Here is a 57,671-nt window from a genome sequence, read left to right on the forward strand (position 1 = left end):
CGGCCAGCGGCACCATGTCCAGGGCCCAGGCGGAGGCGGTCGCTGCGGCGGTGAAGCTGGTACCCAGGTCAATACCCACCCCATACATAACCAGATTCCCCTCGCCGAGCCCGCGGCCGTTACCATGCAACAACGTTGTAGCTGGTTAACGGCGCCATCACGATACGCCGCAGTATCCGGGGTCACAAGATCGTCGGTGCTGGACTTGCTGGACCGTACCCCAGTCGACGTGGCCATCATGGACATTCGGATGCCGCCAGGCGCGGACGGCGGACTGCAGACCGCCCAGCGCGTACGCGCAATGTACCCCGACGTCGGGCTGCTGACCGGCTCGGCGGCGTCGGCTAGCCATTCGGCGATAAGCCAGCCCTGCGGCAGCGTGCCGTCGGCGGCGCGGGGGATGTCATGGTTTGGTGGGGCGGATGCGCAGGCGTAGGGACCGGGAGCGCATCGCCGCGGTCGGGTTGCCGGGGGTGCATCGGCTGCCGGTTGCCAGGTCACACGCCGTGCCTCCTCCCGCGCCATCCTGACCGCGGATCGGACGAGGGTGAAGCGGCGCGCGCCGACCACCCAACCGCAGCGGCTGCGGCAGGGCCTGGACCTGAGCGCCGACGGCGCCTGGCGAGTGCCGGGCGTGCACGGGGCAGCGATCTCGACCGCCTGATGGCGCACCACGCGTCCGAGATGATGCTGCGATCGCGTCTCGAGCCGCTGCTCGAACACCGCTACCAGGTTCCGGGCGCCGGCATCACTCTCGGGCTGGGACATCCGGCGGGCGGAGATCTACGTCGACAAGGACGGCCGGCCGCTGGCCTTCGAGCAGAAGGCCCGGCGGTACCAGCAGAACGAGTCGGGCCCGATCAACAAGGGCGACTCGTCCTCCGGCTGGGAGTTCTCGTTCGGCGTGCAGGGTGGCGCTCCCGCCGGCGGCATCAAGAAGCGCGGCTGGAACGGCGACGGCCTCGGTGCCGGTCGCGAGGGCGGCGAAGCCCACGCGGCCGAGATGAGCGAGGTCAACGAGCGCAACGTGGAGGCGAAGCGGACGTTCCACCAGTACCGCTACGACGTCACGGCGGTCATCTACGGTCCACACGGCATCCTGCTCGATGACGTGGAGAGGGGCCTCTACGTCATGCGCGAACAGCCGTCGGCGGTTCCGGTGGCCGGGCCGCTGCCCGGCGCCGACGTGGTCGCCGAGTGAGTTGTCGCAGGTCGAGGTGTCGGGCCGGTTCGCGTGGCTGGGTCAGGCCGCCAACCGGTAGCCGCGCTTCATCACGGTCTGGATCAGGTCGACGCCGTCCAGCGGTGTGTCGTCGAAGGTCCGCCGCAGCCGCGACACCGCCATCTCGACGGCGTGGTCGTCGACGTCGGCCCAGCTCGGCGTGGCTGCCCGGATCTCGGCCGGGGACAGCACCCGGCCCGGACGGCGGGCCAGCGCCCGTAACACCGAGATCGGGCCGGGCTGGACCGGAATCACCTGGTGGCCGATCACCATCGCCTGGCTGCGGATCTCCATCCGGTGGCCCTGCACGTCGAGCTGGAGCGACCGTCCCGGAAGCTGGTCCGCCAGGACCTTGACCAGGTCGGGCAGGGCGGGACTGTTCGCCACGTACGCGCTGAGGCCGAACGCCCGGAGCGGCTCCGCCGCCAGGTGGCCCAGGCAGGCCGGCACGATGTCGGCGGTCAGCGCGTTGAGCACCTCGCCGAGCACGCCGTCGGCCTCGGCCTGGCGCAACAGGTTCTCGGTGGCGGTCGCCCCGGTCAGCGCGACGGCGTCGACCTGCCGCCGGATGATGACTCCGCACAGCCGGCGCAGGACGTCGCTCCGCAGCGGCGGGAGAAACCGGTTGGTGACGACCTCGACAACGGTCGCCCCGTTGCGGCGTAGGGCCTCGCAGTACTCCCGGTGTGGCTCCGACTCGATCTGCGCCACCACCCGGCGGCCGATCATCGGCTGGGCGAGGAGATAGCGGAACAGGTCCTCGGTGGTCGTGGACGTGGTTGCCCATATCTGGCTCAGGCCGAGGTCACGCAGCGTGTCGGCGGCGTGCCCGTCGCGGGCCAGCAGGCGGGCGTGCGTCAGCCGGTCGATGAGCGCGTCGAGATGGCCGGTCTGCCGGACCACGCGCAGCCAGGCCCGCAGGCCCAGGCCCGACGACACGATGACCTCGTGCACCGGTCTCGTCACGCAGCTACGGGTGGCGACGGCGACGGTCTCCGCCACCGGTTGGGCCACCGAGCGGACCGCCTGGACGTTGATCGTCCGTGCCGAGGTGGCTTCCAGCAGGGTGGCGAGGTCGTGTCGACGCCGCTCCGACAGGACGGCGACCGTGTACCCCGCCAGGTTCTCCACGCTGTCCTCCTGTCACATCGGGCCTACCTCACAGGTTGAACGGTTCCGGACGTCGCTCGGCTCACCCGGTGGGACGTTTTCGTCAGGTAGAAGTGTCGCGGTAACAGCGCAGATACAGCAGTGATGCCCAATCTCAACACCGCGACGGTTCGTTCACCGGTCGGTGCTACCGGAATTTGGGACCGCGCGTCGATGTGGACGATGTTTTGCCAGCTCAAGCCGGGTTGCCGGATGGTTACCGGTGAGTCGGGCCGGATTTTCGCAAGTTGATCTTGTGAGGTGTTCGTCGGTCCCGTCACGTAACACCCAGGTGACTTCCGGGAAACGCGGTGGTGTTGAAGACTCGGCGCAATCACCGATCGGTTAATGCGATGTGATTGATTAGCACCGACCACAAGGGACGGATTAGGCGGTCCGACCGCCGATCCGGAACCTGGGTCGGCGTCTGCCCGTCGACCGCGGCTGAGCTGCCACTCAACCGCGGTCGACTCCGAACACGGGGCGAGCGGCGGCTCGTCGCCCGCCCCGGTCCAGTCCCGATCCGCAGACCAGATTCAGGAGGGTCCATGATACGACGATGGGTACCGCTCGCCGTGGCGACGGCGGTCCTCGCCACCGCCGCAGGGTGCGGTAGCGATGCCGGCCCGGCGTCCAGCTCGCCGGACGCGAACCTCGCCGGCAAGACGGTCGAGGTGGCGGCCACCTGGTCCGGCACCGAGCAGGCGAACTTCCAGGCTCTGCTGGATGCCTTCGCCGCGAAGACCGGCGCGACGGTGAAGTACACCTCCGGCGGCAACGATCTGCCGGTGCTGCTCAACAGCCGGATCGCCGGGGGTTCGCCGCCGGACGTCGCGTTGATCTCGCAGCCCGGGGTGGTGGCCGAGTTCGTCAAGCGAGGCGCGATCAAGCCGCTGACCGGTGACGCCGCCGCCGCGATCAAGGCCAACTACAGCTCTGCCTGGCAGGAACTGGGCACCGTGAACGGGCAGCTCTACGGCGTCTACTTCAAGGTGGCCAACAAGTCGGTGATCTGGTACCGGGTCGACAGCTTCACCGACGCCGGTGTGCAGCCGCCGAAGACCTGGGACGAGCTCAAGACCGTGTCCACCGCGCTCGCCGACTCCGGGGTGACGCCCATGGTCGCCGCCGGTGGCGACGGGTGGGTGCTGACCGACTGGTTCGAGAACACCTACCTCCGGGTCGCCGGCCCGGAAATGTACGACAAGCTGGCCAAGCACGAGATCCCCTGGACCGACCCGAGCGTGGTCAAGACGCTGACCCTGCTGGCCGACTACTGGCGTACGCCGCGCTTCCTGGCCGGCAGTCCGACGCAGACCGCCTTCACCCAGGCGATCGCCGACGTGTTCGGCAAGTCGCCGAAGGGGGCGATGCTGTTCGAGGGCGACTTCGTCGCCTCGGAGATCAACAAACTGGGCGAGTTGAAGGTCGGCGAGTCGGCGAAGTTCTTCAACTGGCCGTCGGTCGACGGCTCGAAGCCGGCGGTGGTGACGGCGGGCGACCAGGCGGTCGCCTTCAAGGACACGCCGGAGGCGAACGCACTGATGGCCTTCCTCGCCTCGCCCGAGGCGGCGAAGATCATGGCGGCCAAGGGCGGGTTCATCTCGGCGAACTCGGGACTGGACATCGCGACGTACCCGGACGACACGACCCGGGAACTCGCCGAGGCGGTGGTGAAGGCCGAATCGCTGCGCTTCGACCTGTCGGACCTCACGCCGCAGACGTTCGGCGGTGGGACCAGCGCCCACCTCTGGGTGCTGCTGCAGGACTTCCTCGCCAAGCCCATCGCCCCGGAGGCATTGGCCCAGCAGCTTGAGGCCGCCGCGAAGAAGGACTTCGGAGGCAACTGATGACGATCACGCCCGACCCGGCCCAGGGCATCCGTCCGCTCCCTGCCCAGACAACCACCGGCCGGGCGAGCGTGGCCGACGGCCCCGGCGGCCCGTTGCGCGCCGCCGGTGGCCCGGGCCACCGGGACGCCCCCGGTGGCCCAGGGACCACCGCCGAGACCGCGGCCCGCCGACGGTCGCGGGAGGCCCGCCTGATGGCCGCGCTCTTCCTCGGCCCCGCCCTGGTGCTGCTGCTGGTACTGGTCTGCTATCCCATCGTCTACACGCTGTGGCTCAGCTTCCGCAGCGGTGACGGATCGAAGTTCGTCGGCTTCGACAACTACGTCGCGATGTTCACCTCGTCGAACACCCGGCGAGCCATCCTGAACAACCTCGTCTGGGTGATCGTGGCGCCTGCCGTCGCCACCACCCTCGGGCTGATCTTCGCGGTGTTGACCGAGCGGCTGCGCCGGGCGGCCGTGCTCAAGGCGGTCCTGTTCATGCCGATGGCCATCTCGTTCCTGGCCGCCGGCGTCACCTTCCGGCTGGTCTACGACGAGAACCCCGACCGCGGTGTGCTCAACGCGGCCGTCGTGTCGGTGCACGACGCCTTCGTGTCACCGTCGCGTTACTACGGCGTCGACGCTCGGGAGCAGGGCGAACTGGTGCCGACGGACGGTGGCTTCCAGTCCAGAGGGCCGGTGAACCCGGGCGAACCCGTCCGCCTCGCCCTCGTGGGTCTGCCGCCGGACCGGATCCCGACCGACGCCAAGCCGGCCACGGCACCCGCCGGCGGCCCCGGACTGCAGGGGGTGGTGTGGCTCGACTTCACCCGCGGCGGCGGCGGCCAGGCGGGGATCGTCGACGCCGGCGAGGTGGGGTTGCCCCAGATGACCGTCGAGGCGGTGACCGACGGGGGCACGGTGGTCGCCACCGCCCGGACCGACGCCGCCGGACGGTTCGCGTTCCCCGACCTCGCCTCCGGCCCGTACGTCATCCGGCTGCCCGCCGACAACTTCACCGAGCCGTTCAACGGCGTCACCTGGCTCGGGCCTTCGTTCATCACTCCCGCGGTCATCGGGGTGTACATCTGGATCTGGGCCGGCTTCGCCATGGTGCTGGTGTCGGCCGGTCTGGCCGCCCTGCCCCGGGAGGCACTCGAAGCGGCCCGGATGGACGGCGCGAACGAGTGGCAGACCTTCCGGCACGTGACCGTGCCGCTGGTCCGGCCCGTGCTCGTCGTCGTGCTGGTCACCCTGACCATCAACGTCCTGAAGATCTTCGACCTGGTCTACGTGCTCGCACCCGAGGCGTCCCAGAACGACGCGACCGTGGTCGCCCTGGAAATGTACCGGGTCTCCTTCGGCGGCGGCCTGGACTACGGGCTCGGCAGCGCCCTCGCGGTCCTGCTGTTCGCCCTGGTGCTCCCCGCGATGCTGTTCAACATCCGGCGCCTGAGGAGGAATAGCTGATGAGCCACGCCACCACCGACACGGTGCTGGAACTGGTACCCGCCGGTACCGCGCGGGGCGGCCGGCCGCGACCGGGGCCCTGGACCCGGTTCATGATGCGGTTCGGCAAGGCGCTGCTGCGGCTGCTGGTGGTCCTGATCGGCGCCTTCTGGCTACTGCCGACCTTCGGCCTGGCCGTGGCGAGCCTGCGTAGCAGCGCCGACAACAGCGCCACCGGCTGGTGGACGGTCTTCACCGCACCGGCCCAACTGACCCTCGACAACTACGCTCAGGTGCTGCAGAACGAGCGGATCGTCGAGTCGCTGTGGAACACGGTACTGATCACCGTACCGTCGACCCTGCTCGTGGTGCTGCTCGGCGCACTCGGCGCGTACGCCCTGGCCTGGTTGGACTTCCCCGGCCGGGACTGGCTGTTCGTGCTGGTCGTTGCGTTGATCGTCGTGCCGGTCCAGGTGGCGATCGTGCCGGACGCGCGGATCTTCCGGGTCCTCGGCATCTACGGCGAGATCTCGGCGGTGGTCGCCTTCCACGTGGCCTTCGGGTTGCCGTTCGCGATCTTCCTGTTGCGGAACTTCTTCCTGAACATCCCGCGCGACATGCTTGAGGCGGCCCGCATGGACGGTGCCCGGGAGGTGCTCATCTTCGCCCGTGTGGTGCTGCCGATCGGCTGGCCGGCCATCGCCTCGCTGGCCATCTTCCAGTTCCTGTGGGTCTGGAACGACCTGCTGGTCTCGCTCGTCTTCGCCACCTCCGACAACGCCCCGATCACCTATGCCCTGCGGGAGCAGATGCGGTCGTTCTCGTCCAACCTCGACACGATCGGTCCCGGCGCGTTCCTGTCCATGCTCGTGCCGCTGGTGGTCTTCTTCGCCTTCCAGCGCTACTTCGTGCAGGGCGTCCTCGCCGGGTCAGGAAAGTAGCGAGAAATGGATCATGGGGTGCGCGCCTGGCACGACGCAGAGGGGGGCGCGCATCCCGACGCCCGGAACCGGGGCCGGGTCTGGGTCCGGGACCGGGACCGGGGTGGGGTCGGGCTTCGCCGACCCCACCCCGGGCACCGTCCGAGCGGCGTGCCAGCCGGTCGGATCGCCGGCCTGACCGGAGATGTCCGGCGCCCACGCCACACCTCCGACGACCTCCCGGCAGTCAGGAAGCAGCCTGGACGTTCGCCTGTGGCGTGCCCACGGAAGCGGCATGGGCCGGGGAAAAGGCCGTCCCGGCCGCCGCCGTCGGCTCCTCCACCGCCACAGCCCTGTGGCAGGACGGCAACGAGGGCGCGCCTCGGTAGCTACGGACATGTGCGGACCCTCACCGCGGCACCGGGCATCCCGCCGCCCAAGGGCCTGGTTCAGAAGTACGGACTGAGGTTCGGGCTGGCCGGCTGGGGTAGTGGCCGCCGGTCAGCCAGATGGGGAGGTTCTTGATGATGGTTGATCAAGCCGTGGTCGGCTGGTCGGCCGGCTGGCTCCCGGCTGGGAATGCCTCTCCGGCGGCAGGCGCTGCGCTGTTGGCAATCTCGCAGTGCCGTCAAGGACGGCGCCCACGGACCAACACCGGTCGGCACCTGTCCATACCGGTGCTGGATGTCCCACTGTGCTACGCCGGGGTGGAGTTGCAGACGTCCACCGGCATGGTCCGACTGCACGCCGAGTCGAGGGCGGTCATGCTCAGTGGCCAGCAGGTCGCCGTGCTGGCCGTCCTCATCACGGCGCGGGGAACACCCCTCAGTCGGGAGGCGATCTGGGCCGCCATGCCGCGAGGGTACCGGCCGCCAACGGCTGCCCAGATCGGCGTGGTGATCGCCAACATCCGTAAGAAGATCGGTGCCGCACGCATTCTCACCGGGGCGGACGGCTGGTGGATGCGGGACCCGATCGCGCCGGAACCGGTCGACGGCACCGACGTGCTGGCGTTCGGCGGCCTGCGACTCGATGTCGAGCATCGGTACGTCCTCGACGGGCCGGCTCGGCCCATCCGGCTCGGCCCGCAGGAGTTCGCCGTGCTGCGGTTACTCGTCGAGGCGCGGGGAGCGCCGCGCAGCAGGAGTTGGATCTGGTCGTCGTTGCCACCGCACGACCGGCCCGCCACGATCGCCGCGGTGAGCGTGGTCATCCATCGCGTCCGGGAACGCCTCGGGTGTAACCGGATCATCACAGGCGGAGGTGGTTGGCGGCTGGCTGGCCCGGTGAAGCCCCGGCCGCGCACGGCGGAGTGGGCCGGCGCGCGACTGGAGCAGAGGAGTAGATGCGGTGATACCTCGCTGTCTCATTGAGACCCGCAGGGCTCCGGCAAGGTTGCCATATGGCCGTTTTTAGGCGCTTCTGAGTAGGTGTAGTGGCCGGTAAGGGTCTCGGCTGTTGTGGCGTAGGGCTTGCGCGATCGTGGTGGTGCCGGTCAGCCGGGTCAGGCAGCGGAAGGACAAAAGTCGATCATGGATTGGGGGCAACTTCCGCTAGTTTCAGAACCGCAGCAAGCTGCCGGAGGTCGGTCACACCGTCTTCACCGGCGCCGGACCTGTTGACCCACACACCAAGGAGACCGGCTGTGTCGGCGGCCGCCGCGTCTCCAAGCTTGTTGTCGCCCACGTATGCGGTTACCGCCGGTGGGTATCCCAATGCCGCGCAGCCCGTGTGGAAGATTCGGGGGTGCGGTTTCGACGCTCCCGCCGTGTCGACGCCGACAACACACTTGAACCGGGAGAGCAGGCCGACCCGCTGGAGCTTGACCCGGGAGAAGGCGGTGTCGCTGTTGGTCACAATTCCCAGGGGCACGTTGCCTAACGAGGCGAGCCCGTCGAGGACATCGGGGAAAAGCCGCAGCGACGCCTCGTAACGCTCACGATAGCCCAGGAACCAGCGGTATGGATCGCGCACCGAGGAGGGCGCTTTCATCCAGGCCATCATGTCCACTGCGAGCGCGCGCGCCTGCCCCACGTAGTCGATCCGGCCGGCGAGGAATCGGTTGAAGTGGAACGCTTGTAGCTCCCCGAACCTGGCCGCCGCCGCATCGAGATCGCCCTCTACGCCAAGAGAGCGGAGGTAGCTGACGATCCCGTCGTACTCCGCACTTGCGTAGTCGATGAGAGTGTCGTCGACATCGAACAGCACTGCTTGGACCGTACGCCGCACGAGCCCTCCTCGTAGCGCGATGGCGTTGCTCTGTGGAGCGGACCTCAGGCCCGTGAAAAGGTCTTCGTCGGGGTTATGCGGACCAGGACTCGCGTCTCGTCCGGCTGGGGGGTCCAGTGTGTGCCGCGGTAAGCGAGCGACAGTTCGTCGATCAGTTCCATCGCACCCTCGGACGACATCGAGGCAGTCCCGCGTACTTCGATGTAGCTACCCGGGACATCCGGATCCCACGCCAGAATGCTGACCCGGGGGTTAATCAACAGGTAGCGGACTTTCAGCCGGTTCGCCGCCGTGGAGAACAGGACCTCTCCATCGTCGAATTTGACCCACAACGGACTGGACTGCGGCTGCCCGAGCGGACTCGTCGTAGACAGTGACGCGATGATAGGCGCCCGGAAGAGTCGCGCCATCTTTTCCAGGTGTGTTGGACATATTGCACCGCGGTTGGTTTCGAGGCTGCTGTTACACATGAAACTCCCATCCTTGGGCGCACAAGGTACCTAGTGCCTGTGTGGCCGTCAAGCAATGTCGCGGCCGCCCCCTCGCGAGGCCTCACTGTCGGCGCCAGTTGCCACTTGTAAGGGCCCGATGCATTTCTTTCCGTCCGATTTGGTGATGGCTTGCCAGCCTAGATACCTAAAGATCGGCAGAAGTCTGCTTGCCGATTCCGTGACGTAGCCGGACAATGCGACGAGACACCTGGCCCTCGCGTGTCTATATCTGCCCATTCGAATAGAGTGCCGGGCTTGTTTCTTTATGTCCGGGGTTGGTGATGGTTGAGGAGGCAAGTGCCCGTTGCGAGTGCCCAGGGCCCGCTGGTTCGTGCGCAGCAGGCCGGAGACGTAGCCGCCCGATTCCCGAGGGACGTCGAGCATACACGATAGGTGATCAGACGCGGACTCTGCGCGTTGATCTTGTAGTGAGAATTTGGTCAGAGCCCGGCGGAAGGCCCGCTCGCTGGGCGCCACATATCGGCCGGTCAACGCACGCCACCGGGGTTCTGCCCATTTGGCGCCTGCCTTATCGTGTCTGGGCGTACTGACCAAACGCGCGTGTTCGGTCACCGTCGTTACAGTCCTGAGCGTTGCCGTCGTGTATCGCGATGGGCTTGTGCAGCGGCGAAACCGCGAACGCGTCGCGGACCGACAAAGGATGGCCCATGGCGCAGGTTCCCAGCGATTACTTCGACGCAGAGCGCGCATGGCTGATTCTGCGCGAAGCATGTTCAACGATTCACGTGAGCCCCTCCGGCGGAGAACTGATCCGTCTCGGTGAGAACGCGGTGTTCTGGCTCTCGTCGCGAACTGTCGTGGCGCGAGTCGGGCGGGGGGACGCCCGCGCCGCTGAGGCCGAGCGGGAGATCAAGGTCGCCAGGTGGCTGGCAGGGTCGTCGGTTCCCGCGGTTCGTCCGCTCGAGATAGCTCAGCCACTGCGCGTCGGCGACCATTTCGTGACGCTGTGGGAATCGGTGGGAGACGAGATCAGCTACGGCACCCCGGCAGAGTTGGCGTCGCTCCTTCGGCAGTTGCACGCCCTGGAGCCGCCCGCCGACATCGCATTGCCGCGCGCGGACCCGTTTCGCCGAGCGCGTTGCTGTCTCGCAAACGCGACGGTGCTGGCCGACGAGGACAAGCTGTTTATCAGCGATCTGCTGGACCGTCTGGCGGCCAGGTACGCACGGCTGGAGTTCTCACTCCGGCCCGGCGTCGTCCACGGCGACGCAAATGTGTGCAACGTCTTCCGGGACCGCCGTGGCAGGCCGGTGCTGGGCGATCTGGACACCGTGGCGGTGGGGCCGCGCGAGTTGGATCTCGTGCCCGCTGCCGTGTACTACGACCGGCTCGGATGGCACTCGGCCGGCGAGTATCGGGAATTCGCGGAAAGCTACGGCTTCGATGTGCTCGACTGGCCTGGATATGGTCTGCTGGCGAACGCTCTCGAGATTGAGATGGTCACCTGGCTTGCGCAGAATGCAGATCAGGACGACAAAGCGGGACAGGAGCTTGCCAAAAGAGTCAGAACGTTGCGCACGGGCGCCTCGCGAGCGGCGTGGGCACCATTTCTCTGGCACCAGCATGATTGACAGCCGGCGGGACCGCATGATCGACTGGCCAGCAGTGACGTGGGGGGGCGACGGAAGGGCCAAACGCGCCCAATTGTCCGGATATGCCTGCACTTGAGCCATTGGCATGCATCTGAAGCCGCCCAGAGAGAACAGATATCCGCGAGCGTTGAGCCCTCCACTGCGGAGTGCTCCGTCTGAGGAGGACCCGATGGGTGTCGCACCGCAGGACAACTCACCATCCGGGCGGCTGGAGCCCGACAGTGCCTGGGCGGAGGAGATCCGCGCCTTGACGCGTGAACGTGACGCGGTGCTACTGGCACACAACTACCAGCTGCCAGCAATCCAGGACGTGGCCGATTACGTCGGCGACTCCCTTGCCCTGTCGCGGATCGCGGCTACGAGCGATGCAGCCACCATCGTCTTCTGTGGTGTGCATTTCATGGCCGAGACCGCCAAGATCTTGGCACCGGAAAAGACGGTGCTCATCCCCGACGCAGGCGCGGGATGCTCGCTGGCCGACTCGATCACCGCCGACCAACTGCGTGCGTGGAAACGCGAGCACCCCGGGGCGGCTGTCGTGTCTTATGTGAACACCACCGCTGCCGTGAAGGCCGAGACCGACATCTGCTGCACGTCGTCCAATGCAGTGGATGTGGTCGCTTCCATTCCACCGGATCGGGAGGTGCTGTTCTGCCCGGATCAATTCCTCGGCGCTCACGTCAAACGGGAGACGGGCCGGGCAAACTTGCACGTCTGGGCCGGTGAGTGTCACGTCCATGCCGGCATCAACGGTCCGGAACTCGCCGCGCGTGCGGCTGCGCACCCGGCTGCCGACCTGTACATCCATCCGGAGTGTGGATGCGCGACATCGGCGTTGTACCTCGCCGGAGAGGGCGTGGTGCCGCGGGAGAAGGTCCATATCCTGTCCACCAGCGGCATGGTCGAGGCAGCGCGTACGGCCGGCACCGGCACTGTGCTGGTCGCTACAGAGGTCGGCATGCTGCACCAACTACGCAAGGCCGCCCCAGCCATCGAGTTCCGCGCGGTGAACGACCGTGCGTCATGCCGGTTCATGAAGATGATCACGCCGGCTGCTCTGCTGCGGTCGTTACGCGAAGGCACCGACGAAGTCAAAGTTGATCATAATATCGCGGTACGGGCACGGGCCTCGGTGCAGCGGATGATCGAGATCGGCGCATCAGGCGGCGGCGAGTGAGCGGCGCTTCCCACGCGGGACGACAAGAAGCGGCAGTTAAGGCTGAAGTGGATGGCGGAGTTCATGTCAATGCCTGACCCTGATGCGCTGCTGCCGGTCGCGCACGACGTTATCGACAAGGCCGTCGACTATGTGCTGACGAATCCCGTCACCGGCGTCCGACAGAAGGACGCCCACGAGATCGTCACGGATGCCGACGTCGCCGTCGAGTGCCTCGTCCGCGCCGCATTGTCCCAGGTCGACACAACGGTCGGCTTCCTCGGTGAGGAGACCGGCGCGGTGGGTGACCCCAATACCTACTGGGTGCTCGACCCCATCGACGGCACCACCAACTTCAGCCATGGCTTGCCGCTGAGCTCGATCTCGCTTGGCCTGGTGCACGACGGTTCCCCGATTCTCGGCGTGATCGCAGTCCCGTTCCTCGGGCGTCGGTACTGGGCCACGCACGCCGGCGGCGCCTATCGCGACGGTGCCCGCATACAAGTTTCCAAAACGGCCGACCTGTCCAAGGCGTTGGTCGCTCTCACCGATTACGGCGGGCCCCAACCGGGAATCGATGATCTGCTGTGCCGGGAACTGGATCGCGAGTTGACCACGCGCGCCCAGGGGCTGCGCCGGTTAGGCTCCACAGCCGTCGAACTGGCCTTCGTCGCAGAAGGTTCCCTCGATGCCAGCATCAGCATCTGGAACGGAACGTGGGACACCGCCGCTGGCGCCGTCATCGCGCGAGAGGCAGGCGCGGTCGTTATGGATGCCGATGGGAGCCCACACTCAACACAATCACGGTGTGCCATCGCGGTTACCCCGGCGCTGCGTGACGCCATCCTGTCGGTTCTCGAGATCGCGCGCGGCACCCGCTACTGGCCTGCCGAAGCCGGGAACACTCCGGTTCGGAGCTCCGCCCCCAGATCATAACTACTCATACTGGGGAAGTTCCATCCTGCGTGGCGGTTCGCTTCGACGCGGTGCAGGGTGAAAATGGTCTACACGATTGCGGTGGCGCGGCGCAGGCCCGCCGGTGAGGCCCACACGAGTCGACCGGCGCCGGCCACGGCCGGCATGCTCAGGCCCCCCACCACGCGGCCATGCCTCTTGTGTTTGCCGGAGTGGTACGGCTTCTGGTCTCCACGTGGTCCATCGGCAGCAGCGTGCCGTCCAGGATCGCGTACGCCAGTTGCCGGATGCGCCGCAGCACCGGCGGTTAAGCGGTTCAGGGGCCGGCTGGACAGCGAGATCGTGGAGGGAGGCACGGGCGAGGCTCCCGGTCGGGGCCCTCGCAGATTTTGGTCTGCTTGTGTCTCACCTGGAGCCTCGCCCTCATTGATCTCCGGGCTCGCCGGACCCGTACCGAGCTGCAAGATCAGCCTGAAAGCGCCCGGTCGGCTGGTCGTGGTTCAGCCTGGTTAGCACCCGTCGCTGCAGGTCAGCCGGGAAGTTGACGGAAAAGGCGGTGCTGCGCGGCACGTTCTGTCCGATGGGCAGCAGGCAGTCCAACACTTCGACCGGACCGCGTGCCGCGCTACGTTCTGCCTCCGAGTAGAACACGACGCCCGCCGGGATCCGCTGGTCCATGACGGTCTCCCGGCCGGTGACCGGATGGCACCGGGTCGACCAGGCCCAAAGCAGGTCGCGCATATCGGTGGGGTCGATGTCGTGGTTGACGACCATCAGCCTGTTGATCCACCAGCCAGCGTGAGCGGCGTCGGGAGCTTTACAGACATCAAGGATGCGGCGCGCGAGGTCGGCCGAGGTCAACCCCGTAAGCTGCGCCCAGTCCGGAGAGACGCAGACGGCCAGCAGGGTGCAGGCGCTTTCTGGGACGACCCAGGCCGAAATGACTGGCAGGTCGGCGCGACGCAACTCCTCCAGCAGGACAGCTGCGATCCCGGGGCCGCAGATCGTATGGTCCTCGTCGACCGGTTTGCCCGCGCAGACGACCGGGATGATCGGCTCCGCCCGATGGGTGATCGCGGTAACGTGGTACACGGGACGGTGTTTGCGGACGGTGGGTAGGTAGCCGTGGTATTCGCCGGTAGGCCCCTCGAGCCACGTCTCGTCGTCGGCCAAGTAGCCCTCGATGACCAGCTCAGCCGATGCCGGGACCTCAAGGTCCACAGTCTTGCAGCGCACGGTCTCCATCGGCTCGCCGAACAGTCCACCGAGAAAGCCTGCTTCGTTCACCCCGTCGGGCAGGGGCATGCCGCCGACGAACAATGCGCTTGGCTCGGGGCCCTGAACGAGCGCGAACGGCATCGGTTCACCGCGTTGCTGCCACATCTGGCGGATCACGTTGTTGTGCTGGCTGGCACTGACGATGCCGGTCATCCGTTTGCCGTCGATCAGCATCGCTCGGGCGATCGACCAGTTCGTCCATTTTCGGTCCGGGCTGGCGACTACGAAGATACCTATTGTGTTGATATAGCGGCCGCCGTCTCCGACATGTAACAGCGGAGTCGGCAGGCTCATCAGATCCGCCGCGTCGCCGACCAGCACTTTCTCATGGCACGGCGCGTCCTCCACGACAACTGGGGCGATGGGCTCGCGGTGCATCGCCGCGGCGAGTTCTTCGACGATCCGTCCGCCAGGGGTCGTCGGAGCCAGCCCCAGTGCGATCGCTACCCGGGCCATCCGGGCTTCGGCGGAGGAACTGTAGGCGAGAGGTGCCCCGACCACGCGATAGCCACTGTGTCCACGAATATTGGTGAACAGCGGAACCGGGGCGCACACCTCACTGCTGTGACGTGTGATTGCGCCGATTTCGAACGCGGTGTCTACCTCCCAATCGATCCGCCGAAGGTCTCCGAGCTCGTCCAGACGGCTCAGGTACTCGCGAAAGCTCCTGGGACGGCCACTCTGGGAAGATCTGGGTTGCATGGCGAGTTCTCCGATCGCGTGATGAGATCCTGGCCGCACACTCGATGGCCTGTTGCCTGGTGACCGCATAACCCTGGTTGCCCGGGCTCACCTCGGTCGCGGTGATGATCTTCGGATCCGGGCCCGGCCTTACCCCACCTCCGTCGTCCGACCGGAGACCCGCTCCGGATCCGACGAGGCGGCCAACCGCGTCCGGCAATCGGTCAACACGGCATAGACGAACCCCGGATAGTCAGAGCTCAGGCCGCCCGCGGCGTACTTTCGGCGGACACCGGAAGTGAGCCCGTCCACCGCATCACGGTCCGACAGCCCTTTTCCATCGCTGCACGATAATCACCACGGGCATGATCATCGGCGGTATCGGTATCCGGCCGTCCTCAGCGGACAGGTTCGCGGACATCGGATCCGGGAATCACCCCGCGCGCTCATGATGTAGCACCGTGTGCACCGAGTCTGGTGCCAGGCCATCCGCAAAGAAACCCGCATTGAGGAGAGCAACCCCGCCTGTGTCCGGTCAGAGCCACCGTCATCGCACGCCCACTCCTCGCTCCGCTGGTCAACGTGAGTCAGCCTGACACACCCAACACCACAACGGAAGATCACTCGCGTACGGATGCGGCCGCCACATCCAAGTCCGATCCGTTCGGTACCGTTTTGGAGCAGCGGGCACTAGCCTGGGTGGACCCGCGTTGCCCGGGATGGACGCGGACCGGTTCGGGCGGACGGAGCCACGGGCGGTGGCGCGGTTCGTGGCAGGACTGCTGTCGGGCGTGGAACGCAAGACCTGCTGGTCGTTGGCGGAGCGGGCGGGTCACGGCGATCCGCAGGCGATGCGGCGGTGTCCGCCCAGCTCGAACAGATCGCTGTGGACGCCCGCGACCGCCTCGTCGGCCTGGTGTGGACGACATCAGCGTGAACGGCCGCATCACCCAGGCCCCGGCGGCGGTGACTGCGCGGCGGGCGTTGTGTTCTTGGCCCTCGGCTCGGGTGCGGTCATCGTAGGAACTACGGATGGGGGAGGCCGGTCATCGCGCACCGTCGGGACTGGCCGGCACCTACCCCGGTGCCGGCCAGTCCCGACGTGGCCTCCGCCGCCCACCACGGGCGGCTCAAGGAACAGTTGGTCCGCGCGGAGGTTCACCTCTCCAGTTGTCGGTGGGGCGCTCGCTCCCAAGGCGAGGATCCGCAACCACCACCGGCCACCTGGCGAACGTGGTGGAGACGCACTGCGCGCGCGCTGACTAGCGCCCGTCCGTCGACGCCCTTCTGCGGCGAACGAAGATGACCAGGGCCGCCCCGAAGGCGACCATCAGGACTCCGATGAGGCCGATCCGGGCGGTCATCGCACCTGTCGTCGGCAGCTTCTCGCAGGTGCCCGGGTCCTCGTACTCACCGATCAGCTTGTAGTCGTAGCCGGGAAACACCACGCTGACGACGCGCTTTCGTCCGGCGGCGAAGACGACCGTCTCCGATCCCCCGTCGGAGGTCGTGACCTTCCTGTCCTGCGTTCCATAGCTGGCGACCGCCTCCATCGGCGGCATCCCCTGACCCGGATGGGTGATGGTCACCTTCAGCTCGGTGCAGGTCGACTCGGTGGACATCGTGGGCAGCCCGCAGGTCGACGGCCGCGACCAGAGATAACGAGCCACTTCCTTGCCCCGCTCGGCTACGACGATCGGGCCCGTGCCCGCCGGCAGCTGCAACTTCACCGACTTTCCCGCGGGCACCTCGACGGCACGGTCCACACCGGTCGCGGTGACCCGGAACTTCACCGGATAGTGGCCGCCGCTGAGATGGACGGTGACCGACCCGTCGCAGGCCGGCACGAAGGTGGCCTTCGGCTGTGCGCAGGACACGGCGCCGCCGTTGTAGGCGCCGAGCGGGCCGGCGGAGCGGTTGCCGGGCTTGCCCTTGCTGCCCAGCTTCTTGTCGCCGTAGCGCTTGCCCTTCGCCACCATCGGCGTGATCAGCTCGTTCTTGCCGCCCCAGACGAGGTCGACTTGGGTGTAGCACTTCGGCACGTCGACCTTCAGCTCGACCTTACGGTGCTTGGCGTCGATCGCTGCGACGTGGTGGTCGTGCGCGTATTGCGGCCAACTCGCCTTGGCGCTCGGCGCGAAGTAGGAGACAAGGAGGAACTCCTGCTTCTGATCCTTGCACAGGGGCAGGTCACCGGCGAGCTCGATCGTCGCCCGGCCCTTCGCACCGTCGAACGTATGTTTGTATGTGGCCTGTGCCATGCCGACGCATTGCGGTGTCTCCCTGCACGTCCCCCTGAGGCCTACGGCGGTGCCGGAGTCGGTGCTGGAGATGCCGGTGCGGTCGCCGTTGCGCTCGAACCAGGTCGCCGACACCGTCAGGGTGGCACTCGTCGTCGTGCCCGGCACCCGCTGCACACCGGTTACGACACCTTTCGGACCGTTGCCGTCGGTCTCGGCGCTGATCGCGCTGCCCACCTTGATGCCGTCGATCGGCTGCTGCGGTCGCGCGACGAGCTTGGTGATCTGAGCGTATCTGTTCTCCCAACTGCCGTTGTTTACCTGCCAGGTGATCTCATAGCTGCCGTCCGGCTGGCACACCGCGGCCCCGCTGACCCGGGTGTGATGCGCTGCAGCGGGGCTCGCCGCCACCAGCGCCGCGAGCATGCCGAGCAGCATGCCGCCCGCCAGGGCGAGCAGCCTTCGAAGGGATCTGTTCACGTCAGTCACTCCACTGATGGAAGGGATTGTTTCGGGGTCCGGCATCTCGGCGCGCCGCCGCGCCCCTTCGCGTCCCTGTGTGCACGTACCGCAGGGCGTGCATGGATCAATCCGTGGCGAAGTTGATATGAAAGGTTTCTGTCGATGATCGGCGGCGCGGTCCACGGCCGCGGAGCACCGCCAGCCGGGCATAGCCCCAGTCACCGCAGTCGGCAACCGTCCGCAGCGCCCACCGCATGCGCTCTGCGGCTTCTTCCGGATGCTCACCGAACTCGTACGCGACCTCGCGTACGCGGCCGGAGACCCGGCGATGCACGAGCTCGCCAGCGATCGCCCGGCGCACCTGCTGGCGATCGGGATGCTGCGACGGCTGTAGCGCCGACGCGAACAGAGCTTCGGCGAGCAGCACGGTCCGGTACCTCGGCATTGCGCTATCTCCTCGCCGCCGGCCACGTACCGCGATCCGCCGTGACCCCACCGAACCGTCCCGTCACGGCAGATCGCGGCCGAGGATGGCGAACGCCCGCGGATCGCCGGGACAGCGCAGCCCGCGGCGCACGTCACGGAATCCCATCCGCCGATACAGCCGCCACGCCCGCGACCGCGCCTCGGCCGTCTCCGCCGTCGACAGCACTGCCGTCCGCGTCCCGGCCGATGACAGCATGCCGCGCAGCATTGCCTCACCCAGCCCTCTGCCCTGGCAGGCCGGGCGGACCTGTAGCTCGGTTACGGTGCAGGCGTCGTCGAGCCACCGCCTGCGATCGGCGACGACCGGCATCGCACCGGCCGCCCAGTCCCGCCACCGCTGGCCAGGCCGACACAGATAGCCGTAGCCGAACCCGACGATGTCGGCCAGCGGCCCCAGAATGGCCACCGCTCGGAACCCGGGCATGGTCAGGTGCTCGACCAGCTGCCGACGGCTGCCTTCCCGCATCGCCGGGCCGTAGCCTGTCGCCTCGGCAAGGACATCGATCGCCTCGTCCGCCCGGGTGGCGAGCTGCTCGGGCGTCCACGCGACCAGGAAGTCCCTCATCGCGTCCGGCACCGGTACCTCCAACAGGTCGGGCAGTGGCGGCTGACCGTCGACTGGGTGAAGGTCATTGGGCGGCTGCCGCACGCCTCGCGAATCAGCGACCGAATCTGCCGGCCATGCCTGCTGTCGGTGAACCGGAACGCGCCACGGCTTCGTGATCTGGAGTGCCCTCATACTCCCAACACGGCCAGGCCCCGGTCCGTGGGTCAGTTCATTTCAGTCCCGAGACCCACGTTCCGTGATTCGCGTCGGTATGGTCGGCTCGCGGGAGTGAAACCGCAGGTCAAAGAGGTCAACATCGGCACCGACGACCGGTTCGTGATCTGCGTCAACCCCGCAGCCGCCCAACGCGACGCCGCCTGCGTGAAACGGCTGACCCCGACTCGCCGACAAGATCGACGGCTCGGACAAGCTCAACCCGACCAGACACGCCGAGCTACGCGAGGTGATCTCCACCAAACCCGGCCTGCACCGCTACCTGCAAACCACGCCTGGCGGGCTGCTACGCATCGGCGCCACCGCGATCAACCTCTGTGCTGGATCAGCCGTTCCATGACGGAGTGCCGGAACGATCATCTTGTCACGAAACCATCATTCATCAGCGGCTACGAGCGTGATGTAGCCGGTGGAGTACACGCTTGTCGCCGCGTTCGGTCCGAGCGTGACGCGTCCCGCCGGCACCTCTTTGGCGAACACGACGAAGTGGCGCTGGTCCTTGTCGTTGGTCGGGATGATCATGTCAGTGCGCTTGAAGCCCTGCTGGTTCAGCCACGCCGGCCACCAGTTGTCCACCTCCGGTGCTCCGCGTCTGTCGAAGGCGGCGTACACGGTGGCGTCGCGTGCGACATCGAACACCAGGTAGTCCGCCGGGGAGGTCAGTCGCTTGTCGTTGCTGGCGCCGGGGATCAGCACTGCTCCGATGAGCGGGTCGGGAAGGCTGGTGAAGACGGGCGGCCGGTCGACGAAATGCTTGGCACCTACCACCGCGGGGCGGACCCTAGACAGCTTCGACGGTTTCTGTACCTGGACGTCCTCCAGTTCGAGCATCGGCCGACCGCTCGGGAAGTTGGCCCCGGACGTCGCGCTGGACGCCTGCGGCCGGTCGCTCGAGACGTCGGTTTCGGTCGGCGCGCTGGACACCTCGGGCCGGTCGCTCGGGGCGTCGGTCCCGAACACGAGCGCTACGCCCAGCAGGCCGATGACCGCGACCAGCGCGACGACGACGCGCGCGTTCGCGAGCCGTGACCACCGCCGCCGCGCCGGGGGCGGCACGGCCGCCGGGCGGGGGTCTGCGGTAGGGCCGCTGACCGGTTGTGTCGGCTTGGCCGGCGGCTGCGCCCGTTGCTTCGCGCCGCGCTTCGCCTTGGGGGCCGGCGCGCCGATGGCTGCGGCTGCGGCTGCGGCGGCTGGGGCTGCTGCGGCGGCGGGCGCGCCGCTGTCATGTTTGGTCGCCGTGGGTGGAGCGCTGGTGCGGACTGTCGTGGTGGTCGGCGTGTCGGGTGCGGGGCGTCGGGGTGCTGGGACGCCGCGTGCGGTGTGGGTGTCGGAGCTGAGCATGGCGGCGCCGAGCGCGACGGCGTGTTTCGGGTGGGTGTTGGTCATGATCGGTCGCCGTAGTGTGTCGCGTAGTAGCCGGGTGACCAGGGGGATCTGGGAGGAGCCGCCGACCAGGAGCACGGCGGTGAGGTCCTGCAGGGTGACACCGGCGGCGGTGAGGGTCCGCCGGAAGGTTTCCATGGTGGTTTCCACGGGTGGTGTGATCATCTGCTCGAACGCTTCCCGGGTCACGGTCACGTACCGGATCGAGCCGGGCAGCGGCACGGTGATGTCCGCCTTCTCGCGGGTGGACAGCGCTTCTTTGGCGAGCCTGCAGTCGCGTTGCACGGCGGCCAGGATCGCGGCGGTGCCGGGGTCGGTGGGGTCGAGCGCGGTGATCGCGCCGCCGAGTTGGCGGTCGACGTGGTCCATGATCGCTTGGTCGAAGTCGGCGCCGCCGAGCCATTCGATGCCTTCGGGGGTGCCGATGATCTCCAGTCCGTCGCGGCCGTTGCGGACCACGGCGCTGTCGAAGGTGCCTCCGCCGAGGTCGTAGACGGCCAGCAGGCCGTCGGGGGGTAGTGGCTGGGTGGAGCAGTAGTAGGTGGCCGCGGCGACCGGTTCGGTGATGGTGATGACGCTCGGGCCGCCGTCCGGCCTGGCCGCCGATCCGGGCTCGGTCTGTGGGCGGGGTAGGCCGGCCAGGTGTGGGATGGCGGCGAACTGCTCGCGCCGGTAGGGGCCCCACACGGCGGGGTGGGTCAGCACGATCCGGTCGGGTGGGGCGCCCTGGGTCTGGCTGACGGTGTCGACGACGGAGCGGAGCTGGGCGGCCATCAGGGCGGTGGGGGAGTACGGGGCCCCGTCGAGGATCACGGGGGTGGGGTCACCGAGGCGGCGTTTGAACTCCCGTGCCGCCCGGCCGGGGTTCTGCAGGCCGAGGCGGTCGGCTGCCTCACCGGTCAGCAGTTCGCCCTGCTCGTCGAGGTAGGCGACGGATGGGGTGACGATCGCCTGCCCGGCCAGCGGCACCATGTCCAGGGCCCAGGCGGAGGCGGTCGCTGCGGCGGTGAAGCTGGTACCCAGGTCAATACCCACCCCATACATAACCAGAGTCCCCTCGCCGAGCCCGCCGCCGTTACCATGCAACAACGTTGTAGCTGGTTAACGGCGCCATCACGATACGCCGCAGTATTCGGGGTCACAAGATCGTGGTTATTGACATCGGGAGACGAGCCATGGACGTTGCGGTTGCCGACGACGGCGCGCTGTTCCGGGAGGGGCTGCAACTGCTGCTGTCCGCCGCGGGCCACCAGGTGGTCGGCTGCGTCGAGGACGGCGACCGACTGCTCGAGTTGCTGGCCCGTACCCCCGTCGACGTGGCCATCATGGACATTCGAATGCCGCCAGGCGCGGACGGCGGACTGCAGACCGCCCAGCGCGTCCGGGCGGAACACCCCGACGTCGGGCTGCTGCTGCTGTCCCAGCACGCCGAGGCGCACTACCTGTTCCGGCTGCTGGAGATCGGCACCGAGCGGATCGGGTACCGGCTCAAGGACCAGGTGGCCGGGGTGGCCGTGCTCGCCGACACGCTGGTGCGCATCGCCGCCGGTGAGATCGTGATCGAGCCGGCGCTGGCCGCCAACCTGGTGGACCGGCCGAGCCCCCCGGTACGCAGCGTGCTGGCCGATCTCACCGACCAGGAACGTGCCGTGCTGCGACTGATGGCGGAGGGGCGGTCGAATTCCGCGATCGCGACGGAGTTGTTCCTGTCGGTGAAAACGGTCGAGAAGCGGATCGCGAGCATTTTCACCAAGCTGAACCTGCCGGCCGAGTCGGCAGCGCACCACCGGCGGGTCCTGGCGGTGCTCGCGTACATGCGCTCGAACCAGATGGCGGGCTAGCACCGTGCCCCGGAACACGGACAGCGAGCCGGAGCGCCCACCCCGCCCGACCGGGCCGTTCACCGCCCTGGCCCGGCTGATGTCCTCGGGTGCGCTGCCCGCTCCGGCCGGGCCGCGGGACCCGCTGGGCGGATACCGGCCGATCCTGCGTACGCTGCTGCGCGAGCTCGCCCGGGCCCACGCGGTGCGCTACGCGGGGCTGTGGCTGCCGGAGGAGACGCCACCCGGCACCGGTGCTTCATCATGGACAGCCGAGATCACGTGGCGATCCCGGCGCTGGATGCTGGGTGCGCTGCCGGACCCGATAGCCGACCCGGACCTGCTGCTCGGCACGGCCGGGGTGGTCGCGACCGCGGACGTGACCGCAAGCGGCGCCCGGTACGGGGTGCTGGTGCTGGCATACCCGGAGAACCCCCGGTACCCGCTGGCCGCGGCGGCGCCGCTGGGCGAGACAGCGGTCTGCGTCGGCCTGCTGCTGCGGCAGGCGGGCCACCGCGCGGCGTGCACCGCCGTGCAGGCCCGGGTCGACCGGGCGGTACGGCGGGTCAGCGCGACCCAGCTCGAGCTGCTCACGGTGCAGGCGGTGGAGCGCGACCGGCTCGCCACCGCGGTCACCGCGACGCCTGGCCGGCAGCTGCGGGCGATCCTGGACCGCACCGCGGACCTGGAGCGGGCGCTGCGCGCCGGCTCACCGCAGGCCACGGCGATCGCCGGCGGCATCCGGGCCGGGCTGGGCGAGATGATCGAGCAGTTTCGGGCCGTTGTCCGCGGGGTGTACCCGCAGGTGCTGCGCAGTACCGGCGTGCGCGCGGCGCTGGAGGAGGTCACGGCGGCGCTGCCGGTGCCGGTGGTCCTCCGCGGGGAACTGGGCCGGCGACAGGGCTGGGAGGTCGAGTCCGGGCTGTACCAGGCCGGTGCGTCCGCGGCGGCGGCGCTGGGCGCCAGCGGCGGCGAGCAGCCGGTGCACCTGGAACTGGGCCGGTCCGACGGTGTGCTGACGATCCGCGCGCAGCGGGCCGGCGCCGACCCGGCCCGGGTCGCCGCGGCGCTGCGGGACGACTCCCGGCGGCTGGCCGCGCTGGGCGGCCGGCTGCGGGTGGAACGGGCCGGTCGGGGCGCGCCGACCGTGGTGGACATCCTGCTGCCGGAGCGGCTCGGCGGCGACGGGCCGGAGCCCGCGCGTACCGCCGCGCCGGAGCCGGCCGGGCCGCCGCCGGGCGAGGCCACCGCAGCCGCACCCGAGCTGACGGCCGGTGTTACCGCGCGCCGGCTGCTGACCCTGCTCGTGACCAGCCGGGATGCGCCCGCGGACAGCCAGCCGTTGCGGGTCGCGGTCGAGCGGCAGGACGGTCGGAGCCGGGTGGTGGTGGTCGGTTCCTCGGCACCTGAGCTGATGTCGGTGCTGTACGAGCCGGCCGGTACCGCCCGATGGGATCCATCGGCCGGGGCGGCCCCGCCGACCGGTTACCAGTACCAGCCATACCCGAGGGTCACGCTGGACCCGGCTCCCGGGGCGCCCCCGTGGCGGCCGATCCGGTTGCCCGACCGGTCCGGCGCCGCGTGGCCGGGCGCAGCGGCCGGGGCGGACCGCATCCTGGTGGAGGGTCCCGTGGACGCGCTGCGCGGGCTGCGGCTGCTGCACCACCGCGACCGGGTCGACGCCGACCTCGCGGCCCGGCTGCGCCACTGGTCGGGTACTGCCGACGGGCCCCCGGACGCGGTCCTGCTGGTGCTGTCCGGGCCGGTCAGCGCGGCGGAGTTGGAGTTCCTGGTCGTCCTGCGCTCGCCGGGCGGGGACGGTTTCCCCCCGGTGACGATCTGCGCGCTGCGCGAGGGTACCGCCGCGACGGCCGGATCACAGCAGCAGCTGAGGTCGATGTGCGACGCGACCGTGGACTGGCGTGCGGCCCCGGGCGGCGGTAGCGCGATCGAGGTGGTCCTGCGCGCCCGGGTACGCGCCTGGGCGGCGGTACTGGCCGCCCGGTGGGCGCTGCGCGCACTGGCGGCCTGCCTGATCGCGGGGCAGCTGGACGGCCAGTTCGCCCGGGCGGTGGAGGCGGCCGTCGCGGGCGCGTACGAGGTGGCCGAACTGGACCTGTTGCAGGCGTTGCAGGGCCGGCGGATCCGGCTGCCGCGCGGGCAGGACGAGGCGCTGCGCCTGCTCGGTGCGCACGGCCCGGACTCGCGGTCCCGGCTCGGCCTGGCCGACGACGCCGGCTCGGGGCAGGTGGCCCAGGCCGCGAGCAGGGCGCTGGTGTTCTGGCGGACCCAGTCCATGGCGCCGGACTCGGGACCGGCCGGGCGCGGTGCGTGCGCGCTGCTGGTACGGACGTGCGAGCGGCTGCTCACCGACGGCGTCGGGTGACCGGCGCGAGGCACGCACGGGCGGGGGGCCCGGCGGTACCGGCGGGACGGCTCAGCTCGCCACGAACCCGCTGACCAGGGTACCGGTGTTCGGGCTCGACCGTACCGTCAGCGTGCCGTCGACCGAGGCCAGACGGGCGGCGAGCTGGCGCAGCGGCATCCGCCCGCCGGTGTCGAAGCCCGGCCCGGTGTCGGCCACCTCGAAGCTCAGGCCCCGGCAGGAGGCGCGTAGCGTCAGCGTGACCGCGGCACCCGGGGCGTGCTTGTGCGCGTTGCTGACCGCCTCCAGGCAGGCCAGGTAGACGGCGGTCTCCACCTCGGGCGGGTACCGACGGTCGGTCAGTTGCGCATCGATGTCCAGGGTGACCGTGTCGAGCGTGCCCAGCCGGGCGGCCAACGCGGTCACCAGACCGTGGTCGGCCAACGGTGCCAGCAGGCCGGTCGCGGTGGTGTGCAGCACCTCCTCGGTGCTGGCCAGCATCTCCCGCAGCCGGTCGAGGTGCCGGCCCGCCTCGACGGCGTTGCCGGCGCCCAGCTGATACTCCACCATGGCCAGCGACATCTGCAACGCGACCATGTGGTGCTGGGCGCCGTCGTGCAGGTCGCGCTCCAGTTGGTACCGCTGGTGCTCCATCTCGCCCGCGGCCCGCAGCCGGGCGTCGGCCAGCAGCAGGTCAGTCTGGCCGATCAGCCTCTCGGCATCGCCGGTGATCAGCTGGGCCTGGATGTCGCTGACCAGCAGGCGGGTCACCGTGTGCAGCTCGGGCCACTGGCGCAGCCGCTCGGCCGCCGCCGGCGGCTCGATCACGAGGTCGGCCAGGACCTGCTCGCCGTCGCACAGCCGGACCGGCGCCGCCCCGGTTCCGGGTGCCGCCGCCTCGGCGCCGGCAGCGGTCCACCAGTACTCCTGCACGGTGTGTTCGGCCGCCGGGTCCGCGTCGTGGCCCGCCGGCAGGGGCAGCCACAGCGCGATGGTGACCGTGGCGGCCTCCAGGCACCCACCCAGCGCCCGGGCCAGGGCCTCGGCCTGCGCTCCCGGCAGCGGTCGCCCCGGCAGGCCGTGCACCGCGTCGACCACCCGTGCCACCTTGTCCGACGGGCCCGGCACCGGGGGTGATCCGTCGGTTCGCTGGGTCGAGCGCATGCCGTTACTGTAGGCGGCTCCGGTCGGGCCGGGCTGGCCCGGCTCACAGGCTGCGACGGCCTTCCGCCACGGTTGCGCCTCAGGGCTCACGCGGCACAGAGCAGGTGGTTGGCCGTCGCCTTGCGGGCCGCCCGCAGCGCGTAGTGCACCCGGCTCTTCACCGTACCGACCGGTACCCCGAGCGTCTCGCTGATCTCGGCCGCGGTCCGGCCGTGGAGGTACGTCTCCACCAGCGCGGCCCGGTGCTCCGGCCACAGCCCGTGCAGCACCTGCTCGACCAGCAGGGAGTCCACCACGCCGGCCATCGGGTCCGCCGTGGCCACCTCGGCGGCGTTCTCGATGTCGACCTCGGTCGGCCGGGCCTTCTTCATGCGGTACCCGTCCATCACCAGGTTGTGCACCACCCGGCGCAGCCAGCCCAGCACCGACCCGTGGTCGCCGGTGAGCCGGTCCAGGTGCCGCCACGCCCGCAGGAACGCCTCCTGCACCGCGTCCTCGGCGCGCCCGGTGTCGCCGTCGGTCAGCCGCTGCGCGTACCGCAGCAGCGGCTGCTGGTAGGTGTCCATCAGTTCACGCAGGTAGGAGTCGCTCTCCGGCGTGCTGCTGTGTCCGTTGCTCTGCACTCGTTCGGCCATGCCATGAGACTGCCGCCCGGGGCGGGTCGCTCGACATGGTGCGGTCCCTGCCCCCGCGGGTGCGAACCCGCGGGTTGGGGAGGGTTATCCCTACGCCCGGCGCGGGTACCCGCGGCCCCCGCCGCGCCGCCGCTGGCTCGCGCGTCGACCCGTGAACCCGACGGTGCCTCGATGCCGTGCCCCAGGTGGACGACCTCGCGCCCGGCGACGGAAGGCAGGCGGCGACGGTCGTCCGGCACTGCCGCGACGGCCGCGACCGAGGCCGGGCGGCGGCCCGAGCAGCGGCGCCGTGGCGCCCGACCGAGGAGGTGGGTATGCAGGAGACGGACTTTCCGGCGGTGGGCATCGGGATCACGACGCACAACCGGGGCCCCGTGTTCCGTACCGCGTTGGAGGCGATCCGCAAGTACGCGCCCAGCGGCGCCGCGATCGTCGTGGTCGACGACGCCAGCGACGAGCCGGTGGAGGAGGCGACGTTCCGCTTCGACACCAACGTCGGTATCGCCCGGGCCAAGAACAAGTGCCTGGAACTGCTGGTCGAGCGGGGCTGTACGCACCTGTTCCTGTTCGACGACGACTGCTGGCCGGTCGCGGACGGCTGGGAGCGGCCATACATCGACAGTCCCGAGCCGCATCTGATGTACATCTTCACCGACACCCCGCGTGGGCGGCTGACCGACTCGACGGAGATCTACCGGGACGCGCAGCTTCGGGCGTACACCCATCCCCGCGGCTGCATGCTCTACTTCGAGCGGCGGGTGCTGGACCGGGTGGGCGGGTACGACACCCGGTACGGCCGGTGGGGGTACGAGCACGTGGACCTCTCCAACCGGATCTACAACGCCGGCCTGACCTCGTTCCGGTTCGCCGACGTGGTCGGCAGCGGAGAGCTCATCTTCAGTTGCGACGAGCGCACCAAGGTCGGCTCCAGCGTGTCCGACATCGAGCGCTTCCACCTGGTACGTAACCTCAAGACCCGGTCAGAGGCCAGCTACACCTCGACCGAGTACCGCGAGTTCCGTACCGTCCCGGTCGGTGCGGCGGCGGCGCAGAACGTGGTGTTGACCACGTACCTCACCGCGCAGCCCGACGCGCAGCGCGGCATCACCTGGACCCCGAACTACGACGATCTGGCCGAGTTGCGCCGCTCTGTCGAGCGGCACGGGCGGCGGCTGGTGGTGCTGCACGACTGCCTCGACGAGCCGGACACCGACCTGGTCACGCACGTCCGGGTGGCGCCGGGCGGGGAGATCAGCTCGCCGTACTTCCACCGCTGGCTGTGCTGGTGGCGGTACCTGCGCGAGCACCCCGAGATCGACCAGGTGTGGTGCGTCGACGGTACCGACGTGGAGATGCTGCGCGATCCGTTCCCGGAGATGGACGACCGGCTGTACGTGGGCGACGAGCCGGCGCCGCTGTGCATTCCGTGGATGGTGTATCAGCACGGCGGCAGCGCCAAGCTGTTGCAGTTCCTGTCCGACAACCGGGGTATCCCGCTGCTCAACTGCGGGCTCACCGGCGGCCGGCGGGAAACGGTGCTGGAATTCTGCCGGGACATGTTCGACTTCTGCGTCACCAACGCGCGGGAGGCCGGCCCGCTCGACATGGGGCCGTTCAACTACGTGGCCCGCACCTGGTACGCGGGAATGATCGTGCACGGCCGCCAGGTCAGCACGGAGTTCCGCAAGGAAGACCGGACCAGCACCGAGTCGTGGTGGCGGCACAAATAAGCGCACCCGGCCGGTGGCAGTAGTGAACCCTGCTGCCCCGCTCGGGCGTGCCACAGATGAACCTGGACGGGGTGAAGGAGGGCGGTGACCGTGGACGTGGACACGGACCTGGATGTGGCACCGGAGACGATCCGGGATGCCGAGCGTGACGAGACCATGCACGCGTTGCTGCTGCGGTTGGCCGGCTCGCTGCCGGACCGGGTGCTGACCGACGCGCGGGAGGCGCTGGCCGCCGGCCGGCGGCTGGACGTCGTGCAGACGATCGCCTTCGAGGCGGTCTCCCAGCCGCTGCAACTGGACGCCGACGAGATCGCGGCCCTGCGCGAGGAGCTGGCACTCAGCGGCGGGGACCTCGACCTCGGCCTGGCGCTGGAGGAGCTGCGCGGCGAACGTCCGCCGGCACCGTGGCGGTTCCTGTCGGACCTGCCGACCACACAGGAAGACCTGGAGTGGGTGGTGCGCCCACAGGACCGCACCGCCGACCCGGCCGAGACCCTCGACCCGGTGGACCAGGCGCTGGTGGCCGCGGTGTCGGCAATCCCGGCGGTACGCGGGGTGTGGCGGGCGTGGCGGCTGCCGCCCAGCGTCCGGCCCTGGCAAGACCCGATACGGGTGGCCGTGGTCAGCGTCGAGAGCGCCATGGACGGGCTCACCGCGTTCGGCGTCGAATTGCGACAGAGAATGGTCGAGGCCGGAGACCCCGAGGCCCAGGTCGAGGTCTGCTGGGCCGGAGGAGCGCCGTATTACCAGACCCTGGCCCGCTCGTCCGGCGCCCTGCTGTGGGCGCCACGGCCGGCCGTGCCGGTGGCCACCGCCCGGCTTTTCGACGGCGTCGATCCGGAACGCGGCCCGTGGTTCGCCAGCAACCGGCCGGTGGTCTCCGACGCCACGGAACGCGATAACCTGCTCGACGCGCTGCGCGGGGGGATGGTCATCGCGTGGAGCAGCGGCGCGATGGCCGACATCCTGGCCCCGGAGCGGGGCGACGTGGTACCGATGCACCTGCGTACCGACGGGACCTGGGTGTGGAGCGAGGCGGTCGCCTACTACCTGGAGAACTACGGCCTGGCGCCGGATCCGCAGTTGGCCGCGCATCTGGCCGAGAACGGGCGCGTCGAGCTCCTGGACGAGGTCTCCGTGCACCGTGCCCTGGTGCACCTGTGCCGGCCCGACCCCGGGGCGATGGTCTTGCGGCGGGTATCCGACGCCGAGGACGACCCCGTCCCACTGGCCGACGACGACCCCGTCCCACTGGCCGACGCCCCCTCGTCCGAAGTCCCATCGCCTGCCGGCGTGGCACCGGCGGACGCGGGGCTGTGGGCCGCGGCGCCCGGGGCCATACCGGATGGCGGTACGCACCGGCCGGTGCAGCCGTGACCGAGTTGCTCGCCCCGTGGCAGCGGGCACGCCTGCCGTTGTCCTGGAAACTTTCACAGTCAGCCGAGGGCGTTCCGGCCGGGCAGCAGGTGGCGCGGTACCTGCGCCAGGCGTCGAAGGCGGTGGGTGCCGCCGTGGCGCGCATCCTGCCGGGCGCCGGTTCGCGAGTACCGGTGCTCGAACTGGGGCCGTGGGAGGCCCCGGGATCGGTCACCCCCGGCCCAGCGGGTTGGTTCGCGATCGCGGCCGAGGCCGACCGGTCCGGCTTCCAACTGGGCGGCCGGCCGTTGGACGCCGCCGACCTGGCCCAGGCGATCTGGCACTGCCCCCGGTGGCGGGGTCGGCCGGTGCTGCTGGTTACCCAGCGGTCGGCGCCGGCCGACGGGGCCGGGCAGATCCTGCACCAGCTCGCGGTCGACCTGGGGGCACCGGTCTACGCCTCGGACGCCGGGATCCAATTCACCTTCGGGCGCGCCTGCACGAGTGGGCTGTTCTGGTGCTGGCGCCCGGACGGCGGGGACGAACCGGAGCCGGCGGGTGAGCTGCTGCCCCCACTTGGGCCGGTACGCATCCGCCCCACCCCGACCGGCGGGGCGTCCGGCCGCAACCGGAACCGCCAGCCGCCGTCCCCGGTGTCGTCGCCCCCGCCCGGGCCGGCACCGCCGCCGTTGACCACCGATCCGGGGACCGCCCCGTCGCTCGCCGACTCCGCGGCGACCACGTCACTCGCTGCGGCACAGGAATCCGGGCCCGCGATGTCTTCGGGGGTGGAAGCGGCGCTGGGGGTGCGCGGCCTGGCCGTTCCGGTGATCGAGGTGCCCCGGCCCGACCTCAGCGTTCGGCGCATGGTGCTGCCCGAGTTCCAGCCGCCCCGGCTGGAGCTGGACACCTGCCGGCCGCTGGCGGCCTCCTCGACTGCCGCCGTCCCGACTGCCGCCGTCCCGACTGCCGCCGTCCCGACTGCCGCCGTCCCGACTGCCGCCGTCCCGACTGCCGCCGTCCCGGCTGCCGCGGTGGCCACCGTCGCCCCTGCCGCCCCGGCGACCGCCCCGGACACCACCGATGTCCCGGCGGCCGGCGCGGACGCCGGCCCGCCGCCGGCGCCACGCGCCGACCGACCGGGGGTGGCGTGGTTCGGGGTACGCGCGCGCACCGACGAGGCGGATCGGGAGCGGTTGCGTACCGTGCTGGGCTGGAAGTTCCAGGCACACTCCCGGACGGTGACCCGGGCGCTGTCGCTGCACCCGGGGCTGCGCAGCGCGGTCGGCGAGCACGACATGATGGCCGGGCTGGTCGCGGTGCTGGCCCTGCTCAACGGGGTGGGCGAGCGGGTCAACGGCGCGCTGCGCGGTGGGGGCACGCCCGACGAGGACGTCCAGTTGCTGGCCCGATGCGCCTGCGCGGGGTTGAAACAACTGCCGGCCATCGGGGGCCCCGTCTTCGCCGTCGCACCCGCCGGACTGGACGTGACCGGCCGGTACCGTGCCGGGGAACTGCTGGTGGAGCCCGCGTTCACCACGGTGTCGGTGAACGGCGGCACCGAGGGCGGCGCGGGCCGCTACGCGATCTGGTCGGCGACCGCGCGGCGGCTGGACCACCTGGGTGTCCCGGGCGGGCCGGATGCCCAAACCGGGCGGGCCATGTTCGCCGCCGGCACCCGCTTCGCGGTGCTCGGCGCCGACGAGGGGCCGGACGGCGCGCCGTGCATACTGCTGCGGGAGATCGTCTTCGGGCACCACGAACGCGGGCTCGACGAGCGGGTGGCCGGCAAGCTGCGCGACGCGCTCGCCGCACAGTCGCAACGCGCGGCGCCCGCGCCGCTGCCGTGGCCGCTGGGCTTCGTGGCCGACGGCCGCCCGTTCGCGCTCCAGCCCCGACCGGCCGGCGACAGCCATGAAGGAGTTAACTCGTGACCACCAGCGTGCTGTCGGTGTCGGCCAGGGACACCGGTTGCCTCACCGACATCTCCCGGGCCCTGGACTCGGCGACGCCCGGCGACACCGTTGCGGTACGCCCTGGCGTGTACCGCGAGGCGCCGCTGTTCCGCCGGGATGTCGTCCTGGTCGCCGAGGACGGCCCGGGCACCGTCACCATCGAGGTACCCACGGGCGGGGCCATCCTGGCTGCCGGTGGCGACATCCTGATCCAGGACATCGCCATCCGCGGCGGCGACGAGCGGATGCCGCTGTTCCAGGTGGCCGCCGGCCGGGTCCGCCTGGAGGCGTGCACCATCGACGCCACGGCGCCGGCCGCGATCCACGTGCGCGGCGGCGCCGTGGCGATGCGTGGCGGCGCGATCAGTAACTCCGGCGGGGCCGGCATCGTCCACGAGGCCGGCGCGGGCGAGTACACCGGCGTGCGCGTACATGACATCGCCAAGTACGCGATCCTGGCGTCCGGGTCGAGTGCCCCGGTGTTCCGGGACTGCACGTTCACCGGGATCGCGGAGGCGGCGCTACTGGCCGTGGGCGCCAGCGCCCCGCGCCTGGAGAGCTGCCGCGTCGACGAGGTCGGCCAGTACGCCGTCGTGGCGCAGCAGGCCGCCCGGCCGTACCTGGCGGGGACCACGGTGCTCGGCGGCGAGGTCGGGCTGCTCGCCAGCGACGAGGCGGCCCCGGTGCTGGACCGCTGCGAGATCCTGGACACCCGGGTGCACGCCGTGGTGACCATGGCGCAGGCGGCGCCCGCGCTCTCCGACACGGTCATCACTCGGGCCCGCGGCCACGGCCTCGACTGCCGGGGTACCTCCCGGCCGAAGCTGACCAACTGCGAGGTGCGCGACTGCGGCGCGGCCGGGGTGGTGGTCAACGACGCGGCGGCGCCGCACCTCACCGGAGGGACCGTGGCGGGCTGCGCCGACGCGGGCGTGTTCCTGACCGGCCGGTCGACGGCGCGGCTGGACGGGGTCGGGGTACGCGACGTCCCCATCGGTGTGGCGATCGAGCAGGAAGCCGCGCCGCGACTGCACAGCCTGTCCATCGAGGGCGTCCGGTACGGCCTGCACGCGACCGGCGGTGCCGGCCAGTTTTCCGAGGGCCAGATCACCGGAGCGCGGGCCGCCGGGGCGAAGCTCGCCGAGAGCGCGGCCACCGTGCTGTCCAACTCCCGGCTCACCGGCTGCCGGGTCGGCGTGGAGGTGGCCGGAACCGCCCGCCCCACACTGTCCTCCGTGGCTGTGGAGGAGTCGGCCGGGGCGGGTGTGCTGACCGGTGGCCCCAGCGCGGTCACCCTGTCCCGCAGCCGGATCAGCGGCAGCCGCGGTCCGGGGATCCGGGCCGGCGCCGGCAGCACCATCACCGCGGCGGACTGCGAGATCGTGGGCAATCAGGGCCCGGGTGTCGTGGTGGAGACCGATGCGCCGGTGCGGCTTCGCGGCGGGGTGGTGCGCGGCAACGGCGGCGTCGCCGTGGACGCGCCGAGCCCGACCGCCGCGGTCGAACTGTCCGACGTCGACACCGGCCACAACGGACGCCCGATCTCTCTCCCGCCGCCCGGGGCCGGGCGGCGGGACGCGCCGGCGGTCGACGCCGCCCCGGAATCCGCGCCCGCCCCGACCGGAGGTGCCGGACCGGGCGTCACCCCGCCCGGAAACCTGTCCGATATCCGCCCGCCGACCCCCGCGCCGTCCGTCGGGCCATTCGGTGCCGTGGCACCCGCCGGCGGCGGTCCCGGCACCGGCGCACCCGGTGGCGGGCCGAGTGCCGGGACGCCGGAGGCCGGGACGCCGGAGGCCGGGGCGCCGGGTGCCGGGACGTCGGGTGGTGGCGGGGAAGCGGACGGGCCGGTGGCCGCGCTGCTGCGCGAACTGGACGGGCTGGTCGGCCTCGCCGGGGTCAAGCACGAGGTGGCCACCCTGGTCGGGCTCAACCAGATCGCCAAGCGTCGCCGGGAAGCCGGGCTGCACGTACCGCCCATGTCCCGGCATCTGGTCTTCGCCGGGCCACCCGGCACCGGCAAGACCACTGTGGCCCGCATCTTCGCCCGGATCCTGGCCACCCTCGGGGTGCTCTCCAGCGGGCAACTGGTGGAGGTGTCCCGCAGCGACCTGGTCGCCGAGCACGTCGGCGGCACCGCCGTGAAGACCACGGCCCGGTTCGAGGAAGCCCTGGGCGGGGTGCTGTTCATCGACGAGGCGTACACGCTCTCGACCGGCGGGGGCGGCGGCGGCCACGACTTCGGCCGGGAGGCCATCGACACCCTGGTCAAGCTGATGGAGGACCACCGTGACGAGGTGGTCGTGGTGGTCGCCGGTTACACCCCGAACATGCGGACCTTCCTGGCCGCCAACCCGGGCCTGGAGTCCCGCTTCGCCCGTACCATCCAGTTCGACAGCTACTCGGACGACGAACTGGCCGAGATCGTCGAGCGACTCTGCCGTACCCACCACTACGCGCTGGAGTACGAGACGCGGCAGGCCCTGGTGCGCCACTTCAGCGAGTTCGCCCGCAACGAGACGTTCGGCAACGCCCGCGTGGCCCGGCAGGTGTTCGAGGACATGCTGGGGCGCCAGGCGTACCGGCTGTCGAGCAGCCCGCACGCCTCGGACCTCGAACTGGCCCGGCTGCTGCCGGAGGACCTGGGCGAACAGGCGGCCGGGCCGTCGGCGCCGGCCGGCGTGGCGCAGGCCGTCCAGGACCTGCTCGGGCGGCTGAACTCGATGGTCGGCCTGGACGCGGTCAAGCGCGAGGTGACCGACGTCATCGACCTGATCGCCTCCACCGAGGCCCGGACCCGGGCCGGCCTGCCCACTCCCACGATCTCGCGGCACCTGGTGTTCGCCGGGCCGCCCGGCACCGGCAAGACCAGCGTGGCTCGGCTGTACGGCCAACTGCTCAACGCGATGGGCGTGCTACGCACCGGCCAGCTCGTCGAGGTCTCCCGGGCCGACCTGGTCGGCGAGTACGTCGGGCACACCGCCGTCAAGACCACCGACGTGTTCAACCGGGCGCGCGGCGGTGTGCTGTTCATCGACGAGGCGTACGCCCTGACCGGCCAGGGCAACGACTTCGGTCGGGAAGCCATCGACACGCTGGTGAAGCTGATGGAGGACCACCGGGACGACATCGTGGTGATCGCGGCCGGGTACACCGGGGACATGCACCGGTTCCTGGCCAACAATGCGGGGCTGGCCTCCCGGTTCAGCCGGCAGATCCCGTTCGAGTCGTACACCGCCTCGGAACTGGTGTCCATCCTGCAGACGCTGGCCCGCGACGGCGGCTTCGACTTCAGCAACGACAGTATTCCCGTGCTGTACCAGCACTTCGAGAGCCTGACCCGGGACGAGACCTTCGGCAACGGCCGGTACGCCCGCCAGTTGCTCGAACGCACCATGACCAAGCAGGCCAACCGGTTGCGCGGCGCCGCCGCACCGACCGTCGAGGAGATGCGCCAGTTGCACGCGGCCGATGTGCGGGCGGCCATCGCGGCCTGACCCGCTGGCCTGGTTACGAGAGAAGGTGCTTGAGAATGCCGGCAGTGAGTATGAGCGGTGCGTGGCGGATCGAGGTGGTGGGCAAGGAGTCCCTCTTCGCGCAGCGGATCGTGTTCTCCGGCGACGTGCAGAAGATGTTCGTCGGAGAGTTGGGGGCATCGACGTCAGCGAGTGGGAGGCGTTGGACGCTGCGGTTCGAACACAACCGCGGTGACGGCGTCTGGCGGCCGAACGTTTCGGTGGAAGCGGGCGAGATCGTCAGGCACGGCAACGAGTTCCAGCGGTTGATAGCGACGAAAGACGTGTTCGGGAACGGTGACCGTGAACACAACGACCTGAAGTTGCTGCTGACCCGCCCGGCGTCTGCGGGTGCCCCTGCGGAAGGAGTGGGCGGGTCGCCCTACGCTGTCGACGTCAACCTGTACGAGCTGCCACCATCGCTGGTGCTCCCATCGGTGGACGGTCCCGATGTACCGCAGGAGAAACAGCGTTCGTACGGTGACCCGAGGTCGGCGGGAACTCCCCTGAGGAGAAGGTCGTGGTGATCGCCCTGCCCCTGCCTCCCATCGCCGTGGGGCCGCGTGGGCGCGTAGGTGCAATCCTGCGCCCCGCGCGGCTCCGCGTGGCCGGTGGCGGGCGTGCTGGTCGTGTTCAGGCTCTGGCTGGCTGGCCTTCGGGTTCGAACACCGCCGACCGCAGAACCCGCGCCGCCTGTTCCTGCGCCATCCGCAAGATCCGGTCATTGACCCTCACCTCACCGGGGCAGTGACCGGCCAGCCCAGCCGCCGCAGCGCCATTCGCGCATTCGACGGCCATCTTCGGCCGCCACGTCCTGCTCAGAGGCCAGGACCCTCGATCGACGGCAGCCGCCGCCGGCGAGGTCGAGGCTCCCCTGCGCCAGGCGATCACCGCCGCCCGCTCCCCACCGCACCTCGCGGCACGTCCGCCACGCCGGTGAGCTCCCGCCTTGCCAATTCGGATTAGCGTCTTGACGCCGCCGAGACGACGCGCGCAGACTCGTCAACCAACGAACTCGTCCGCGACGAGCGTCCACACCGTACAACCGCTCAGCGAGGTCGAACACGCCCGCTGACCCGTCCCGGCCGGCCCCCTCCCCTTCGCCTTCCCCTGCCCTCGTCGGCCCGCCACACGATCGGAGCGACCGCGATGACGCGTACCCCTGAAGGCCCCATCACCCGACGCACCCTGCTGCGTGGTGCGGCCGCCGCCGGCGTCGCGGCCACCGGCGCCGGCCTCGCCGCCGCGCCCACGCCCGCGCTCGCCGCACCAGCCGGCTTCCCCAACTACCAATACGTCCGCGACGCCTTCACCGGACCACTGCGCTACAACCCCACCGGCGAATTCATCTTCCCCTGCGTCCGCGGCGTCTACGACAAACTCGACACCTACCTCGGCCGCTACTACCTCTACTACGCCCCCCACGACGCACCCGGCGGAATCTGCCTCGCCTACGCCGACCGCCTCGAAGGCCCCTACACCGAATACCCCAACAACCCCATCATCGACCGCTACCTACCCACCACCACCGTCAGCCACGTGTCCTCACCACACGTCGTCTGGGACGCCCCCACCCAACAGTTCTACCTCTACTTCCACGGCGAGAACTACACCACCCGCGTCGCCCGCTCCACCGACGGCATCCACTTCACCGACGAAACACCCATCCTCTCCACCAGACTCGTACCCAACACCACCGAAACCTCCTACGCACGAGTCTTCGAACACTCCGTAGCCGGCAAGAACAACCGCTACGTCATGGTGTTCATGGGCCACCACACCATCGGACCCGGCGCCCGCAAAATCTTCTGGGGCTGGTCACCCAACGGCTGGAGCGGCTGGCAGTTCGACCCGAACCCCCTCGTCTCACCCTCCGGCGACGGACTCACCGACATCTCCGGAGCACACCTGCTGAAACGCAACGGCACCGCATACCTCGCCTACCACGGCAACAGCGGCAACATGTACCTCACCGAAATCGGCAACAACTTCGACCGCGAAGTCCACCTCGGAGTATTCCACCGACCAATCGCATCCGACAACGGCCGCGTCGCAGCCCCAGCATTCGGCACCGACGGCGGCGTCCAATACATGCTCTACGAAGCCGGACCCCGCCTCGACAGCAGGATCTGCGTCGCCCGCGCAGTCGAGTAAACTCTGCCGGTTGGTATTCCGCCGGGTGGGCAGGAAGGTCCTGACCTTCCTCGGCTCATGCGGCTCGGCGCGAAGCTCGACACCGACACGGCCTCTCATCCTGCGGCTTGTGCACTGATGGTGGGGTTGAGCATCTTTGCGTGCTTTCAAGCCCATGTGGATTTTGGTGAAGCTCCGAACTAGCTAGTACCGCCAATGAGGCCCTTTGGCGAAAATCCCTCGACGTGCGGTGCCACCAGCACGAGTCAGGCGGGTGCTCAAATTGGTTACACGAGACCATACCTCAGCCGAGCCGGAACAGCGTGTCTGTGATGAAGTGATGGCCGTTGCAAGAATGCGTCCAAACGACGACGCAATCGTGTGCGGCGACGAACGTCTCAGCTACCGCCACCTTGGTGCCATGGTCGGCCAGATCGTCGGCCAGCTGCCAGTGGAGCCAGGCCAGCGGGTCGGAATAATCGGTTACCGAGACATGGCGGTGCCCGCATGCATGCTCGCGGTGCACCTTCGTGGTCATTCGTTTGTCGTCCTCGACCCTGACGCGCCGCCCGAAATTGACAAGTATATACGGGAGACGACGGGGATCAACCACGTCCTCGATCCGCGCTCGGTCAGCCACAGCACCCTGAGCGCTGGCGAAGGCTGGCCGCCTTGCGACGACCGTCACCATTCCCACGACGAGGCCTACGTCCTGTATACCTCTGGTAGCACAGGAAGGCCCAAAGGTGTTTCCGTTTCACAGCGCAATCTGACGAGTTCGAACCAGGCTCGTCTCGCAGTGTACCGCGACTTCGGTACACCGCGTTTTCTGCTCCTGTCGCCATTCTTTTTCGATTCATCTTTCGCTGGCATCTGGGGGACGCTGGCCGCCGGCGGCACGTTGGTGATCGCTACGGAGGACGAGCGCCGGAATCCGGCCGCAATCGCCGCGCTGCTCGACACCCATCGCATTACCCATCTGCTCACGATCCCAAATCTCTACGCAGAGGTGCTCCATGCCGTGGACACTCGGCGGAGCCCGACTGGCGTCGCGACGACGCTTCGAGTTGCCGTATGCGCAGGCGAAGCCCTCGCCGCGAGCGTGATAGAAGCGCATTTTCGCGCCCTCCGCGGTGTCGTGCTCTTCAATGAGTATGGGCCAACCGAATGTACGGTCTGGTCCACGTTCCGGCGCTATGACAGGCCAGCGGCGCCGACGATTGGGAACGCGATCCCCGGAACCGACATCTACCTTTTCGACGACGGGCTTTCCCCGCTGCCGGCCGGAGCGGTCGGCCAGATTTCGATTGCTGGACCGGGCGTGGCGAACGGGTACGTGAATGACCCCGTGGAGACGGGCCGGAGGTTCGTGACGGTCACGTTGCCGGACGGTCGGACGCGTCGCGTGTATCTCACCGGCGACCTCGGACGCTGGAACGCGGATGGAGAGCTCGAGTTCCTCGGGCGGCTGGATTCACAACTGAAGATTCGTGGCACCCGAGTGAACCCTGAAGCTGTCGAGCAGGTGCTGGTGGCCGACGCCAATATTCGGGCAGCCGCCATGGTCTACGACGCCGACGCGTTGACCAGCTATGTCTTCGTAGTGCGAGCCGCAGGTGAGCAGAGCCTTGACGAGGCGCAGGCGCGCTCACTGGTGGCGGGATCGCTGGGCCGCGGACACGTTCCCGACCGAGTGATCTTCGTTGACGAACTCCCGCGAACAGGACGCGACAAGGTCGATCGAGTCTCGTTGCTGTCGGCTGCGCGAACGTCGCTGCCCAGTGGCGGGCGCCAGGTGGGCACCATCGAAGCGCAGGTCACTCGTGCTTGGGAGCGGGTACTCGGCGTCACACTTGCCGAAACTCATTCGGAAACCAGTTTTTTCGAGCTGGGTGGCAACTCCATCAGCATACTGCGACTCTCTCGCGAACTCGCCGCAATCATCGGGTCACCGGTTTCCGTGGCGAAAGTGTACCGATGTGACACCTTGTCACGACAGGCTGAACTGCTGCGAGACCTGATCGAGAGACGGCCCGAATATGCCGATGTCAGTCAGGAGGCATCCTGACCGATGCAGGTCAGCAGATCTGTCCAATGTTCATCCGGGCGACCGGCGCAGCACCACGTAGGCCCTCCGTTGGCCCTCGTCCAGGCGCGTCTGGGCGATGAAAGCGCGAAAGTGAGGGCACCGAATGGAACGGAAAAAACCCGATCTATGCTCGCTCGTCGACGGAGCGACCTACCGCGACGGGAACCCATTCGACACCTGGCGTTGGCTGCGTGAGAACGAGCCCGTAGCGTGGCAGAACGGCGGCGAGTTCGGCGATTTCTGGTCGGTTACCCGCCACGCTGACGTCGATCGAGTGCTCCGCGATCCTGATACATTCAGTTCGTCTTCAGGGATTCTCCTGAGGCCGCAGGCCATGGGTGCGGATCCAGGGGGAAACCGCACTCTCGCGCTGTCTGACGCGCCGCGTCACGGCGTACTGCGCAAAGCTGTCTCATCATGGTTCGCCCCGCGAAACCTGCGCTCGTTGGCCGAGTCGTTGACAGCGATGGCTCGCGAAGACGTCGCAGCGGCCGTGCGCCGACGTGACGTTGACTTCGTGGCTGACGTTGCCGCCAAACTCCCGGTAGAGGTGGCGTGGATCTTCCTCGGCATTCCGGAGAAGGATCGTCCGGCGCTGACGAGGTGGTCGCTCGCGGCGTTCTGCTCCGACTCGGCCGTCGAGCGTACCGTGGCGCACCTGGAGATTCTCGACTACTTCCACACGCTGGCGGATGCGCGCCGGGCGCGGCCGGCGGACGACCTTGTCAGCGTCCTGTCCCGTGTCGAAGTCGACGGCCGCCTGCTCCCATTGGACGAGGTGGTGCTCAACTGTGACAACCTGCTCGTAGGAAGCACCGAGAACGTCAGACTGGCCATGGCCGGGGGCGTGCAGGCGCTACTCGACCGAGCGTCGCTCTGGCAGCGGGTCCGCCGCGAGCCCGATCGGCTCATGCCCACGCTCGTCGAGGAGATGCTCCGCTGGACGTCGAGCGCGACCCACCTCGTACGAACGGCGCGGCGGGATGTCGAACTGGGCGGGCAGCGCATCGGCGCCGGACAACGCGTGGTGCTCTGGCTCCCCTCGGCCAACCGTGACCCGATCGCATTCGACGCACCGGAGGTGTTCGACGTCGCGCGGTCGCCGAATCGACACATCGCACTTGGTGCGGGCCCGCACTACTGCCTCGGCGTGCAGTTGGCTCGGTTGGAGATCCAGGCTGTGGTCGCGGAGCTGATCCGGAGTGTTGGCCGCCTACAAGCGAACGGTGAGCCCGAACGGCTGGAGTCCATTGTCGTCAACGGGTACCGGACGTTGCCCATCAGACTCGAAGCGGAGGAGATCCTGTGACTATCACTACCCGGGCCCTGGTCGCATCTGCACCACGCGCCGAACTTCAGCTGAAGACGATCGAGCGGCGGGATCTTCGACCCGACGACGTCCTCATCAACATCGCGTACGCCGGCATCTGCCACAGCGATATTCATCAGGCCCGGGAAGAATGGGGAACGGCAATCTTCCCCCTGGTGCCGGGCCACGAGATAACGGGTACCGTCGCCGCCGTCGGTGATCAGGTCACACGATGGCGCGTCGGCGACCGTGTCGGCGTCGGCTATATGGTCGACTCATGCGGCGAATGTGAGTACTGCGCCGATGGAACGGAACAGTTCTGCGTCAAAGGGCAGGTCTTCACGTACAACTGTATCGACTACTACGGCGAGCCGACCTACGGCGGCTACAGCCAAATGATCGTCGTCCGCGATCGCTTCGTCTGCGGGCTCCCGGATGGCATCGACCTCGCCGCCGGCGCGCCATTGCTGTGCGCGGGGATCACGACCTACTCGCCCCTGCGGCGGTGGGGCGTCACATCGGGGACGCGCCTGGCGGTTGTCGGCCTGGGCGGGCTGGGTCATATGGCGGTCCGGCTGGCCAGCGCCATGGGAGCCGAGGTTACCGTTCTCAGCCGAACCAACGACAAGCAGGACGACGCCCGCCGGCTGGGTGCAAGCGACTTCTTCGCGACCGAGTCGTCGGGGACGATCGGAACTCTCCGCGGCCGGTTCGACATGATCCTGAATACGGTTCCGTCGGCGATGCCGCTCGATCCGCTCCTCAAGATGCTCCGTGTCGGCGGGGCCATGGTAATCGTGGGACTGCCGGGACAGCCGTTGGTGTTCGATGCCGAATCGATGATCAACAGCAACGCCGTACTGGCGGGGTCCCTGGTCGGTGGCATCGGTGAGATCCAGGAGATGCTCGGGTTCTGCGCACAGGCCGGGATCGGTGCGGACATCGAGATCATCTCCGCCGATCAGGTCAACGTCGCCTACGACCGGGTGGTAAGCGGCCAGGCGCGATACCGGTACGTCATCGACGTCTCGACGATGAGCTTGGACGGCTGCCAGTGAGTGGCGGTGCGTCCCACCGCCCGCTGGACCTCCGCTCCGACACCGTGACCCGGCCCGACGAGACGATGCGGGCCGCCATGGCTGCCGCCGAGGTCGGTGACGACATCCTCGATGGTGACCCGACCGTGCGCGCCCTGGAGGAGAAAGCAGCGGAGATCCTCGGCACCGAGGCAACGCTGTGGGTGCCAAGTGGCACGATGGGCAACCTGATCGCGCTCACCGTGCACATGCGGCCAGGGGATCGGTTTCTGGCCCCCGCGCTTGCCCACGTCGTCGAATTCGAACTCGGTGGCTGGGCGTCGTTCGCGGGCGGCGTTCCCCATGCGCTGCCGTGGTCGGCCGGCCCGGGCCGGGTCAGCCCGGCCTCCGTACGAGCCTCGGTCCCGCCGAGCCAGCCGTACGATGCGCTTCGTGATCGGCTGCTCTGCCTCGAGAACACGCACAACGCGGCCGGCGGCACGGTGACGGAACCAGGTGAGCATCGGGCGGTGACAGCCACCGCCAAGGAAGCCGGCCTGCTCGTCCACCTGGACGGAGCGCGAATCTGGAACGCGGCAGTGGCGCTCGACGTGCCACCAGCTGAGCTCACCTGGGGGGTCGATTCGGTTCTCGCGTGCCTGAGCAAGGGACTGTGCGCTCCCATGGGCTCGGTGCTCGGCGGCTCAGCAGAGTTCGTCCGTGCCGCCCGGCGCCTGCGCAAGATGCTCGGCGGGGCTGTCCGACAGGGCGGCGTGATGGCGGCCGCCGGCCTCGTCGCACTCAGTCGGATCGAGCTCCTCGGCAACGATCACAGAAACGCGCAGGTCCTCGCATCCGGACTCCGGGAACTCGGCTGGGAGGCCGCCTCGCCCGAGACGAACATCGTCCTGGCGAGTGTCAGCGACGCCGAGCGCCGAGTCTCGGAGCTGCACAGGATGGGCGTTCTGGCGACAACGATCTCGGGAGCGGTTCGCTTTGTGACGCATGCTGATCTGTCGGAGCAGGACATTCAGGATGTTGTCCGGCGAATTTCGTCGATGTCGCCATAGCGGCTTCTCTGAAGAGCCTGTCTCAGGTGGTGAGTTCGGGGTAGCGCCGGCCATCGCTCCGCCCGCGGCGGGTGCGGCTTGCTCGTGCGCCCGGCCGCCGCAGGTGGCGCCCAGCGGCGACCCCGGTGCGGAAAAGTATCGATCCCGGGGGCCGGTCAACTTTTTCCGGCTCGCAGCCGTGTAACGGATGTGAGCACTAGACCTTTCCGGCGGCCGGCCCGCCGCAACGGACCCGAGCTGCCGCACGGCGAGATCACCCTGCAGGAGCCGCCGGTCGTCCCGGAGGTTGAGCCCGCTGGATTCCGCTCGCTCGGGATGATCCTGCCAAGCCTGCTGATGACCGGCGGGTTCATGTTCATGATGATGAGCAACTCGCTCAGAGGCCCGATGGGCATCGTGATGCTCGTCATGATGGGCGGCGGCATGCTGGCCATGGCGCTGTTCGGAATGACGATGCACTCCGGCAACCGCAAGCAGCAGATCAACGGCGACCGGCGCGACTACTTCCGCTACCTGTCCCAGACCAGGGGGCAGGTCCGCAGTTACGCGGCGGAACAGCAGGCCGCGCTGGCCTGGCGGCACCCCGACCCGCAGTCGCTGTGGTCGCTGGCGATGACCAGCCGGCTGTGGGAGCGCCGGCCGACGCATCCGGACTTCGGCGAGATCCGGGCCGGCACCGGCGCCCAGCGGCTCGCGGTGCGGATCAGTCCGATGGAGACCAAGCCGGTGGAGGACCTGGAACCGGTGTGCGCGAAGGCGTTGCGCCGGTTCATCAAGGCGTACACGACGGTGCCCGACCAGCCCGTCGCGCTGTGCCTGCCCGGGTTCGCGCACGTGCGGATCAGTGGCGACCGGGACGTGGCGCTGGGCATGGTGCGCGCCATGCTCGCCCAGTTGGTCACCTTCCACGCCCCGGACGAGCTGCGGCTGGCTCTGTGCATCGGCGCCGAGCAGGCCGCGCGGTGGGAGTGGGCCAAGTGGCTGCCGCACGCCAAGCATGCCACCGACGTCGACGCCGCCGGGCCGGTGCGGCTGATCGGCGCCACCCTGGAAGAGGTGGAGCGGCTGCTGGGTGCGGAGTTCGCGGCCCGTTCCCGGTACGAGGACGAGGCCCAGCCATCCCGCGAGGAACCGTTCGTCGTGGTGGTCTGCGACGGCGGCGTCATCCCGGCGGGCGCCCGGCTGACCGTCTCCGGGTACCGCAACGCCGTCCTCGTCGACTTCGACGGCCGCGGCCTCGCCGACGGGGACAACGCGCTCAACCTGGAGGTGTCCGCCACCGACGTGGACATGATCGAGAAGGACCACGTGGGCCGGGAGGTGCGCACCCGGCTCGCCGCACCGGACCACCTGGATGTGCTCCGGCTGCGGACGCTGGCCCGGATCATGGCCCGGCACGCCACCAAGGTCACCGGCGAGCAGCCGGCCAGCGGGCTCAGCGCCGTCCTCGACCTGCCGGACCTGCTGGACATCACCGATCTGGACACCTTCGACCCCCGTGCGCGGTGGGACGCCCGCACGCCCGCCGACCGGCTGCGGGTACCCATCGGGGTGGCCGCCGACGGCTCCCCCATCGAGCTGGACATCAAGGAGTCCGCCGAGGGCGGGATGGGGCCGCACGGCATGCTCATCGGCGCCACCGGGTCGGGCAAGAGCGAACTGCTGCGCACCCTGGTACTGGCCCTGGCGGCCACCCACTCCTCGGAGACCCTCAACTTCGTGCTGGTGGACTTCAAGGGCGGCGCCACCTTCGTCGGGCTGGACCGGCTGCCGCACGTCTCCGCGCTCATCACCAACCTGGCCGACGAGGCCGCGTTGGTCGACCGGATGCAGACCACCCTGCAAGGGGAACTGGTACGCCGGCAGGAGCTGCTGCGCCGGGCCGGCAACTTCACGTCGGTGCGCGACTACGAGAAGGCCCGGGCCCAGGGTGCCGAACTCGACCCGCTGCCCACCCTGTTCCTGGTGGTGGACGAGTTCAGTGAGCTGATCGCGTCCAACCCCGACTTCATCCAACTGTTCGTGATGATCGGTCGGCTCGGCCGCTCGCTCGCGGTGCACCTGCTGCTGGCCTCGCAGCGGCTGGAGGACGGGCGCATTCACCAGCTTGAGGGCCACCTGTCGTACCGTATCGGGCTGCGTACCTTCTCCGCGATGGAGTCGCGGGCGGTCATCGGCGTACCCGACGCGTACGAGCTGCCGGGCGATCCGGGCAACGGATACCTGCGCTCCAGCGTCACCAGCATCACCCGGTTCAAGGCCGCGTACGTGTCCGGCCCGCACCGGGTACGCGGCACCAGGCTGCACCGCGAGGTGATCGCCAGCCAGGTCGTCCCGTTCACCGCCCGGGCCGCCGCGCCCGCCATCCCGGCGCCGCGCCCACCAGTGGACCAGGCACCGGACGAGCCGGCCGACACCGGCACCACCGTGCTGCACGCACTGGTGGACAGGCTGGTCGACCAGGGTCCGCCGGCACACCAGGTGTGGATGGCGCCGCTGGAGGACGCGCCGACCCTGGACGACGTGATGCCGCCGCTGTTGCCCGACCCCGAGCACGGGCTGCGTCCGATCGACGCCGGCCAGCGGGCCTACCTGCAGGTACCGGTCGGTCTCATCGACAAGCCGTTCGAGCAGATGCGCGACCTGCTCGTGGTGGACCTGGCCGGGGTCGGTGGGCACGTGGGCGTGGCCGGCGGGCCGCAGAGCGGCAAGAGCACCCTGCTGCGGTCGCTGGTGTGCGGGCTGGCCCTGACCCACTCGCCGCGGCAGGTGCAGTTCTACTGCCTCGACTTCGGCGGCGGTTCGCTGGCCGGGTTGGCCGGCCTGCCGCACGTCGGCGGCGTGGCCGGCCGGCACGAGCCGGAGCGGGTGGGTCGCACCGTGGCCGAGGTCCGCTCCATCCTGTTCGAGCGGGAACGCCGCTGCGCGGACCTGGGCATCCACGGCCGGGACGCCTACCGGCAGGCGCAGGCCGACGGTCGCATCCCGGAGGACCGGTTCGGCGACGTGTTCCTGGTCGTGGACGGGTGGTTCGCCCTGCGCCAGGAGTTCGAGCCGGTCGAGGAGATGGCCCGGGACATCGCCGCCCGCGGCCTGAACTACGGGGTACACATGATGGTCTCCATGGGCCGCTGGTCGGAGCTGCACATGTCGATGCGGGACAAGATCGGGACCCGCCTCGAACTGCGCCTGGGCGACCCGGTGGAGTCCGGGATCGACCTGCGCGCGGCGGCCCAGGTGCCCCGCCGGCCGGGGCACGGGCTGACCGACGCGAAGCTGCACTTCCTCGGCGCGCTGCCGCGCATCGACGGCGTCCAGTCGGCCGAGGGACTCGCCGCGGCCACCGAGCACCTGGTGTCCGCGGTGGCGGACAGCTGGACCGGGGAACGGGCCGCTGCGGTACGCACCCTGCCGGCCTCGCTGCCGATGGCCGAGCTGCCGGCGCCGCAGGACGCCCGCATCGCGCTCGGCGTGGACGAGAACCAGCTCGCGCCGGTGTGGCACGACTTCCGGGCGATGCCGCACCTGACCGTGCTGGGGGACGCCGAGACTGGCAAGACGAACCTGCTGCGCGTCATCGCCCGGGCGATCGTCGCCAGCCACACCCCGGCCCAGGCGCGCATCATGGCCGTCGACTACCGGCGGCAGCTCTTCGACGACGTACCGGCCGCTTACCGGCTGGGCTACTCGGTCTCGCCGGACAGCACCCGGGACACCACGGCCGAGGCGGTGGCCGGCGTCAAGCCGCGGGTGCCCGGCTCCGACATCACCCCGGAGCAACTGCGTGCCCGCGACTGGTGGGCCGGCCCCGAGTTGTACGTCCTGGTCGACGACTACGAACTGCTCGCCGGGCACGACAACCCGCTGGCCGGCCTGATCCCGTTGCTGCCCCAGGGCGGCGACATCGGCCTGCACGTGGTCGTCGCGCGGGCTGCGGCCGGGGCGATGCGACTGTCGATGGACCCGCTGCTGCGGCGCATCCAGGAACTGAACACTCCGGACGTGGCGCTGTCCTGCCCGCCGACGGAGGGTCCGCTGCTGGGTAACACCAGGCCGCGGACGCTGCCCCCGGGCCGGGCGCTGCTGTGCACCCGGCGCGGCAGCCGGCTGATCCAGACGGCTCTGGCACCCGAGCCCGCGGTGCCCACCGAGGCCAGCCGATGACCCGCACCGCCACCCGCCCCCGTCGTGCGCCCACCCCACCGGCCCGCACCGCGGAGCCGGCTGAGCGGGCCGAGCCGGCTGAGCGGGCCGAGCGGGCCGAGCCGGCCGAGCGGGCCGAGCCGGCCGCGGCGGCCGAGCGGGCCGAGGAACTGGCGCGGCGGCTGCGGGCCGCGGCCTGCCTGCCCGGGCCGTCCGCGGCGCCGACCGCCTGGCCGTGCGACGTGGCGCTGCTGGCCTGGCTGCGCCGGATGACCTATCCCGGCCTGTACACCTGGACGGCCGAGGAGAACCTGGCGCGCCGCTGGATCGGCGGCGACATCTTCGGCTCCCGCCGGCTGCCGCGGGCACCGGAGTTCCTCGCCGGCACCGATGTCCGCCGTCTCGCCCCGCATCTGGTCGCGCCGCTGTTGCGGCGGGTGAGCATGACGGGTCCGACCCCCAGCGCCGCCGACCTGGCGCCCGCGGCCCTGGCCGCCGACGCGGGCCGGGTCAGCACGTTCCGGCGCGACGACGCCGCCCGGCTCTGGGGCCAACCGGAGCACACGCCGCCGCTGCCCGACACCACCGCCATCCCGCACATCGTGCACGGCATCTGGCTCGGCCGGCCGCTGCCCGAGTCGAACGGCTTCTGGGCCAACTACGGCGCGGCGGCCGACAGCTACGCCGGCCAGGTCGACTTCGTGCTGTGGACGGACATCCCGCGGGCCCGCTTCGACGCGGCCCGCGCCACCCCGCCCGCGCCGGCCGGCCGGCCCGATCCGCTGGCCCCGGTACGCGCCCTGCTGGCCTGGGCCGGCACCCACGGCATCCACCTGGTGAGCGTGGCCGAACTGTTCCACGCGAACGCGCCGATGACCCTGCACACCCCGTACGCCCTGGAGTTGAACCGGGGTGTGCCGCAGGGTTTCGCCGCGGCCAGCGACCACCTGCGGGTCGAGGTGGTGCACCGGTTCGGCGGCCTGTACGCCGACGGTGACCTGCACTTCCTCCCGGACACCGCGCTCCCGCCGGACGAGCGGGCCGCCAGCCCGCCGGATGAGCGAGCCGAGGGCCCGGCGGGTGGTGGGTACCGGCTGTTCCGCGGCCGGTGGCACGGGCCGCCGGAAGCCGACGGGCCGGGCCGGTTGCCGGAACTGTTCGACCGGGTCGCCGCGTCGGCGCACGGCTTCACGCTGCACGCGCTCACCGACGAGATCGTCCTCAACGACGTCATCCTGGCCCCGGCGGGGCACCCCGCGCTGGCCTTGTGGCTGGAGGGCGCGCGGTACAACTACCTACGCGACCCGCGCGACCTGTACGCCGCCGGCCCCCCCCAGCCGGCCGGGTCGGACCCGCCGCTCACGTCGGATTCGCCGCTCGCATCGGACCCGCCGCTCGCATCGGACCCGCCGCTCGCATCGGATTCGCCGCTCGCATCGGACCCGCCGCTCGCATCGGACCCGTTGCGCACGGCGGATCCGCAAGCCGGGTCCGGCCCGCCGGCCGCGGGAGCGTCGGGGTGGCGGGGGGAGCCGGCCTCCTGGACCTGGGCGGTCACCGCGATGCGTACCGGGCGGGTGCACCACTGGCTGCTGGCCCGGCTGGGCATCGGCGCGGCCGAGCTGGTCAAGCCGGCGCCGGCGGTACGCGGGCACAGCGAGCTGAGCTGGCTGCCGCCGGTCGACGGCCAGCCGCCGGTCGCCTGTCCCGACCCGGACCCGCTGCCGACGCTGGTCGCCTGCGTGGACCTGCTGCGCTGGCAGCACCTGTCACGCTCCGGGGACCTGTGCCTCACCGCGGTCGCGCCGCTGGTCCGCGGGCTGCCCGAGCCGGACACCGCGTGGACCGCGCTGCTGCTCGCGTTCGGGCACCTGTCCGTCGACGTCGGCCCGGTCACGTCGGTCACCGATCGGCGACGCAACCAGGACCAGACCCTTGACGTGGTGGCACTGCCGCCCGAGGCGGAGGCGCTGCTGGACCGTGCCGCGACACCGGCCACCTGGTTCGGTTCCGGCGCCTGCTCCGGCGACGCTGGCGGAGCCGGACCGGAGGTCACCGCAGGCCAGGAGTACTGGTTCCTCGGCGAATGCACGGTCCCGGCCCGGCTGCTGCCGCCGCGGCCCGACCCACCGAACGGACGCGGCGGGCGCGACCACATCACGGACCTTCCGGCGACAGCTGCCGGATGACAGACCAGGAGAGTCATTGTGACAACCCCCAACAGAGGAGTCGTGGGCGGCGAGTTCGGCCTGATGGCCGACGAGGCGACCATCACCGGCATGGTCATGGCGTTCACGCAGGCCCAGACCGAGGCCGCCGACAGCTTTCGGAACGTCGTAGGAGCACAGGCCACTCTGCGGGCCCAGTGGCAGAGCGACGCGGCCGCGCAGAGGTTCTTTGAGGCCGTCAACCAGTGGCTGGCCGGCTTCCAGAAGGTCCAGGAGGGCCTGAACAAGCTCTGCCACAGCATGGAGCAGTACGCGCACCTGACCAACACGACCGAAGACGACAGCGCCATGCAGGCCGGCAGTTGGGCCACGGCGCCCAACCACCAGTTCGTCAGCGGCAATCGTGTCCAATGGCCGCCGACTCCACTCGACCGTCACCCGGCTCACTAGCCGCAGGCATTGCCTGGCCTGACGGGCGTAGCCGCTGGCCGCATCCGCGTGGCACAACCCAGGACCGGACCCGACCGGGCGGCGTCACAGGCCCGGCTGACCGACCACCGGGTGCCCAACCGATCCGCCGCCGTGGCCCGACCCATCGGCCGGACGCGGTACACGCGGCCACATCACCCACCTTCCGGCGGCAGCACGCCGGATGACGAACAAGGAGAGTCATGGCAGAGAATCAGTACGGGTACGACGCGCGAGGCATCACACTCCCGATCGCCGCCGATGAGGCGACCATCACCGGCATGGTCATGGCGTTCGCCCAGGCCCAGACCGAGGCCAAGAACAGCAGCGCGAATGTCCAAGCCGCAGGCATAGCGCTGCAAAACTCGTGGCAGAGCGACGTGGCCGTGCATCGGTTCCTTGAGGCCGTCCAGCAGTGGCTGGCCGGCTTCCAGAAGGTCCAGCACGGCCTGAACATGCTCAACCTGAACATGGAGCAGTACGCGCGACTGACCAACACGACCGAAGACGACAACGCCGTGCAGGCCGGCAGTTGGGCCGCAGGGGACGGCCTGCTGTACGGCAGGGCCCAGAGGGCCGAAATGCCGATGGCCCCACTCGGACGGCCCGAAGGTGAGTGACCGCCGATTGGCTCACTAACCGCAGGCGTTGCCTGACCACTCGCCGGGAGTACTGGTTCCTCGGCGAGCGCACGGTCCCGGCCGAAGGGGGGTGAGGCCGCAGGATGCCCAACCGATCCGCCGCCGTGGCCCGACCCGTCGGCCGGACGCGGTGCACGCGGCCACATCACCCGCCTTCCGGCGACGCACGCCGGATGACGAAGGAGAATCATGACAACCCCCAACAACGGGATCGTCGCCGATCAGGAGACCATCACCGGCATGGTCATGGCGTTCGCGCAGGCCCAGACCGAGGCCAAGGACAGCTATCGGAACGTCATAGCCGCAACCAAGGCGCTGACCGCCTCGTGGTCGAGCGACATGGCCGAGCCGAAGTTCATTGAGGCCATCAGGCAGTGGTTGACCGGCTTCCAGAAGGTCCAGCTGGGCCTGGACACGCTCAACCTGAACATGGAGCAGTACGCGCAACTGACCGCCACGACCGAAGACGACAGCGCCATGCAGGCCGGCAGTTGGGCCGTAGCGACCGGCGGTGTCCCGGACGGTCCCGCCAACGGCTGGGTCCCCACAACTCCGGTCAGTACCACTGTGATCTACGAAAAGCGGGTCCCGTCTCCAGACGGTGCGTGACCTGGCGCCGGCAGCGTCCAGTTGCCGCAACTGGACGCTGCCGTCGTCGGGCCAGTGCGCACCGACCTGGCCGGTGGCCGCCTGCGGATGGCAGAGCGGCCACCGGCCGCGTGGCGGAGAGCGCGAACACGGCTACCATCACCGTCGCCGCGCTGATGATGACCCCGGCCGTGCGGCTGGTCCCCTCGGTGACCGCCAGCCGGGCCGGTGGCCCTCGGTCGTGGCGCTCCCGGATCCGGCTCCGGGGTCCTGAATTGCATCGCCGTTTTATCAGAGAGGACCCCTCATGAACCGGTTCGACGGACGTACCGCCATCGTCACCGGCGGTGGATCCGGCATCGGCCAAGCCACCGTCCTGCGCCTGCTCGACGAAGGCGCCACCGTGCTCGCCGCCGACATCTCCGCCGACGGACTCACCGACACCCAGGCCCGTGCCGACAACGCCGGCACGGCGCCGCGGCTGAGCACCGCTGTGCTCGACATCGCCGACGAGACCGCCGTGCAGGACGTCGTCGGCCGCGCCATCACCGACCTGGGCCGCCTCGACGTCCTCGTCAACGCCGCCGGGATACTGCGCGGCGCGCACACCCACGACTGCAGCCTCGAACTGTGGAACCACATCATCGCCGTCAACCTGACCGGCACCTTCCTGGTCACCCGAGCCGCCCTACCCGCACTGCTGGACACCGGCCGCGGCGTGATCGTCAACTTCAGCTCGACCTCCGCCTCGTTCTCGCATCCGTTCATGGCCGCATACTCGGCCAGCAAGGGCGGCATCGAGGCGTTCACCCACGCCATCGCCGGCGAATACGCCAAGCAGGGCCTACGCGCCGTCAACATCGCACCCGGCAGCATCAGCAGCGGCATCACCAACGCCTTCACCAGGCTCGTGCCCTCCGACATCGACTACACCCTGCTCCGCAAACTCACACCCGCCCTCGGACAGGGTCACGCCGCACCGGAGAGCGTCGCAGGAGTCGTCGCGATGCTCGCCTCCGACGACGGAGCCTTCATCACCGGCACAGAAATCCGGGTCGACGGCGGCACCCACCAGTAACCACGCCGGGATGCGCGCGCAGCCATTGCGCGAGTGGCTCGGCCTCCCGGCCTGGCAGGACGTCGATCGGGCGCCGGCCCGGCGACGGCCGGGCCTTTGAGATGAGCTCTGTGCCGGCTCCCGGCCCGGATGCGGTTGCGCCGGTCCCTTGTCGAGGCATGTCGTTCTCGACCGCCTCCAGCAGTTCAGCGTCGGCCGGGATCGGATGATCGCCGTCCACGAGCGCGGCCTGCTGCCGACCGTCGAGCAGCAGGCCGCGATCCTCGGTCCCGAGTGGAACCCGGACCGGGTGTAGAAGGAACCACCTGCCGGGCTTGGGACGAGCCGGCTGATCACGCGTTGGGTCGGTCGTGGGGTGGCTGGACGACCAAGGCGCATCTGGCCTGGCCTGCGAGCAGGGCCGCACGCCTCGGGCGATGCCGGCGACCGGCGGGCAGCGTGGCGACAGCTGCGGTTCGCCCGGGTCCCGGCCCGTATCCGGGTTCCCCGGCCCGCCGGTGGCCGACCCCGCACCCCACCCGGCCGGTCCTGGCGGACAAGGTCTACAGCTCGCGCGGTAACCGCGCGAACACATCTGCGGGAGGATTAAAGAGTCGTGAACTCCGGCGACGGTGCAGGCGTGTTCGGGATATGAGCGCCGAGCGCGGGGAACTCTGCCGGCTGCTGGTCGTCGGACCGACCAGCCAGGTCGACGTGAGCCTGCCCACCCATATTCCCTTGGCCGACATGATGCCGGCCCTGCTGAGCGCGTTGGGACCGGACCTCGCCGATCGTGGGCTGGAACACAGCGGCTGGATCGTCCAGCGGCTGGGTGGGCCGGCACTCGACGAGTCGAGCACTGTCGGGGATCTCGACCTGCTCGACGGCGAGGTCGTCCACGTACGCCCGCGTACCGACCAGATTCCGCCGCTGGCCTACGACGACCTTGTCGATGGCGTCTCGGCCGGCATCCGCAAGCGGTCCGGGCTGTGGCGGCCGCAGACCACGCGGGTCACCGCCCTGCTGCTGCTCGGCGCCTGGCTGGCCGCCTGGCTGGCCGCCGCGCGGATGTGGCCGGGCGCGCCCCGGGGCCCGGTGCTGCTCGCGGCGATAGCGGCGATGTGCTTCGTCGCGGGTTTCGCGGTGGTACGCAGGCTGGCCGACCGGGCGACGGCCGGCATCCTGGGCGCCGCCTGCGTGGCCGGGACGGTGCTCGCCGCGCTGGAAGCGGTCGCGCCGCACTCCCCACTGGCCGGTGCCTTCGTACCCCGGCTGATCTTCGTGGGTGCCAGCGCCGGCACCGTCGCCGCGTTGCTGGTGGCCGCGTTCGTCTTCCCGCGCACCGGCTGGCGGCCGGTCACCGTCGGCCTGCTGGTGGCGTGGCTGCTGATCGTCGCCGCGCTCCTGCTGCGCACCAGGGCCACGCTGGACTGGACCACGATCGCCGCGATCATGGTCGTCGTCACCACGGCGCTGCGCCCGGCGGTACCGGCGGCCGCCTTCAAGCTCGCCGGGCTCGCCCTGCCGGAGACGCCCGCCGAACCGGCGGACCTGCAGGAGAACATCGACCCGGAACCGGCCGCCGAGGTGCTCACCCGGGCCGCCGCCGCGGACCAGTTCATGACCGCCCTGTACGCGGCGCTCGGGCTGGTCTCCGGGGCCGCGATGGTGTGGCTGGCGGCGGCGCCCGGCTGGGCCGCGCCGCTGGCCGCCTGGCTGGCCGCCGCCGCCCAGATCCTGGTCACCCGCCCGATGACGAGCACCTGGCACCGGTTGGCGCTGGCCGGCCCGGCGCTGGCCGCCATGGCAACCTGGTGCCTGACCGCGATCACGGGCCGGGGTCAGCTCGCCGCCCAACTGGCCATCGGCTGCTGCCTGATCATGGTGGTGGCGTGCGGGCTGGCCGCGCGGATCCCGGTCGGCCGGCGGTTCAACCCGATCTGGGGCCGGATGGGCGACCTGGCGCATACCGCGGCGGTGGCCGCCCTGGCGCCGACCGTCGTGGTCATCACCGGCCTGATCGACGTGATCCGGGCGCGGGTGGGTTGACATGTCGTCGCGTCGTGACCAGGTGGACGCCCAGCGGTACATGATGACCCGGGTGACCGGTGCGCTGGTGCGGGCCGAGCCGGAGACCGCCGAGTCACCGACCCGCCGGGACCGCACCGGCACTATCGCCGGCCTCGTGTTCGCGATCCTGCTGCTGGGCGTGGTCGCGATCTGGGCGCTGATGCCGGGATCGGGCTCGACCAGTTGGCAGCAGCCGCGGATGCTGGTGGTGGACTCCTCGACCGGGGCGCGGTACGTGCTGATCAACGGCCAACTGCGCCCGGTCAACGACGTGGCGACGGCCACCCTGCTGGCCGGCGGTCGGCTCACCCCGGTCGCCGTCTCCTCGTCCAAGCTCGCCAAGCTGCCGCGGGGCGCGGCGGTGGGCACTCCGGCCGGGCCGCAGGTCCTGCCCGCCGCCAACCGGGTCAACCGGGGCGTGTGGCGTGCCTGCAGCCGGGGTGCCGGCCGGGTCGTCCTGGACGTCGACGTGCCGGCGGCCCCCGAGCCGTTAGGTGACGGGCAGGCGCTGCCGGTCACCGCGGGCGGGAAGACCTACCTGCTGTGGGGAGGGCGGCGGCTGCTGCTTCCCCAGTCCTGGATGGCCGACGTGCTGGGTCTGGGGATGCTCGTCCCCGTGCCGGTGGCGACCGGCTGGCTGGAGTTGATCCCGTCGGGAGGTACGGTCGGCCCGCCGACACTGGCCGGGGCCGGCGGCGCCGGGCCGAGGGTGGCCGGCCGGCCGACGTCGATCGGCCAGCTGTTCGCCGTGGACATGGGCAACGGCACGGTCGGCCACTATCTGATGACCACCGGCGGGCTGGCCCCGCTGACCGAGACCGAGTACCTGTTGCGGCGGGCCACGCCGGGCGCGGCCAGGGAGACTGCCATCACCGCGGCCGATCTGGTCGCCGCCGGCCAGCGCAGTCCGGTGCGCCCGCTGACCACGATGCCGGCCATCCCGCCCAAACCGCCTTCCACGTCCGAGGGTGCCGTGGTGTGCGTGGAGTTCGCGGGAAAGGCCGGCGAGAAACCCGCGGTCGTCCTGGCCACCGCGACCGGCATGCCGGCCGGCGGCAGCGGCGGGAAGAGCGCCGTGACGGTGCGGGTGACGCCGGGCGGGGGAGCGCTGCTGATGCCCCCGGCGAACGCCGAAACCGATCCGTGGCGGCAGCAGGGCCTGCTCGTCAACGACGGGGGGATCGCCTACCCGATCATGGGCGGTGACGTCACCACCCTGGGCTACGCCCTCAACCAGGCGGTGGTCATGCCCACCGCGCTGGTCGCCATGCTGCCCGTCGGGCCGGCACTGGTCCGGCCGGAAGGGGGGTGAGGCCGCCGGGTACCCGATCGATCCGCGTCGCGGCCCGACTCACCGGCCGGACGCGGCAGGCGCAACCACATCACATGGCTTCCGGCGACGCGCGCCGGATGACAAACAAGGAGAGTCATGGCAATCCCTAACAACGGGATCGTCGCCGATGAGGCGACCATCACCGGCATGGTCATGGCGTTCGCCCAGGCCCAGACCGAGGCCAGCGACAGCTATCGGAACGTCACGGCCGCACAGGGCACCCTGTCCGCCGTGTGGCAGAGCGACGCGGCCGCGGGGAGGTTCCTTCAGGCGGTCAACCAGTGGCTGGCCGGCTTCGCGAAGGTCCAGCAGGGCCTGAACCTGCTCAACCAGAACATGGAGCAGTACGCGCAACTGACCACCACGACCGAAGACGACAACGCCATGCGGTCCGGCGGCTGGGCCGCAGCCTGACCGCCGAACGTCCCACCCATAAAACCCGGGCCGACAAAACCCGGACCGACCAACGTTAAGGAGGCCGAGGATGGCCAACTATGCCATCAATCCCGCCGCGGTACACAACGTCGCCGAGGAAATGCGCAGGGAAACCAGCGACCTCGACCGATCGCTGGAAAACCTCCAGCAGCATGTGCGGCGGTTCATCGACGCCAACAACGGCCAGGCGCCGGACGCCTACGCGCAGGCTCAGCAGCTGTGGAACCAGGGCCAGCAGGAAATGCGACAGGCCCTGGCACTGGGGCAGGCTCGCCTTCTGGAGATCGTCCAGAACTACGTCCTCGGCGACAACAAGGGCGCGGCCATCTTCACCTAGGAGACCGCTGGGCGCCGGTGTCCCTGAGCCAGTGCATCTGATGCCTGTCCAGCGAAACTGACGCGACGGATCACCTACCCGATGCAAGCGCCCAGCCGAACCGACGCCACATGAGGTCGGGACGGCGATCCTGCCGAGCCGATTCTGGGTCAGATGCACTGGTCCGCCGCACCACGGGGTGGACCAGTGCATCTGACCCACCGTTGTCCATGGACTTGCGTGGACCTTGGATTCCCCGAATCAGTACAGCCGAGTCCCCGTTGCGCCGACTCCGTCGAGAGGGATACACGATGAAGAACATCGTCATCAACGAGAACTACCTGCGGAAGCTGCAGGGCGTCTACACCAAGCAGGGAGATGAGATCGACCTGATGTACGGCAAGGACTACGTGTACGGCTCCCTGCCGGATTCGACGGTCGACTTCACGAAGCCGTTCAAGCTGCGCCTCGGCGGGAAGGGTTTCACCGAGGCGGAGGGCCTGACGGAGAGGATCGATACCGTTCGGGCGGGCCTGGCCGCGCGCTTCAAGGGCGCGCGGGGCGAAATCAACATCCTGGAGCTCGGCATCAAATTCCTGCTGGCCGACTCCGATGCCGTCGAACAGGCGAGCACGTTGAGCGCCGAGCAGTTCAATTACTTCATGCCCAGTTCTGGGAGTTAGTGATGACGAACATAGCGACGTTCGAGGACGCGCTAGCAAGCATTTTGGGGCTGGTACTCGGCGGCGGAAGCGACGGGAAAGAAGGTTCCATCAACAACGAGTACCGACCGCGGACCATCAAGGGCCCCGGCTACTGGCTGGTCAACCAGATCAGCCACCACACCCGTGTCGGCGGTTACATGCCCGATTACGACAAGGATGCCGTCACCTTCTACAAGTGGAGGCAGGACGGGGCGATGAAGCACGTCACCCGCCTGACGGTGTGGGTGGGCGTGACCAACAACGAAACGCCTCAGGGGCAGACGCACAACACCACCAACCCGGGGGACGTGACCAACGCCGCTGGCAACCCGGTCGTCAGGCTCGGCAATGCGTGGGAACGCCTGATCGCCGACCTGCCCAAGGTGGCCGGACCGGGTAAGGCGTTCGACCCGGACTCGATCGGGTCCCTTCGCGAGATCCTGGGCAACCTGACGACCCACGCGATGGGGATCTCGGGTTCGCTGACCGACCAGATCAAGTCGGTGAACGTCAAGAACCCCGAATTCAAAGGCTCCGCCGAATCGGCCTGGATCCGTCGGGTGCAGAACGCGAACAAGTTCCTCGTCGACGTCGATCCCCAGTTCAAAATATGGGACACGACGCTGTCCCAGGTCCAGCAGGCGATGTGGGACTTCATCCACGCGGTGGAGGACACCTTCGACAGGTGGTACAAGATCTACCCGAGCGGCACCTGGCAGCACCCGTACCGGCTCATCGCCAGAATGTTCAACGAGAGCACTCTCGAGTATGGCGACCTGCACGATGGCCAGTCGAACGCCTGGGACCTGGGCCAGCAGTACGCCAACACCAAGCTGCAACAAAACGCAACACGTGGAGGAAAACAACCAGACAAGCCCGTCACGTGGACGCCGCCGGCGTGGGTGAAGTACCACCCGTTCGAGGCCTTCAGCGTCCCCGAGTGGAACAAGCTGGACCAGCATCTGCGCCAGATGTGGGCCAACCACGCCCTCGAAGCCTTCGAGCCGGCGTTGGTCGCGGCGAAGACCCTCATGTCGGTGTTCGTCGATGCGCGCAACCCGATAAGCATCACCGACCCGAAGCCGCCAGCGCCCCTGCCGATGCCCAACGACGTCGGGGCGATGCCCAATAGCCCATTCGCCAACAATCCGTTCGGCAACATGCCGGACCCCTTCGCCAACTGGGGTAACCCCTTCGCGAACATGGGCAACCCGTTCGCCAACATGGGCAACCCGTTCGCGAACATGGGTAATCCCTTCGCGAACATCGGCGGCGGCATGGGTAACCCGTTCGCGAACATCGGCG

Annotated in this window: 44 protein-coding genes and 1 pseudogene (1 of these 45 running past the window's edge); 34 read left to right on the forward strand and 11 right to left on the reverse strand. The window is 69.7% G+C overall.

Translation table 11 applies throughout. The features are described 5' to 3' along the window. Positions 1–196: 196 nt before the first annotated feature. Positions 197–436 carry a hypothetical protein gene (locus tag ACGFIZ_RS27115; RefSeq protein ID WP_393423725.1) on the forward strand — a complete coding sequence of 80 codons (240 nt, stop codon included), beginning with the start codon at positions 197–199 and terminating at the stop codon, positions 434–436. Between the two features lie 468 nt (positions 437–904). Next, positions 905–1,201, forward strand: coding sequence for a hypothetical protein (locus tag ACGFIZ_RS27120; RefSeq protein WP_393423728.1), 297 nt, complete (start codon positions 905–907; stop codon positions 1,199–1,201). A 42-nt stretch (positions 1,202–1,243) separates the two neighbouring features. Here ACGFIZ_RS27120 and ACGFIZ_RS27125 read toward each other — a convergent pair whose 3' ends face one another. Continuing rightward, positions 1,244–2,353, reverse strand: a complete 1,110-nt coding sequence (locus tag ACGFIZ_RS27125; RefSeq protein WP_393423731.1) for a uroporphyrinogen-III synthase — start codon at positions 2,351–2,353, stop codon at positions 1,244–1,246. A 566-nt stretch (positions 2,354–2,919) separates the two neighbouring features. Between ACGFIZ_RS27125 and ACGFIZ_RS27130 the strand changes: the two genes are divergently transcribed. From ACGFIZ_RS27130 to ACGFIZ_RS27145, 4 genes are all read left to right on the forward strand, one after another. Next, positions 2,920–4,221: an ABC transporter substrate-binding protein gene (locus tag ACGFIZ_RS27130; RefSeq protein ID WP_393423734.1), complete on the forward strand. Its 1,302-nt coding sequence runs from the start codon at positions 2,920–2,922 to the stop codon at positions 4,219–4,221. After that, positions 4,221–5,672 carry an ABC transporter permease subunit gene (locus tag ACGFIZ_RS27135; protein WP_393423737.1) on the forward strand — a complete coding sequence of 484 codons (1,452 nt, stop codon included), beginning with the start codon at positions 4,221–4,223 and terminating at the stop codon, positions 5,670–5,672. The genes ACGFIZ_RS27130 and ACGFIZ_RS27135 overlap by 1 nt, the downstream gene beginning before the upstream one ends. Next, complete coding sequence (locus ACGFIZ_RS27140; protein ID WP_393423740.1) at positions 5,672–6,592, forward strand: carbohydrate ABC transporter permease; 921 nt, start codon at positions 5,672–5,674, stop codon at positions 6,590–6,592. The genes ACGFIZ_RS27135 and ACGFIZ_RS27140 overlap by 1 nt, the downstream gene beginning before the upstream one ends. 656 nt (positions 6,593–7,248) lie before the next feature. After that, on the forward strand, positions 7,249–7,944 hold the full coding sequence (locus ACGFIZ_RS27145) for a winged helix-turn-helix domain-containing protein (RefSeq protein WP_393423743.1): 696 nt from the start codon (positions 7,249–7,251) through the stop codon (positions 7,942–7,944). 157 nt (positions 7,945–8,101) lie between these two features. Here the strand turns inward: ACGFIZ_RS27145 and ACGFIZ_RS27150 are convergent, their stop codons facing one another. Together ACGFIZ_RS27150 and ACGFIZ_RS27155 are read right to left on the reverse strand one after the other, a co-directional pair. Next, positions 8,102–8,779 (reverse strand): HAD family hydrolase, encoded by a 678-nt coding sequence (locus ACGFIZ_RS27150; RefSeq protein ID WP_393423746.1) that lies wholly within the window; start codon positions 8,777–8,779, stop codon positions 8,102–8,104. Positions 8,780–8,844: 65 nt separating this feature from the next. Then, a complete protein-coding gene (locus tag ACGFIZ_RS27155; protein WP_393423749.1) occupies positions 8,845–9,210 on the reverse strand; it encodes a PPOX class F420-dependent oxidoreductase in 366 nt (121 codons plus the stop codon). Positions 9,211–9,959: 749 nt separating this feature from the next. Here ACGFIZ_RS27155 and ACGFIZ_RS27160 point away from each other — a divergent pair. The 3 genes from ACGFIZ_RS27160 to ACGFIZ_RS27170 all read left to right on the forward strand — a co-directional run bounded on the left by ACGFIZ_RS27160 (position 9,960) and on the right by ACGFIZ_RS27170 (position 12,996). After that, positions 9,960–10,883 (forward strand): phosphotransferase enzyme family protein, encoded by a 924-nt coding sequence (locus tag ACGFIZ_RS27160; RefSeq protein ID WP_393423752.1) that lies wholly within the window; start codon positions 9,960–9,962, stop codon positions 10,881–10,883. Between the two features lie 190 nt (positions 10,884–11,073). Further along, positions 11,074–12,081 (forward strand): quinolinate synthase NadA, encoded by a 1,008-nt coding sequence (nadA, locus tag ACGFIZ_RS27165; RefSeq protein ID WP_393423754.1) that lies wholly within the window; start codon positions 11,074–11,076, stop codon positions 12,079–12,081. A 51-nt stretch (positions 12,082–12,132) separates the two neighbouring features. After that, a complete protein-coding gene (locus ACGFIZ_RS27170) occupies positions 12,133–12,996 on the forward strand; it encodes an inositol monophosphatase family protein (RefSeq protein ID WP_393423757.1) in 864 nt (287 codons plus the stop codon). A 98-nt stretch (positions 12,997–13,094) separates the two neighbouring features. Here the strand turns inward: ACGFIZ_RS27170 and ACGFIZ_RS27175 are convergent. The 6 genes and pseudogenes from ACGFIZ_RS27175 to ACGFIZ_RS27200 all read right to left on the reverse strand — a co-directional run. Next, positions 13,095–13,273, reverse strand: a pseudogene (locus ACGFIZ_RS27175) (IS5/IS1182 family transposase); the annotation flags it as partial. A 125-nt stretch (positions 13,274–13,398) separates the two neighbouring features. After that, positions 13,399–14,955 carry a UbiD family decarboxylase gene (locus ACGFIZ_RS27180; RefSeq protein WP_393423760.1) on the reverse strand — a complete coding sequence of 519 codons (1,557 nt, stop codon included), beginning with the start codon at positions 14,953–14,955 and terminating at the stop codon, positions 13,399–13,401. A gap of 1,241 nt (positions 14,956–16,196) precedes the next feature. Beyond that, positions 16,197–17,612 (reverse strand): cell wall anchor protein, encoded by a 1,416-nt coding sequence (locus tag ACGFIZ_RS27185; protein WP_393423763.1) that lies wholly within the window; start codon positions 17,610–17,612, stop codon positions 16,197–16,199. 148 nt (positions 17,613–17,760) lie between these two features. Beyond that, positions 17,761–18,063, reverse strand: coding sequence for a hypothetical protein (locus tag ACGFIZ_RS27190; RefSeq protein WP_393423766.1), 303 nt, complete (start codon positions 18,061–18,063; stop codon positions 17,761–17,763). 81 nt (positions 18,064–18,144) lie between these two features. Continuing rightward, positions 18,145–18,861, reverse strand: a complete 717-nt coding sequence (locus tag ACGFIZ_RS27195; protein ID WP_393423769.1) for a GNAT family N-acetyltransferase — start codon at positions 18,859–18,861, stop codon at positions 18,145–18,147. Between the two features lie 417 nt (positions 18,862–19,278). Then, on the reverse strand, positions 19,279–21,375 hold the full coding sequence (locus ACGFIZ_RS27200; protein ID WP_393423772.1) for an Hsp70 family protein: 2,097 nt from the start codon (positions 21,373–21,375) through the stop codon (positions 19,279–19,281). An 86-nt stretch (positions 21,376–21,461) separates the two neighbouring features. Between ACGFIZ_RS27200 and ACGFIZ_RS27205 the strand changes: the two genes are divergently transcribed. Together ACGFIZ_RS27205 and ACGFIZ_RS27210 are read left to right on the forward strand one after the other, a co-directional pair. Continuing rightward, on the forward strand, positions 21,462–22,127 hold the full coding sequence (locus ACGFIZ_RS27205; RefSeq protein WP_393423775.1) for a response regulator: 666 nt from the start codon (positions 21,462–21,464) through the stop codon (positions 22,125–22,127). A gap of 4 nt (positions 22,128–22,131) precedes the next feature. Next, entirely contained in the window at positions 22,132–24,492 is a 2,361-nt protein-coding gene (locus ACGFIZ_RS27210; protein WP_393423778.1) for a hypothetical protein, read from the forward strand. Between the two features lie 51 nt (positions 24,493–24,543). Here ACGFIZ_RS27210 and ACGFIZ_RS27215 read toward each other — a convergent pair whose 3' ends face one another. Then, entirely contained in the window at positions 24,544–25,635 is a 1,092-nt protein-coding gene (locus ACGFIZ_RS27215; protein WP_393423781.1) for a sensor histidine kinase, read from the reverse strand. Between the two features lie 86 nt (positions 25,636–25,721). Beyond that, on the reverse strand, positions 25,722–26,270 hold the full coding sequence (locus tag ACGFIZ_RS27220; protein ID WP_347671744.1) for a sigma-70 family RNA polymerase sigma factor: 549 nt from the start codon (positions 26,268–26,270) through the stop codon (positions 25,722–25,724). Between the two features lie 314 nt (positions 26,271–26,584). On the opposite strand from ACGFIZ_RS27220, the gene ACGFIZ_RS27225 reads away from it, so the two are divergent. From ACGFIZ_RS27225 to ACGFIZ_RS27335, 23 genes are all read left to right on the forward strand, one after another. Beyond that, on the forward strand, positions 26,585–28,000 hold the full coding sequence (locus ACGFIZ_RS27225) for a glycosyltransferase family 2 protein (RefSeq protein WP_393423784.1): 1,416 nt from the start codon (positions 26,585–26,587) through the stop codon (positions 27,998–28,000). A gap of 84 nt (positions 28,001–28,084) precedes the next feature. Continuing rightward, positions 28,085–29,377 (forward strand): hypothetical protein, encoded by a 1,293-nt coding sequence (locus ACGFIZ_RS27230; protein WP_393423786.1) that lies wholly within the window; start codon positions 28,085–28,087, stop codon positions 29,375–29,377. Continuing rightward, positions 29,374–31,290, forward strand: coding sequence for a hypothetical protein (locus tag ACGFIZ_RS27235; protein ID WP_393423789.1), 1,917 nt, complete (start codon positions 29,374–29,376; stop codon positions 31,288–31,290). The genes ACGFIZ_RS27230 and ACGFIZ_RS27235 overlap by 4 nt, the downstream gene beginning before the upstream one ends. Then, on the forward strand, positions 31,287–34,808 hold the full coding sequence (locus ACGFIZ_RS27240; RefSeq protein WP_393423792.1) for an AAA family ATPase: 3,522 nt from the start codon (positions 31,287–31,289) through the stop codon (positions 34,806–34,808). The genes ACGFIZ_RS27235 and ACGFIZ_RS27240 overlap by 4 nt, the downstream gene beginning before the upstream one ends. 35 nt (positions 34,809–34,843) lie before the next feature. After that, positions 34,844–35,353, forward strand: coding sequence for a hypothetical protein (locus ACGFIZ_RS27245; protein ID WP_393423794.1), 510 nt, complete (start codon positions 34,844–34,846; stop codon positions 35,351–35,353). 622 nt (positions 35,354–35,975) lie between these two features. Next, a complete protein-coding gene (locus ACGFIZ_RS27250; protein ID WP_393423797.1) occupies positions 35,976–36,980 on the forward strand; it encodes a hypothetical protein in 1,005 nt (334 codons plus the stop codon). A 334-nt stretch (positions 36,981–37,314) separates the two neighbouring features. Next, complete coding sequence (locus tag ACGFIZ_RS27255) at positions 37,315–39,027, forward strand: non-ribosomal peptide synthetase (RefSeq protein WP_393423851.1); 1,713 nt, start codon at positions 37,315–37,317, stop codon at positions 39,025–39,027. 124 nt (positions 39,028–39,151) lie between these two features. Further along, the gene (locus tag ACGFIZ_RS27260; RefSeq protein ID WP_393423800.1) at positions 39,152–40,357 is read left to right on the forward strand and encodes a cytochrome P450; all 1,206 of its coding nucleotides are present in this window, start codon (positions 39,152–39,154) and stop codon (positions 40,355–40,357) included. Further along, on the forward strand, positions 40,354–41,415 hold the full coding sequence (locus ACGFIZ_RS27265) for an NAD(P)-dependent alcohol dehydrogenase (RefSeq protein ID WP_393423803.1): 1,062 nt from the start codon (positions 40,354–40,356) through the stop codon (positions 41,413–41,415). Before ACGFIZ_RS27260 ends, ACGFIZ_RS27265 begins: the two co-directional genes overlap by 4 nt. Next, positions 41,412–42,443 carry a threonine aldolase family protein gene (locus ACGFIZ_RS27270; protein WP_393423806.1) on the forward strand — a complete coding sequence of 344 codons (1,032 nt, stop codon included), beginning with the start codon at positions 41,412–41,414 and terminating at the stop codon, positions 42,441–42,443. Before ACGFIZ_RS27265 ends, ACGFIZ_RS27270 begins: the two co-directional genes overlap by 4 nt. 189 nt (positions 42,444–42,632) lie before the next feature. Beyond that, positions 42,633–46,607, forward strand: coding sequence for a type VII secretion protein EccCa (gene eccCa, locus ACGFIZ_RS27275; RefSeq protein WP_393423809.1), 3,975 nt, complete (start codon positions 42,633–42,635; stop codon positions 46,605–46,607). Next, on the forward strand, positions 46,604–48,775 hold the full coding sequence (locus ACGFIZ_RS27280) for a hypothetical protein (RefSeq protein ID WP_393423812.1): 2,172 nt from the start codon (positions 46,604–46,606) through the stop codon (positions 48,773–48,775). Before eccCa ends, ACGFIZ_RS27280 begins: the two co-directional genes overlap by 4 nt. 42 nt (positions 48,776–48,817) lie before the next feature. After that, complete coding sequence (locus ACGFIZ_RS27285) at positions 48,818–49,204, forward strand: WXG100 family type VII secretion target (RefSeq protein ID WP_393423815.1); 387 nt, start codon at positions 48,818–48,820, stop codon at positions 49,202–49,204. Positions 49,205–49,425: 221 nt separating this feature from the next. Further along, complete coding sequence (locus tag ACGFIZ_RS27290; protein ID WP_393423818.1) at positions 49,426–49,842, forward strand: hypothetical protein; 417 nt, start codon at positions 49,426–49,428, stop codon at positions 49,840–49,842. Positions 49,843–50,052: 210 nt separating this feature from the next. Then, positions 50,053–50,472, forward strand: coding sequence for a WXG100 family type VII secretion target (locus tag ACGFIZ_RS27295; RefSeq protein WP_393423821.1), 420 nt, complete (start codon positions 50,053–50,055; stop codon positions 50,470–50,472). 286 nt (positions 50,473–50,758) lie between these two features. After that, positions 50,759–51,529 (forward strand): SDR family NAD(P)-dependent oxidoreductase, encoded by a 771-nt coding sequence (locus ACGFIZ_RS27300; protein ID WP_393423824.1) that lies wholly within the window; start codon positions 50,759–50,761, stop codon positions 51,527–51,529. Positions 51,530–51,677: 148 nt separating this feature from the next. Next, entirely contained in the window at positions 51,678–51,824 is a 147-nt protein-coding gene (locus tag ACGFIZ_RS27305; RefSeq protein ID WP_393423827.1) for a hypothetical protein, read from the forward strand. A gap of 335 nt (positions 51,825–52,159) precedes the next feature. Then, the gene (eccD, locus tag ACGFIZ_RS27310; protein ID WP_393423830.1) at positions 52,160–53,557 is read left to right on the forward strand and encodes a type VII secretion integral membrane protein EccD; all 1,398 of its coding nucleotides are present in this window, start codon (positions 52,160–52,162) and stop codon (positions 53,555–53,557) included. A gap of 1 nt (position 53,558) precedes the next feature. Continuing rightward, complete coding sequence (gene eccB / locus ACGFIZ_RS27315) at positions 53,559–54,890, forward strand: type VII secretion protein EccB (RefSeq protein WP_393423833.1); 1,332 nt, start codon at positions 53,559–53,561, stop codon at positions 54,888–54,890. A gap of 117 nt (positions 54,891–55,007) precedes the next feature. Further along, positions 55,008–55,325, forward strand: coding sequence for a WXG100 family type VII secretion target (locus ACGFIZ_RS27320; RefSeq protein WP_393423836.1), 318 nt, complete (start codon positions 55,008–55,010; stop codon positions 55,323–55,325). Positions 55,326–55,395: 70 nt separating this feature from the next. After that, positions 55,396–55,683: a WXG100 family type VII secretion target gene (locus ACGFIZ_RS27325; RefSeq protein WP_347669786.1), complete on the forward strand. Its 288-nt coding sequence runs from the start codon at positions 55,396–55,398 to the stop codon at positions 55,681–55,683. A 290-nt stretch (positions 55,684–55,973) separates the two neighbouring features. Next, positions 55,974–56,345, forward strand: a complete 372-nt coding sequence (locus ACGFIZ_RS27330) for a hypothetical protein (RefSeq protein ID WP_393423839.1) — start codon at positions 55,974–55,976, stop codon at positions 56,343–56,345. A 2-nt stretch (positions 56,346–56,347) separates the two neighbouring features. Beyond that, positions 56,348–57,671 carry the beginning of a hypothetical protein gene (locus ACGFIZ_RS27335; protein ID WP_393423842.1) on the forward strand. Its footprint extends 1,736 nt past the window's final position, so the window shows 1,324 of its 3,060 coding nt (coding positions 1–1,324); the start codon lies at positions 56,348–56,350; the stop codon falls past the right edge of the window.

The organism is Micromonospora sp. NPDC048830 (assembly GCF_043198215.1).
In the GTDB taxonomy this organism is placed as follows: Bacteria; Actinomycetota; Actinomycetes; order Mycobacteriales; family Micromonosporaceae; genus Micromonospora.

What these genes read in the sequence shown, in the direction of transcription:
- ACGFIZ_RS27220 (WP_347671744.1), bottom strand. Translation starts at nt 26,270, where the DNA reads ATGGCCGAACGAGTGCAGAGCAACGGACACAGCAGCACGCCGGAGAGC.
- ACGFIZ_RS27250 (WP_393423797.1), top strand. Translation starts at nt 35,976, where the DNA reads ATGACGCGTACCCCTGAAGGCCCCATCACCCGACGCACCCTGCTGCGT.
- ACGFIZ_RS27300 (WP_393423824.1), top strand. Translation starts at nt 50,759, where the DNA reads ATGAACCGGTTCGACGGACGTACCGCCATCGTCACCGGCGGTGGATCC.
- ACGFIZ_RS27160 (WP_393423752.1), top strand. Translation starts at nt 9,960, where the DNA reads ATGGCGCAGGTTCCCAGCGATTACTTCGACGCAGAGCGCGCATGGCTG.
- ACGFIZ_RS27295 (WP_393423821.1), top strand. Translation starts at nt 50,053, where the DNA reads ATGACAACCCCCAACAACGGGATCGTCGCCGATCAGGAGACCATCACC.
- ACGFIZ_RS27260 (WP_393423800.1), top strand. Translation starts at nt 39,152, where the DNA reads ATGGAACGGAAAAAACCCGATCTATGCTCGCTCGTCGACGGAGCGACC.
- eccD (WP_393423830.1), top strand. Translation starts at nt 52,160, where the DNA reads ATGAGCGCCGAGCGCGGGGAACTCTGCCGGCTGCTGGTCGTCGGACCG.
- ACGFIZ_RS27225 (WP_393423784.1), top strand. Translation starts at nt 26,585, where the DNA reads ATGCAGGAGACGGACTTTCCGGCGGTGGGCATCGGGATCACGACGCAC.
- ACGFIZ_RS27170 (WP_393423757.1), top strand. Translation starts at nt 12,133, where the DNA reads ATGGCGGAGTTCATGTCAATGCCTGACCCTGATGCGCTGCTGCCGGTC.
- ACGFIZ_RS27215 (WP_393423781.1), bottom strand. Translation starts at nt 25,635, where the DNA reads ATGCGCTCGACCCAGCGAACCGACGGATCACCCCCGGTGCCGGGCCCG.
- eccB (WP_393423833.1), top strand. Translation starts at nt 53,559, where the DNA reads ATGTCGTCGCGTCGTGACCAGGTGGACGCCCAGCGGTACATGATGACC.
- ACGFIZ_RS27245 (WP_393423794.1), top strand. Translation starts at nt 34,844, where the DNA reads ATGCCGGCAGTGAGTATGAGCGGTGCGTGGCGGATCGAGGTGGTGGGC.
- ACGFIZ_RS27205 (WP_393423775.1), top strand. Translation starts at nt 21,462, where the DNA reads ATGGACGTTGCGGTTGCCGACGACGGCGCGCTGTTCCGGGAGGGGCTG.
- ACGFIZ_RS27320 (WP_393423836.1), top strand. Translation starts at nt 55,008, where the DNA reads ATGGCAATCCCTAACAACGGGATCGTCGCCGATGAGGCGACCATCACC.
- ACGFIZ_RS27330 (WP_393423839.1), top strand. Translation starts at nt 55,974, where the DNA reads ATGAAGAACATCGTCATCAACGAGAACTACCTGCGGAAGCTGCAGGGC.
- ACGFIZ_RS27140 (WP_393423740.1), top strand. Translation starts at nt 5,672, where the DNA reads ATGAGCCACGCCACCACCGACACGGTGCTGGAACTGGTACCCGCCGGT.
- ACGFIZ_RS27135 (WP_393423737.1), top strand. Translation starts at nt 4,221, where the DNA reads ATGACGATCACGCCCGACCCGGCCCAGGGCATCCGTCCGCTCCCTGCC.
- ACGFIZ_RS27180 (WP_393423760.1), bottom strand. Translation starts at nt 14,955, where the DNA reads ATGCAACCCAGATCTTCCCAGAGTGGCCGTCCCAGGAGCTTTCGCGAG.
- ACGFIZ_RS27195 (WP_393423769.1), bottom strand. Translation starts at nt 18,861, where the DNA reads ATGAGGGCACTCCAGATCACGAAGCCGTGGCGCGTTCCGGTTCACCGA.
- ACGFIZ_RS27325 (WP_347669786.1), top strand. Translation starts at nt 55,396, where the DNA reads ATGGCCAACTATGCCATCAATCCCGCCGCGGTACACAACGTCGCCGAG.
- ACGFIZ_RS27255 (WP_393423851.1), top strand. Translation starts at nt 37,315, where the DNA reads ATGCGTCCAAACGACGACGCAATCGTGTGCGGCGACGAACGTCTCAGC.
- ACGFIZ_RS27130 (WP_393423734.1), top strand. Translation starts at nt 2,920, where the DNA reads ATGATACGACGATGGGTACCGCTCGCCGTGGCGACGGCGGTCCTCGCC.
- ACGFIZ_RS27155 (WP_393423749.1), bottom strand. Translation starts at nt 9,210, where the DNA reads ATGGCGCGACTCTTCCGGGCGCCTATCATCGCGTCACTGTCTACGACG.
- ACGFIZ_RS27280 (WP_393423812.1), top strand. Translation starts at nt 46,604, where the DNA reads ATGACCCGCACCGCCACCCGCCCCCGTCGTGCGCCCACCCCACCGGCC.
- ACGFIZ_RS27290 (WP_393423818.1), top strand. Translation starts at nt 49,426, where the DNA reads ATGGCAGAGAATCAGTACGGGTACGACGCGCGAGGCATCACACTCCCG.
- nadA (WP_393423754.1), top strand. Translation starts at nt 11,074, where the DNA reads ATGGGTGTCGCACCGCAGGACAACTCACCATCCGGGCGGCTGGAGCCC.
- ACGFIZ_RS27185 (WP_393423763.1), bottom strand. Translation starts at nt 17,612, where the DNA reads ATGCTGCTCGGCATGCTCGCGGCGCTGGTGGCGGCGAGCCCCGCTGCA.